Origin of the sequence: Pseudomonas arsenicoxydans (genome assembly GCF_006438915.1) — a bacterium.
Classification (GTDB): domain Bacteria; phylum Pseudomonadota; class Gammaproteobacteria; order Pseudomonadales; family Pseudomonadaceae; genus Aquipseudomonas; species Aquipseudomonas arsenicoxydans_A.
Map to the genome: position 1 here is coordinate 113622 of NZ_RCZE01000013.1, position 57671 is coordinate 171292.

General features: G+C 60.8%; 53 protein-coding genes (1 of these 53 only partly in view). 22 read left to right on the plus strand and 31 right to left on the minus strand.

Annotated features, from left to right (window positions below; genetic code table 11):
- Positions 1-308, plus strand: the 3' portion of a protein-coding gene (locus EAH78_RS24790) for an FKBP-type peptidyl-prolyl cis-trans isomerase (protein ID WP_027923268.1). It extends 31 nt beyond the left edge of the window; only the last 308 of its 339 coding nucleotides appear in the window; its start codon lies beyond the left edge, outside the window; its stop codon occupies positions 306-308.
- An 8-nt stretch (positions 309-316) separates the two neighbouring features.
- Here EAH78_RS24790 and EAH78_RS24795 read toward each other — a convergent pair whose 3' ends face one another.
- From EAH78_RS24795 to EAH78_RS24810, 3 genes are all read right to left on the minus strand, one after another.
- Complete coding sequence (locus tag EAH78_RS24795) at positions 317-619, minus strand: pyocin S6 family toxin immunity protein (protein WP_345789811.1); 303 nt, start codon at positions 617-619, stop codon at positions 317-319.
- A 103-nt stretch (positions 620-722) separates the two neighbouring features.
- Entirely contained in the window at positions 723-1754 is a 1032-nt protein-coding gene (locus tag EAH78_RS24800) for a D-cysteine desulfhydrase family protein (protein ID WP_140669899.1), read from the minus strand.
- A 359-nt stretch (positions 1755-2113) separates the two neighbouring features.
- Positions 2114-3220, minus strand: coding sequence for a cytochrome P450 (locus tag EAH78_RS24810; RefSeq protein WP_140669901.1), 1107 nt, complete (start codon positions 3218-3220; stop codon positions 2114-2116).
- A gap of 82 nt (positions 3221-3302) precedes the next feature.
- Between EAH78_RS24810 and EAH78_RS24815 the strand changes: the two genes are divergently transcribed.
- On the plus strand, positions 3303-4058 hold the full coding sequence (locus EAH78_RS24815) for an ArsR/SmtB family transcription factor (RefSeq protein WP_240051938.1): 756 nt from the start codon (positions 3303-3305) through the stop codon (positions 4056-4058).
- Between the two features lie 92 nt (positions 4059-4150).
- Here EAH78_RS24815 and EAH78_RS24820 read toward each other — a convergent pair whose 3' ends face one another.
- From EAH78_RS24820 to EAH78_RS24845, 5 genes are all read right to left on the minus strand, one after another.
- Positions 4151-5170, minus strand: a complete 1020-nt coding sequence (locus EAH78_RS24820) for a branched-chain amino acid aminotransferase (protein WP_140669904.1) — start codon at positions 5168-5170, stop codon at positions 4151-4153.
- A gap of 307 nt (positions 5171-5477) precedes the next feature.
- Positions 5478-6860 carry a dihydrolipoyl dehydrogenase gene (lpdA, locus tag EAH78_RS24830; protein WP_140669908.1) on the minus strand — a complete coding sequence of 461 codons (1383 nt, stop codon included), beginning with the start codon at positions 6858-6860 and terminating at the stop codon, positions 5478-5480.
- 18 nt (positions 6861-6878) lie between these two features.
- On the minus strand, positions 6879-8153 hold the full coding sequence (locus EAH78_RS24835; protein WP_140669910.1) for a dihydrolipoamide acetyltransferase family protein: 1275 nt from the start codon (positions 8151-8153) through the stop codon (positions 6879-6881).
- Positions 8154-9212 carry an alpha-ketoacid dehydrogenase subunit beta gene (locus tag EAH78_RS24840; RefSeq protein WP_140669912.1) on the minus strand — a complete coding sequence of 353 codons (1059 nt, stop codon included), beginning with the start codon at positions 9210-9212 and terminating at the stop codon, positions 8154-8156. It lies immediately after the preceding gene.
- Position 9213: 1 nt separating this feature from the next.
- Positions 9214-10449, minus strand: coding sequence for a 3-methyl-2-oxobutanoate dehydrogenase (2-methylpropanoyl-transferring) subunit alpha (locus tag EAH78_RS24845; RefSeq protein WP_140669914.1), 1236 nt, complete (start codon positions 10447-10449; stop codon positions 9214-9216).
- A gap of 185 nt (positions 10450-10634) precedes the next feature.
- Here EAH78_RS24845 and bkdR point away from each other — a divergent pair, with 185 nt between their 5' ends.
- Positions 10635-11123 (plus strand): Bkd operon transcriptional regulator BkdR, encoded by a 489-nt coding sequence (bkdR, locus tag EAH78_RS24850; protein ID WP_140669916.1) that lies wholly within the window; start codon positions 10635-10637, stop codon positions 11121-11123.
- Between the two features lie 133 nt (positions 11124-11256).
- Here the strand turns inward: bkdR and EAH78_RS24855 are convergent, their stop codons facing one another.
- Positions 11257-12120, minus strand: coding sequence for an MBL fold metallo-hydrolase (locus tag EAH78_RS24855; protein ID WP_140669918.1), 864 nt, complete (start codon positions 12118-12120; stop codon positions 11257-11259).
- A 162-nt stretch (positions 12121-12282) separates the two neighbouring features.
- On the opposite strand from EAH78_RS24855, the gene EAH78_RS24860 reads away from it, so the two are divergent.
- The 3 genes from EAH78_RS24860 (at position 12283) to nahK (ending at position 16948) form a co-directional block, all read left to right on the plus strand.
- The gene (locus tag EAH78_RS24860) at positions 12283-13089 is read left to right on the plus strand and encodes a sulfite exporter TauE/SafE family protein (RefSeq protein WP_140669920.1); all 807 of its coding nucleotides are present in this window, start codon (positions 12283-12285) and stop codon (positions 13087-13089) included.
- A 132-nt stretch (positions 13090-13221) separates the two neighbouring features.
- The gene (gene nosP, locus EAH78_RS24865) at positions 13222-14385 is read left to right on the plus strand and encodes a nitric oxide-sensing protein NosP (protein ID WP_140669923.1); all 1164 of its coding nucleotides are present in this window, start codon (positions 13222-13224) and stop codon (positions 14383-14385) included.
- Positions 14315-16948 carry a hybrid sensor histidine kinase/response regulator NahK/ErcS' gene (gene nahK / locus EAH78_RS24870; RefSeq protein WP_140669925.1) on the plus strand — a complete coding sequence of 878 codons (2634 nt, stop codon included), beginning with the start codon at positions 14315-14317 and terminating at the stop codon, positions 16946-16948. The genes nosP and nahK overlap by 71 nt, the downstream gene beginning before the upstream one ends.
- A 141-nt stretch (positions 16949-17089) precedes the next feature.
- On the opposite strand, the gene EAH78_RS24875 is transcribed toward nahK, so the two are convergent.
- The 6 genes from EAH78_RS24875 to EAH78_RS24900 form a co-directional block, all read right to left on the minus strand.
- Entirely contained in the window at positions 17090-17755 is a 666-nt protein-coding gene (locus EAH78_RS24875) for a response regulator transcription factor (protein ID WP_123435702.1), read from the minus strand.
- 56 nt (positions 17756-17811) lie between these two features.
- Complete coding sequence (locus EAH78_RS24880) at positions 17812-18369, minus strand: PQQ-dependent catabolism-associated CXXCW motif protein (protein WP_140669927.1); 558 nt, start codon at positions 18367-18369, stop codon at positions 17812-17814.
- Between the two features lie 227 nt (positions 18370-18596).
- Positions 18597-19388: an ABC transporter permease gene (locus EAH78_RS24885; RefSeq protein ID WP_140669929.1), complete on the minus strand. Its 792-nt coding sequence runs from the start codon at positions 19386-19388 to the stop codon at positions 18597-18599.
- Positions 19385-20116, minus strand: coding sequence for an ABC transporter ATP-binding protein (locus EAH78_RS24890; RefSeq protein ID WP_140669931.1), 732 nt, complete (start codon positions 20114-20116; stop codon positions 19385-19387). The genes EAH78_RS24885 and EAH78_RS24890 overlap by 4 nt, the downstream gene beginning before the upstream one ends.
- Complete coding sequence (locus EAH78_RS24895) at positions 20113-21087, minus strand: YVTN family beta-propeller repeat protein (RefSeq protein WP_140669934.1); 975 nt, start codon at positions 21085-21087, stop codon at positions 20113-20115. The genes EAH78_RS24890 and EAH78_RS24895 overlap by 4 nt, the downstream gene beginning before the upstream one ends.
- A gap of 40 nt (positions 21088-21127) precedes the next feature.
- Entirely contained in the window at positions 21128-22312 is a 1185-nt protein-coding gene (locus tag EAH78_RS24900) for an ABC transporter substrate-binding protein (protein ID WP_140669936.1), read from the minus strand.
- Between the two features lie 297 nt (positions 22313-22609).
- On the opposite strand from EAH78_RS24900, the gene pedF reads away from it, so the two are divergent.
- The 13 genes from pedF (at position 22610) to EAH78_RS24975 (ending at position 36018) form a co-directional block, all read left to right on the plus strand.
- Complete coding sequence (gene pedF / locus EAH78_RS24905; RefSeq protein WP_140669938.1) at positions 22610-23071, plus strand: cytochrome c-550 PedF; 462 nt, start codon at positions 22610-22612, stop codon at positions 23069-23071.
- A 4-nt stretch (positions 23072-23075) separates the two neighbouring features.
- Positions 23076-23951 carry a substrate-binding periplasmic protein gene (locus tag EAH78_RS24910; protein WP_140669940.1) on the plus strand — a complete coding sequence of 292 codons (876 nt, stop codon included), beginning with the start codon at positions 23076-23078 and terminating at the stop codon, positions 23949-23951.
- A gap of 9 nt (positions 23952-23960) precedes the next feature.
- Positions 23961-24722 carry a quinoprotein dehydrogenase-associated SoxYZ-like carrier gene (locus EAH78_RS24915; protein WP_140669942.1) on the plus strand — a complete coding sequence of 254 codons (762 nt, stop codon included), beginning with the start codon at positions 23961-23963 and terminating at the stop codon, positions 24720-24722.
- A 16-nt stretch (positions 24723-24738) separates the two neighbouring features.
- Complete coding sequence (locus tag EAH78_RS24920) at positions 24739-25677, plus strand: quinoprotein relay system zinc metallohydrolase 1 (protein WP_140669944.1); 939 nt, start codon at positions 24739-24741, stop codon at positions 25675-25677.
- 143 nt (positions 25678-25820) lie between these two features.
- Positions 25821-27596 carry a PQQ-dependent methanol/ethanol family dehydrogenase gene (locus EAH78_RS24925; protein ID WP_140669946.1) on the plus strand — a complete coding sequence of 592 codons (1776 nt, stop codon included), beginning with the start codon at positions 25821-25823 and terminating at the stop codon, positions 27594-27596.
- A 243-nt stretch (positions 27597-27839) separates the two neighbouring features.
- Positions 27840-29360, plus strand: a complete 1521-nt coding sequence (exaC, locus tag EAH78_RS24930; protein ID WP_140669949.1) for an acetaldehyde dehydrogenase ExaC — start codon at positions 27840-27842, stop codon at positions 29358-29360.
- Between the two features lie 256 nt (positions 29361-29616).
- Complete coding sequence (gene pqqA, locus EAH78_RS24940; RefSeq protein WP_003253598.1) at positions 29617-29688, plus strand: pyrroloquinoline quinone precursor peptide PqqA; 72 nt, start codon at positions 29617-29619, stop codon at positions 29686-29688.
- 55 nt (positions 29689-29743) lie between these two features.
- On the plus strand, positions 29744-30658 hold the full coding sequence (pqqB, locus tag EAH78_RS24945) for a pyrroloquinoline quinone biosynthesis protein PqqB (RefSeq protein ID WP_140669951.1): 915 nt from the start codon (positions 29744-29746) through the stop codon (positions 30656-30658).
- Positions 30659-30775: 117 nt separating this feature from the next.
- A complete protein-coding gene (gene pqqC, locus EAH78_RS24950) occupies positions 30776-31528 on the plus strand; it encodes a pyrroloquinoline-quinone synthase PqqC (protein WP_140669953.1) in 753 nt (250 codons plus the stop codon).
- Positions 31525-31797, plus strand: coding sequence for a pyrroloquinoline quinone biosynthesis peptide chaperone PqqD (gene pqqD / locus EAH78_RS24955; RefSeq protein WP_140669956.1), 273 nt, complete (start codon positions 31525-31527; stop codon positions 31795-31797). The genes pqqC and pqqD overlap by 4 nt, the downstream gene beginning before the upstream one ends.
- Entirely contained in the window at positions 31775-32917 is a 1143-nt protein-coding gene (gene pqqE / locus EAH78_RS24960; protein ID WP_140669958.1) for a pyrroloquinoline quinone biosynthesis protein PqqE, read from the plus strand. Before pqqD ends, pqqE begins: the two co-directional genes overlap by 23 nt.
- Before the next feature lie 220 nt (positions 32918-33137).
- Positions 33138-34301, plus strand: coding sequence for an alcohol dehydrogenase-like regulatory protein ErcA (ercA, locus tag EAH78_RS24970; protein WP_007949305.1), 1164 nt, complete (start codon positions 33138-33140; stop codon positions 34299-34301).
- Positions 34285-36018: a PAS domain-containing hybrid sensor histidine kinase/response regulator gene (locus EAH78_RS24975; protein WP_140669960.1), complete on the plus strand. Its 1734-nt coding sequence runs from the start codon at positions 34285-34287 to the stop codon at positions 36016-36018. Before ercA ends, EAH78_RS24975 begins: the two co-directional genes overlap by 17 nt.
- Here the strand turns inward: EAH78_RS24975 and EAH78_RS24980 are convergent.
- The 6 genes from EAH78_RS24980 to copC form a co-directional block, all read right to left on the minus strand.
- Positions 36011-36883, minus strand: a complete 873-nt coding sequence (locus EAH78_RS24980) for an aldose 1-epimerase (RefSeq protein WP_140669962.1) — start codon at positions 36881-36883, stop codon at positions 36011-36013. The two genes, EAH78_RS24975 and EAH78_RS24980, sit on opposite strands and share 8 nt — an antisense overlap.
- A 159-nt stretch (positions 36884-37042) precedes the next feature.
- Positions 37043-37951, minus strand: coding sequence for an SMP-30/gluconolactonase/LRE family protein (locus tag EAH78_RS24985; RefSeq protein ID WP_140669964.1), 909 nt, complete (start codon positions 37949-37951; stop codon positions 37043-37045).
- A gap of 35 nt (positions 37952-37986) precedes the next feature.
- Positions 37987-38808 carry an NAD-dependent epimerase/dehydratase family protein gene (locus tag EAH78_RS24990; RefSeq protein WP_140669966.1) on the minus strand — a complete coding sequence of 274 codons (822 nt, stop codon included), beginning with the start codon at positions 38806-38808 and terminating at the stop codon, positions 37987-37989.
- Positions 38809-39124: 316 nt separating this feature from the next.
- Positions 39125-40423 (minus strand): OprD family porin, encoded by a 1299-nt coding sequence (locus EAH78_RS24995; RefSeq protein WP_140669968.1) that lies wholly within the window; start codon positions 40421-40423, stop codon positions 39125-39127.
- Positions 40424-40589: 166 nt separating this feature from the next.
- Positions 40590-41450, minus strand: a complete 861-nt coding sequence (gene copD / locus EAH78_RS25000; RefSeq protein WP_140669970.1) for a copper homeostasis membrane protein CopD — start codon at positions 41448-41450, stop codon at positions 40590-40592.
- Positions 41451-41453: 3 nt separating this feature from the next.
- Positions 41454-41816: a copper homeostasis periplasmic binding protein CopC gene (copC, locus tag EAH78_RS25005; protein ID WP_140669972.1), complete on the minus strand. Its 363-nt coding sequence runs from the start codon at positions 41814-41816 to the stop codon at positions 41454-41456.
- Between the two features lie 138 nt (positions 41817-41954).
- On the opposite strand from copC, the gene EAH78_RS25010 reads away from it, so the two are divergent.
- Positions 41955-42575 (plus strand): TetR/AcrR family transcriptional regulator, encoded by a 621-nt coding sequence (locus EAH78_RS25010; RefSeq protein ID WP_140669974.1) that lies wholly within the window; start codon positions 41955-41957, stop codon positions 42573-42575.
- Between the two features lie 133 nt (positions 42576-42708).
- Here EAH78_RS25010 and preA read toward each other — a convergent pair whose 3' ends face one another.
- From preA to EAH78_RS25030, 4 genes are all read right to left on the minus strand, one after another.
- Complete coding sequence (gene preA / locus EAH78_RS25015) at positions 42709-43983, minus strand: NAD-dependent dihydropyrimidine dehydrogenase subunit PreA (RefSeq protein ID WP_140669975.1); 1275 nt, start codon at positions 43981-43983, stop codon at positions 42709-42711.
- Positions 43984-45351, minus strand: a complete 1368-nt coding sequence (locus tag EAH78_RS25020; protein ID WP_140669977.1) for an NAD(P)-dependent oxidoreductase — start codon at positions 45349-45351, stop codon at positions 43984-43986. It abuts the gene before it with no gap.
- Between the two features lie 153 nt (positions 45352-45504).
- Positions 45505-46944: a dihydropyrimidinase gene (gene hydA, locus EAH78_RS25025; protein ID WP_140669979.1), complete on the minus strand. Its 1440-nt coding sequence runs from the start codon at positions 46942-46944 to the stop codon at positions 45505-45507.
- A gap of 271 nt (positions 46945-47215) precedes the next feature.
- Positions 47216-47488: a hypothetical protein gene (locus EAH78_RS25030; RefSeq protein WP_140669981.1), complete on the minus strand. Its 273-nt coding sequence runs from the start codon at positions 47486-47488 to the stop codon at positions 47216-47218.
- Between EAH78_RS25030 and EAH78_RS25035 the strand changes: the two genes are divergently transcribed.
- Both EAH78_RS25035 and EAH78_RS25040 read left to right on the plus strand, forming a co-directional pair.
- Positions 47487-48971 (plus strand): NCS1 family nucleobase:cation symporter-1, encoded by a 1485-nt coding sequence (locus tag EAH78_RS25035; RefSeq protein WP_140669983.1) that lies wholly within the window; start codon positions 47487-47489, stop codon positions 48969-48971. The two genes, EAH78_RS25030 and EAH78_RS25035, sit on opposite strands and share 2 nt — an antisense overlap.
- Before the next feature lie 135 nt (positions 48972-49106).
- Positions 49107-50390: a Zn-dependent hydrolase gene (locus tag EAH78_RS25040; RefSeq protein WP_140669985.1), complete on the plus strand. Its 1284-nt coding sequence runs from the start codon at positions 49107-49109 to the stop codon at positions 50388-50390.
- 36 nt (positions 50391-50426) lie between these two features.
- Here EAH78_RS25040 and EAH78_RS25045 read toward each other — a convergent pair whose 3' ends face one another.
- The 6 genes from EAH78_RS25045 to EAH78_RS25070 form a co-directional block, all read right to left on the minus strand.
- Entirely contained in the window at positions 50427-51581 is a 1155-nt protein-coding gene (locus EAH78_RS25045; RefSeq protein ID WP_140669987.1) for an XdhC family protein, read from the minus strand.
- Positions 51582-51653: 72 nt separating this feature from the next.
- Positions 51654-53042 carry an amidohydrolase family protein gene (locus EAH78_RS25050; protein ID WP_140669989.1) on the minus strand — a complete coding sequence of 463 codons (1389 nt, stop codon included), beginning with the start codon at positions 53040-53042 and terminating at the stop codon, positions 51654-51656.
- A 12-nt stretch (positions 53043-53054) separates the two neighbouring features.
- Positions 53055-54410 carry a nucleobase:cation symporter-2 family protein gene (locus tag EAH78_RS25055; RefSeq protein ID WP_140669991.1) on the minus strand — a complete coding sequence of 452 codons (1356 nt, stop codon included), beginning with the start codon at positions 54408-54410 and terminating at the stop codon, positions 53055-53057.
- Between the two features lie 187 nt (positions 54411-54597).
- Positions 54598-55638: a CobW family GTP-binding protein gene (locus EAH78_RS25060; protein WP_140669993.1), complete on the minus strand. Its 1041-nt coding sequence runs from the start codon at positions 55636-55638 to the stop codon at positions 54598-54600.
- Between the two features lie 34 nt (positions 55639-55672).
- Entirely contained in the window at positions 55673-56266 is a 594-nt protein-coding gene (locus EAH78_RS25065; RefSeq protein WP_170219168.1) for a UbiX family flavin prenyltransferase, read from the minus strand.
- 11 nt (positions 56267-56277) lie between these two features.
- Positions 56278-57663, minus strand: coding sequence for a UbiD family decarboxylase (locus tag EAH78_RS25070; protein WP_140669999.1), 1386 nt, complete (start codon positions 57661-57663; stop codon positions 56278-56280).
- Between the last annotated feature and the right edge of the window lie 8 nt (positions 57664-57671).

The window sequence follows — 57671 nt, forward strand, 5'->3', positions numbered from 1 at the left end:
AGCCAGGCGACGGCAAAGCCGCCGTCAAAGGCGCGCTGATCACCACCCAGTACCGTGGCTGGCTGGAGGACGGCACGGAATTCGACTCTTCCTACAGCCGTGGCAAACCTTTCCAGTGCGTGATTGGCACGGGCCGGGTTATCAAAGGGTGGGATCAGGGAATCATGGGGATGCAGGTGGGCGGCAAGCGCAAGCTGCTGGTGCCTGCGCACCTTGCATATGGCGAACGTTCGATGGGCGCGATCACGCCGAATTCGAACCTGATTTTCGAGATTGAATTGCTGGAAGTGCTGACGCGGGATGATTGACTGAACACCTACCCCCGCAGCCCTATGAAAAGGTCCAACTCAGTCGGTAGCTGCTCCTGGAGCGCTATGGCGATTTGTTGGACCTGCCCGGCGTTCAATAAACAGTCCCCGTCCTCGCTTTGATCAAGGTTCTTCCAGCCCAGTACACCCAGTATCACGGCTTCTGACTCAGGCGGAACGGTCAGTTCGTACTGTAGAAAATCACCCTCCTGATCACCTTTTGAAAATCCGCTGATCCAAAAAAAATGGACAGGGTGCCCGTTGACCGACGTCAGGTCTTGAACCAAAGGTGTCTCTGCTATACGCGCCATTAGCGTTCTTCTCTCATCCTATAAAAGCGATGCGAACGCTATCTCAATGGGCGTTTGATAGATGTAGGAGCATTCTGAATTTGCGGCCGTTGTTTCAGATGGTTCAACCCTGAAACGTCTCCCGATACGCATACAACCCCGGCGTTCCCCCGGTCATCACAAACAACACATTGTCCCCGCGCTGGAACCGCCCGTCCCGGAGATCGGCCACTAACCCGGCAAACGCTTTCCCGGAATACACCGGGTCAATCAGCAACCCTTCAGCCCGAGCCATCAAGCGCACCGCCTCATGCATGGCCGGCGTCGGCAGGCCGTAACCGTCGCCCAATTGACTGCCGTCGATAACAATCTGTGAGGCCTGAACAATCGAACTGCTGCCCAGCAACCCCAGCACCTCCTGGGTTAATTGCCGGGTTCGGGCCGCTGAAGACGCTGTGTCAGACAGCACCGAGTACGACTTCACCCGCGAAGTCCCTCGACCCAGCAACTCAAACCCCGCCGCAAGCCCGGCGTGGGTGCCGGCGCTACCGTTGGGCACCACGACCTGATTGAAGGTGAGGCCGAGTTGGTTTTCCTGTTGCGCAATCTCCGCCGCGCAGCGCGCATAGCCAAGACTGCCCAGCGGTGTCGAGCCCCCCGTAGGAATCACCAACACCTTGTGCCCTTCAAGCCGAAGCTGTTCGGCACGCTTCTCGGCTTCGGCCAGCGAATCGCTGCCGCCAGCCAGTACGCGAAGGTCTGCGCCAAACAACTGGTCGAGCAGGACGTTGCCGTTGAGTTCGTAGTCCACTTCCGTTTTGGGCACTGAACGGGTCAGGATCAGTTCGCAGGCAATGCCGAGGCGGGCGCACACGGCGGCGGTCAGGCGCGCATGGTTGGATTGGAGGCCGCCGATGGTGATGATCGTGTCGACCCCGGCTGCCAGCGCTGCGCCTAGGTGAAATTCAAGTTTGCGCAGTTTGTTGCCACCGCCGCCGATCAGCATGTGATCATCGCGCTTGAGGAACAGGCCGATGCCTTGCGCCTTCAAACCCAGTTGCTGTTCGAGGCGTTCGGCCCGCTGGATCGGTGTCGGGCCTTGCAGAAGGTCGGCGCGGGCAAAAGAACTCAGTGACGTGTCCAGTAGGGTTTGCATCAATGACGCCTCGTTGTTCAGTGTTATTACCGTGACTCTAGGGAGAAACTCCCGGCGGATAAACGCATCGCCGGTTATTACTCCTTTAACCTGATGTAATTAGTGCTTTGGCCAACGGTGAACTGGTGCGGATCATGGAGGATTATGTGCCGCCGCCCAAGCCTGTGCAGATGGTGTATCCGCGGTCGCGGAAGTCGTTGCCCAAATTGAAAGCGTTTGTGGAGTTTGTGGTGGGGCGGTTTGTGATGTAGTGCATGTGAAGGCGCCATCGCGAGCAAGCTCGGCTCCCACAGAGATTTGTGAACACTGGAGATCCAATGTAGGAGCCGGGCTTGCCCGCGATGAACGATAACGCGGTCTCAAGCCAAATCACGAAACACCGGAATCCGCCCATTCAGCGAAGGCCGATACGCCCAGGCCAACCGCTCCAGCGCAGGCCGATGCAGCAGAATCTCCCGCAACGTCGCACTGGCAATTCCCAGCGCCAACACTTGCCCCGGGCACTGATGTCGCCCCGCGCCAAAGGTAAAACTGCGGCGCTGCGGGCGATCCAGTAGAAAATCGTCAGGGCGATCATTCAACTGCGGATCGCGATTGGCCGCCGCCAACACCAGCAAAATCACATCGCCCGACTGGAAGTTCACCCCCTCGATTTCACACGGTGCATCTACAAACCGCCGTGTGTTCTGCACCGACGGGTCAAATCGCTGGGTTTCGGCAATCAAATCCTCCACCCGAGCCTCGTGTAGCAATGGATTTTTCATCACCGCCAACAGTGCATTACCGATCAGCCCCGCAGTGGCCTCAAACGTCTGGGAAAACAAGCCAATCAGATTGGCGATCAGCGTTTCCTGGTCACCGCTGAAGCGCCCGCGAATCACGGCGAGCAGAGGGCTTTTGTTGTCCGGATCATCCAGCAACTCGACGAAATAACCCTGCAAATGTTCAGCGGCAGCCTGTGCAGCGTCGAGTTGCGCCTGATTGCTCAGCGGCGACAGGCACGCCACGAACTCCGCCGTCAGCGCACTGATCGTCCGACCCTGCGCCGGCGTGAACCCCAACAACGCTGCCACCACGCACACTGGCCCGCGAAACATGGCGTTGTACAAACCGTCGGCGTCCGGCGTGATCAGCCGTGCTGCCACCAATGTATGGACTTCATCCCTATCAATCGACCCCAGCCCCGGCTCAATCGCCGACCGCGGGCAACGCTGCCGTTCGCCCTCATTCATCCGCATCAACTGCCCGAACACCTTGCCCGCCATGCCGCCGGTAATCGCCTTGGGCACCGGTTCAGCGTCCGGGCGGACATGGCAATCAGAATGGGCCAGCACGGCGGCGACCGCTCGGGCGCTGCTGGCCACCCACAGGTTCAGTCCGGCGTGAAAATTCAGTCCTCCTTGGGCACGCAATTGCGCGTAATAGGGATAAGGGTCGGCATGAGTCGCAGCGATGATCGGGTCCATGGGTCGCAGCCTTGTTCGGGGTGGGGAAAGTGTTGCTACTATCTCCAGTCCCAAAGGCCCTTGATTCGTCCGGGAGCGAAATATGAACGCAGAACAACATGACATCGGCGTCTCTCAGGTCGCGGCCGCCATCGCGGAGCCGGCCCGGACGAAAATCCTCTGTTCGCTGATGGACGGCCACGCCCGCACCAGCACTGAACTGGCCGCGATTGCCGAAGTCAGCGCCTCTACCGCCAGCGCACACTTGGCCAAGCTTAAGGAGCAGGCGCTGGTGCGGCTGCACGTGCAGGGCCGCCATCGTTATTACAGCCTGGCGGACAAGCGCGTGGCCCAGGCGCTGGAAGCGCTGATGGTGATTGGCCAGAACAACGCGCCGGCGTACCACTCGCGCACGCCGGATCGCCTGCAATTTGCCCGGACCTGCTACGACCACATGGCCGGCACGCTGGCGGTGTTGCTGCATGACCGGATGCTGGAAAAAGGCTGGTTGCTGGAAACCGATGAGCAGGCGTATCGACTGAGCGACAGTGGCGAAGCGCTGTTTGAAGGATTGGGTGTTGAGGTCAAGGACCTGAGCACGCTGCGCCGCCGTTTTGCCTGCCCGTGTCTGGACTGGAGCATGCGTCGGCCACATCTCGGCGGTTCGCTGGGGGCGGCGTTGCTGCAATCTGCGATCAAGCGCAAATGGGTGACGCAGGACTTGGACAGCCGGGCACTGACGTTGACGGCGGTGGGGCGCAAGGCGCTAGGCATGCAGTTTGATTTGGTGCTGCCGTCTTCAAGTGGTTCCGCGATGCCTATTGATAAAAAACATCAGGAGGTTTCTTTTAGTTATTGATTTATAAGGATAACTGTTAGATATAAAAGGCGAAAAAAAGCCCGACTATCCAATCGATAGCCGGGCTTTTTTGCTCACGCAGAGGCGTAAGATCAAACCTTGACGATCCAGCCCGCTGGCGCTTCGATGTCGCCGGTCTGTACACCCGTCAGCTCTTTGTAGAGCTTCTGGGTGACCGGGCCGACTTCGGTTTCGCTGTGGAACACGTGCAGGTGGTCGTTGTAGCTGATGCCGCCGATCGGGGTGATCACGGCCGCGGTACCGCAAGCGCCGGCTTCCTTGAAGTCGGAGAGCTTGTCGATGAACACGTCACCTTCGATCACTTCCATGCCCAGACGCGATTTGGCCAGTTCGATCAGCGACAGGCGGGTGATGCCTGGCAGGACCGACGGCGAGTTCGGGGTGACGAACTTGTTGTCGTGGGTGATCCCGAAGAAGTTGGCCGAGCCGACTTCTTCGATCTTGGTGTGCGTCATCGGGTCCAGGTAGATGCAGTCGGCGTAGTGCGCCTTCTTGGCCTGGGAACCTGGCATCAGGCTGGCGGCGTAGTTGCCACCGACCTTGGCCGCGCCGGTGCCTTGAGGGGCTGCACGGTCGAAGCTGGAGATCAGGAAGTTGTGCGGGGTCAGGCCGCCCTTGAAGTAGGCGCCGACCGGGATGCAGAAGATCGAGAAGATGAACTCGGGGGCGGTACGCACGCCGATGTTGTCACCCACGCCGATCACGAACGGACGCAGGTACAGCGCGCCGCCGGTGCCGTAAGGCGGGATGAAACGCTCGTTGGCGCGGACCACTTCTTTACAGGCTTCGATGAACTGCTCGGTTTCCACGAACGGCATCAGCAGGCGTGCACAGCTGCGCTGCATGCGCAGGGCGTTCTGGTCCGGGCGGAACAGGTTGATCGAGCCGTCCTTGCAACGATAGGCCTTCATGCCTTCGAAGCATTGCTGGCCATAGTGAAGGGCGGTGGAGCCTTCGCTGATGTGCAGCACGTTGTCTTCGGTCAGGGTGCCTTTGTCCCACTCGCCATTGCGCCAGTACGACAAGAAACGCTTGTCTGTCTTGATGTAGTCAAAACCCAGCTTGTCCCAATTGATGCTTTCGTTACCCATGACACCCTCTATCACTGAACAACCGCCGAAACGGTTCAAGGCTTCTGACGTTTTTTGGATGGGGACAACAATACTTCATTCTTGGGCTAAATCGCAGCCCAGACTATCGGCTGAAGGGCAGATTTCTTAGCCTGCTGATGAAAATTGCCGCCGATTCTTCATTGTTCGAAATCCTGTGGCGAGGGAGCTTGCTCCCGCTCGGCTGCGAAGCAGTCGTAAATCCAGACAATGCGGTATGCCTGGAAGTCAGAAAGGGGCCGCTTCGCAGCCCAGCGGGAGCAAGCTCCCTCGCCACAGTTGATCGTGTTTACAGGTGCAGCGCATGCCCGAGGGCACGCAACGCCGCTTCCTGCACAGCCTCGCCCAGCGTCGGATGCGCATGGATGGTGCCGCCGATGTCTTCCAGCCGTGCGCCCATTTCAAGGCTCTGGGCGAACGCCGTCGACAACTCCGAGACACCAACGCCAACCGCCTGCCAGCCGACAATCACATGATTGTCCCGACGAGCGACCACCCGCACAAAGCCGCTTTTCGACTCCAGCGTCATCGCCCGGCCATTGGCCGCGAACGGGAAGCTTGAAACGATGCAGTCCAGGCCGGCAGCCTTGGCCTCGTCCGGCGTCTGGCCGACCACCACCAGTTCCGGGTCGGTAAAGCACACGGCGGCGATGGCGGTGGGGTTGAACTCGCGGGTTTTACCGCTGATCAGCTCGGCCACCATTTCGCCCTGAGCCATGGCCCGGTGCGCGAGCATCGGTTCGCCGCTCAGGTCGCCGATGGCGTACACATTGCGCATGCTGGTCTGGCAGCGGTTATCGATCTTGATCGCCGAGCCGTTCATGGTCAGGTTAAGCGCTTCGAGGTTCCAGCCCTGGGTGTTCGGCTTGCGACCCACGGCGACCAGTACCTGATCGGTTTCCAGGTTCATGGTGTCGCCATCCGGCGCCAAGACTTGCAGGGAATTGTTCGAGGAATCAAAGCCTTGAACGCTGTGCTTCAGGTAAAGTTTTACGCCCAGTTTTTTCAGTTCGTCGTGGACCGGCTGAGTCAGTTCGGCGTCGTAGGCGGGCAGAATGCGTTCTTGCGCCTCGACCACGCTGACGTCGGCACCGAGCTTGCGATAGGCAATCCCCAGTTCCAGACCGATGTAGCCGCCACCGACCACGGTCAGCCGCTTCGGCACGGAGGTCGGTGCCAAGGCTTCGGTGGAGGAGATGATCGGGCCGCCAATCGGCAACATCGGCAGGTTTACGCTTTTCGAGCCGGTGGCCAGCACCAGGTGCTCGCACTGAATGCGTGTGTCGCCGACGTCGACGGTTTTGCCGTCGACGACCTTGGCCCAGCCTTGAATGACCTGAACCTTGTTCTTCTTCAGCAATGCCGCGACGCCAGTGGTCAGGCGATCAACAATGCCGTCCTTCCACTCGACGCTCTTGGTGATGTCGAGGGTCGGCGCCGAAACGCTGATGCCCAAGGCCGAGTGCTGGCTGTGGTGTTGCGTCTGGTGGAACTGCTCAGCCACGTGAATCAGCGCTTTCGACGGAATGCAGCCGATGTTCAGGCAGGTGCCACCCAGGGATTCGCCTTCTACCAAAATGGTTGCAATGCCCAGTTGACCGGCACGAATCGCCGTCACATAACCGCCAGGGCCGCCGCCGATGATCAGCAGCGTGGTGTTCAAAGTTTGCATTGTGCTCTCCAACAAAAATCAGTCCACAAACAAGGTGGCGGGTTGTTCGAGCAGGCCACGAACGGCCTGGATGAATTGCGCCGCGTCCATGCCGTCGACCACACGGTGATCGAAGGAGCTGGAGAGGTTCATCATCTTGCGAATCACGATCTGGCCTTTGACCACCATCGGGCGTTCGACGATTTTGTTCACGCCGACAATCGCCACTTCCGGCAGGTTCAGCACCGGCGTGCTGACGATGCCGCCCAACGCGCCAAGGCTGGTCAGGGTGATGCTCGAGCCGGACAACTCATCGCGGCTGGCCTTGCCGTTGCGTGCCGCGCTGGCCAGACGGGAGATTTCGCTGGCGTTGTCCCACAGGCTGCGGGCTTCGGCGTGACGCACCACCGGCACCATCAAGCCGATGTCAGCCTGGGTGGCGATGCCCACATGCACCGCGCCGAGGCGGGTGATGACCTGGGCTTCGTCGTCGTAACGGGCGTTGATCTGCGGGAAATCACGCAGGGCAACGACCAAGGCACGAACCAGGAATGGCAGCAAGGTCAGCTTGCCACGGGTGGCGCCGTGTTTTTCGTTCAAATGCGCGCGCAGTTCTTCGACGGCGGTGACGTCGATTTCTTCGACGTAACTGAAGTGTGCGGCACGCTGGGTGGCGTCCTGCATGCGCTGGGCGATCTTGCGGCGCATGCCGATGACCGGGATTTGTTCTTCGTCGTTACGCTGGGCGTAAGCAGAGGAAACGGTCGAGGCGCTCGACTGACCCTGCGCCAGATAGGCGTCGAGGTCTTCGTGCAGCACGCGACCGGCAGGGCCGCTACCACGCACCAGGCGCAATTGAATGCCGAGGTCCAGTGCGTGTTTGCGCACGGCCGGGGAGGCCAGCGGACGTTCATCGGCCTCGCGGGCCACGATCGGGCCTTGGCAAACGGCCGCTCGCGGCGCGGCAGCAGCAGCGACCGGTTTGCTTTCAGCAACGGCTGCAACATTAGGCGCCGCAACCGGAGCTTCTTTGACTGGAGCAGGTTGCGCCGACTCTTTAACGTTGCCCGCGCCTTCCACTTCAATGCTGATCAGGATGCTGCCCACCGCCATGACTTCGCCCGGCACACCGCCCAGGGCAATCACTTTGCCGTGGACCGGCGAAGGGATGTCGACCATCGCCTTGTCGGTCATCACATCGGCCAGCACCTGATCTTCGACGACCATGTCGCCGACCTTGACGTGCCACACCGACAATTCAACTTCTGCAATGCCTTCACCAATGTCCGGCATTTTAATAACGTGCGTGCCCATTCAGACCTCCATAACCCGATGCAAAGCCGCGCCCACTCGGGACGGGCCAGGGAAATACGCCCACTCTTGTGCGTGCGGGTAGGGGGTATCCCATCCGGTAACGCGTTCGATAGGCGCTTCCAGGTGGTGGAAGCAGTGCTCTTGCACCAAGGCGACCAGTTCGGCGCCGAAGCCACACGTGCGGGTCGCTTCGTGAACGATCACGCAACGGCCGGTTTTCTTCACCGACTTGACGATGGTCTCCAGGTCCAGCGGCCACAGGCTGCGCAGGTCGATGACTTCAGCGTCGATACCGGTTTCTTCAGCCGCGACTTGCGACACGTAAACCGTGGTGCCGTAAGTCAGGATGGTCACGTCTTTGCCCGGACGGGCGATGGCAGCGACGTCCAGCGGTACGGTGTAGTAACCGTCTGGTACTTGTGCAGCCGGGTGTTTCGACCACGGGGTTACCGGGCGGTCGTGGTGGCCATCGAACGGGCCGTTGTACAGGCGTTTTGGCTCAAGGAAGATCACCGGGTCATCGTTTTCGATGGAGGCAATCAGCAAGCCTTTGGCGTCGTAAGGGTTGGACGGCATGACCGTGCGCAGACCGCAGACCTGAGTGAACATCGCCTCGATGCTCTGGCTGTGGGTCTGGCCGCCGTAGATGCCGCCGCCGCAAGGCATGCGCAGGGTCATCGGGGCAGTGAACTCGCCGGCCGAGCGATAACGCAGGCGGGCGGCTTCGGAAATGATCTGGTCCGACGCCGGGTACACGTAGTCGGCGAACTGGATCTCGGCGACCGGACGCAGACCGTAGGCGCCCATGCCCACGGCGGCACCGACGATGCCGCTCTCGGAGATCGGCGCGTCGAACACGCGGGAGGTACCGTACTTGGCCTGCAGGCCTTCGGTGCAACGGAATACGCCGCCGAAGTAGCCCACGTCCTGGCCGAACACCACGACGTTGTCGTCACGCTCAAGCATCACATCCATGGCCGAGCGCAGGGCCTGGATCATGGTCATGGTGGTCGTGGTCATGGCGGTTTCCAGCTCGATGTTATTGTTGTGGTCGTTCATGTCAGATCCCCAACTCTTGACGCTGGCGCTTCAAGTGCTCCGGCATCTCTTTGTAGACGTCTTCGAACATGGTCGCGGCGCTTGGAATCTGGCCGCCGGCGAGGGTGCCGTACTGTTCGGCTTCTTTCTGTGCGGCGATGACTTCGGCTTCGAGCTCGGCGCTGACGGCGGTGTGTTCCTCTTCGGACCAGTGACCAATCTTGATCAGGTGCTGCTTGAGGCGCGCAATCGGGTCGCCCAACGGGAAGTAGCTCCAGTCGTCGGCAGGACGGTACTTGGACGGATCGTCGGAGGTGGAGTGTGGGCCGGCGCGGTAGGTGACCCATTCGATCATGGTCGGGCCGAGGTTGCGGCGAGCACGTTCGGCGGCCCAGGCAGAGGCGGCGTAGACCGCGACGAAATCGTTGCCATCAACCCGCAGGGAGGCAATGCCGCAGCCGACGCCACGACCGGCAAACGTGGTGGCTTCGCCGCCAGCAATGGCCTGGAAGGTGGAGATCGCCCACTGGTTGTTGACCACGTTGAGGATCACTGGCGCACGGTAAACGTGGGCGAAGGTGAGGGCGGTGTGGAAGTCGGATTCAGCGGTGGCGCCGTCGCCGATCCAGGCCGAAGCGATTTTGGTATCGCCCTTGATCGCCGACGCCATGCCCCAGCCCACTGCCTGGACGAACTGAGTCGCGAGGTTGCCGGAAATGGTGAAGAAACCATAGTCCTTGACCGAATACATGATTGGCAACTGACGACCCTTGAGCGGATCGCGCTCGTTGGACAACAGTTGGCAGATCAGGCCCACCAGCGGCACGTCGCGGGCCATCAGGATGCTTTGCTGGCGGTAGGTGGGGAAGCACATGTCATCGACGTTCAGGGCCAGGGCCTGACCCGTGCCAATGGCTTCTTCGCCGAGGCTCTGCATGTAGAACGACATTTTTTTCTGACGCTGGGCGACCACCATGCGGTTGTCGTAGATCCGCGTCTTGAGCATGGCGCGCATGCCTTTACGCAGGATCTCGACCGGTACGCCTTCAGCCCATGGACCGAGGGCATTGCCCTGGTCGTCGAGCACGCGAATCAGGCCCTTGGCCAGATCAGCCGTGTCGGCCGGTTCAACGTCGATGGAAGGTTTGCGCACCGTACCGGCGTCGGTCAGACGCAGGTAGGAGAAGTCGGTTTTGCAGCCAGGACGGCCCGAAGGTTCGGGAACGTGCAGGTGCAGCGGTTCGTACGCTTGGTTCATGGCTTCTACGCTCGATCTTGTGAATTTCTTGTAGTGAGCTGACCGTCATTCTTCTGTGGAAGAAATCTTGTCCTACAACAATCATAGGCCCGGCGAAGAAGAATATTTATCTCTGTTTCGTTGCGCTGGCGATCATTTGAGGATAAAAAATCTGCATAAACACAAAAAACAGGTGGTTTTGTCTCATGCGCAAACTGGACCGTACCGATATCGGCATTTTGAACAGCCTTCAGGAGAACGCGCGCATCACCAACGCCGACCTCGCACGCTCGGTCAACCTGTCGCCGACGCCGTGCTTCAACCGGGTCAAGGCGATGGAAGAATTGGGCCTCATTCGTGAGCAGGTGACGCTGCTGGACGCTGATCTGCTGGGGCTGCACGTGAATGTGTTCATTCATGTGAGCCTGGAGAAACAGGTGGAGGAGGCGTTGGCGCATTTCGAAGAGGCGATCTCGGATCGCCCGGAAGTGATGGAGTGCTATTTGATGGCCGGCGACCCGGACTATTTGATTCGGGTATTGGTGCCGACCATTCAGTCGCTGGAGCGCTTCATGATGGACTTCCTTACCAAAGTCCCCGGTGTGGCGAACATCCGCTCAAGCTTCGCGCTCAAGCAAGTGCGCTACAAAACCGCACTGCCGTTGCCGGCCAACGGCCTGACCCTCTCGAGCTAGCGGCAATCGATCGTTCCCACGCTCTGCGTGGGAATGCATCCCGCGACGCTCTGCGTCGCATTACGAATCGGAACGCGGAGCGTCCCAGGCGGCATTCCCACGCGGAGCGTAGGAACGATCAGCGTGGAGGGCGTCAGAGTTTGTTGATGGGGATTTTCAGGTAGGTCACGCCGTTACTCTCGGCGGGTGGCAAATTCCCGGCCCGCACATTCACCTGAATCGCCGGCAGCAACAGGTTTGGCATGCCCAACCCTGCATCGCGTCGGGTGCGCATGTCGACAAACGCCGCCTCTTCAATGCCGTCATGCACGTGAATGTTGCTACTGCGCTGTTCGCCGACGGTAGACATGCACTGGGATTCGCGGCCATCGGGCGGGTAATCGTGGCAGACGTATAAACGCACACTGGCCGGGAACGCCAGCAGTTTGCGAATCGAGGCAAACAACTGATTGGCGTTGCCGCCCGGAAAATCGCAACGCGCGGTGCCCACGTCGGGCATGAACAGCGTGTCGCCCACCAGAATCTGCTCACCGTCAATCAGGTAGGCCATGTCCGCCGGCGTGTGGCCGGGTACGTGCAAGGCGGTGGCCTTGAGATTGCCGATCATGAACGACTCGTCCGGCGCGAACAGATGATCGAATTGCGAACCGTCGACGCGAAATTCCGGCTCCAGGTTGAACAGGCCTTTGAACACCCCCTGAACCTTGCTGATCGACTGCCCGATCGCAATCTTGCCACCCAGTTCGCGGCGCAGATAAGGCGCGGCAGACAAGTGATCGGCATGGGCGTGGGTTTCCAGCAGCCACTGCACCTGCAACTGATGCTCGCGAACAAAAGCGATAATTTTGTCGGGCTGAACAGTGCACGTTCTGCCGGCTGCCGGATCGTAGTCGAGCACCGGGTCGACGATGGCGCACTGGCCGCCATCGGCTTCGTAGATCACGTAGCTGTAGGTCGACGAGGCGGGGTCGAGGAAAGCTTCAATCAAGGCAGGCATGGTGAATATTTCTATCTGAACAAGCACTGAGGGTAGATTCATTCTCCCTGCATTGGCCAGCACCGCATCAATTCATTTAATGAAAATATCTGCGCGGGCTCTATCCTGTCAGTCATCGATACCGGGCGTTCCCGGCCTTTTTGAGCTGATCACGAGTGCTTTATGTTGCTGGCGAGTTTTTTTGGAGTGGTCATGGGCCTGGTCCTCGGGTTGACCGGGGCGGGCGGTGGGATTCTTGCGGTGCCGGCCCTGGTGTTGGGGCTGGGGTTGACCATGACCCAGGCCGCGCCCGTCGCCTTGTTTGCGGTCGGCAGTGCGGCGGCGGTCGGGGCAATTGATGGCTTGCGGCATGGCCTGGTGCGTTATCGCGCGGCACTGCTGATCGCGCTGCTTGGCGCGGTGTTTTCGCCGGTGGGCATTTACTTTGCCCATCAGTTACCGGAAAAAATCCTGATGATTCTGTTCAGCCTGCTGATGGTCATGGTCGCCTGGCGGATGCTGCGCCGTGAGCGTCAGGACGAGGGGCCGAGCGATCATGGCCATGCCAACTGGGGGCAGAAGAACTGCATGCTCGATCAGCAGACCGGGCGCTTTTCCTGGACCGCCAAATGCACCGCGACGCTGGCGGCGCTTGGCGCGGTGACGGGCGTGGTGTCCGGGCTGCTGGGCGTGGGCGGCGGTTTTCTGATCGTGCCGGCGTTCAAGCAACTGACTGACGTGCAGATGCGCGGGATCATCGCCACGTCCTTGATGGTGATCAGCCTGATTTCCGCGATCGGCGTGGTCGGCGCGTTTCACGCGGGCGTGCGCATCGATAGTCTCGGTGCCAGTTTCATCGTTGCCAGCATCGTCGGCATGATCATCGGCCGCAAGCTGTGCGCACACGTGCCCGCACGGGCGTTGCAAGTCGGCTTTGCCAGCGTCTGCCTTGTGATCGCCGCGTTCATGCTGTTCAGGGCTGGCGTCTAAAACAACACCTGCCTGTGGGCAGGCCCGCTCTCATCCCATCGAAGCGTCTGACTGCTACCCAAGTAGCATTCGTTGCACGCCACCGGTTTCGTAAACTCCCTGCTCAACCATACGCACCTGCGGGAGGCGACGATGCAGCAGGTCCAGGGTGAAGGTGTCGTCAGCGCAATGTCCCAGGCCACCGATGCCCGGCAAGTGGCGCAGGAACTGGCGCGTCAATTGCTGCACCCGCATCTGGGCTTCGTGCTCTTTTTCTGTTCCGCCGAGTATGACTTGCAAGCACTGGGGCAAGCCTTGCAAGACAGTTTCGGGGGGATTCGCCTGGTGGGCTGCACCAGCGCCGGGGAAATCACCCCGTTGGGCTATGGACGCAATTGCGTGACGGCGGTCGGGTTCGATCACCGGCATTTTTCCATTGCGCTCGAGTTGATCGACGAGATGGAGCGCTTCAGCCTGATCGATGCGCAGCAGATGGTCGAGCGCCTGGTCAGCGGCTGTCGCAGTAACACCCTGGCACCGATCAAGGGCAACAGTTTTGCCCTGACCCTGCTCGATGGTTTGTCCAGCCGAGAAGAAATGGTCCTCGCGGCCTTGAGTGCGGCATTGGGCGACATTCCGCATTTCGGCGGTTCCGCTGGCGACGACAATTACCTGACCCATACCCATGTCTACTTCGACGGCGAGTTCCACAGTGGCGCGGCGGTCGTCGTGCTGGTCAACACCTGGCTGGATTTCGAAGTGTTCACCACCCACCACATGCTGCCGCGGGCCGAAAAACTGGTGGTCACCGGGGCCGACAGCGCCTCACGCCGTGTCTATGAACTCAATGCGGAACCCGCCGCCGCCGAGTACGCGCGGCTCATCGGCGTGCCCGTGAACGAGCTGGATCACCGGATTTTCGCCGCGCACCCGTTGGCCGTGAGGATCAACGAACAATATTACGTGCGCGCCATCCAGCAGGTGCACGCGGACTTGAGCCTGAGTTTTTACTGCGCCGTGGAGACTGGCATCGTGCTCACCGCCATGACCCCAGGGCCCATGCTGCCGAACCTGAAAAGCCTGTTCGAAGGATTGGAGGAGCGCTTGGGTGAGCTGTTGCTGACCATCGGTTGCGACTGTTTTCTCCGGCGTCTGGAACTGGAAGTCGACGGCAGTCTCGACGAGATCGGGACGTTTTTGCGCGAGCAACGGGTGATGGGTTTCAACACCTACGGAGAACAGTTCAATGGCATGCACATCAACCAGACCTTCACCGGCGTTGCCATTGCCCGCGGCCGTGCCCCAGGACATCGCTGAGCTGCAGGTCGAACTGGCCAGCCTGCGCCACGACAACCATAAACTGCAGCGCATCAACGCAGCGCTGATCGAGCGCATCGAGTCGGGCATCACCCGGGGCAATGACCCGTACGCGGCGTTCCAGCACTCGGTGGTGCTGGCCGAGCAGGTCCGTGAGCGCACCGATGCCTTGAACCAGGCCATGGCCGAACTCAAGGCCGGCAACCATTTGCTCAGCGAGGCCCGCCTGCGCGCCGAGACCGCGCATCGACACCTGATCGATGCCATCGAGAGCATTTCCGATGCCTTCGTATTGTTCGACGCCGAGCAGCGTATCGTTCTGTTCAACAGTCGCTTCAAGGCGTTCTGGCGCAACAGCCGAGTGCGGATCAGCGCGGGCATGCGCCTGACCGAGGTCAAGCGCCTGATGATGAGCAATGGGCTGTTCACCGAAGAACCGCGCGGGCAGGCCGACGAGAGTCTGCTGTATCGCTTGCAGAACGGGCGTTGGCTGCAAGTCAGCGAGCGGCCGACCCAGGAAGGTGGGAGGGTGATGCTGTTCACCGACATTACCGAGGTCAAACTCAGCGAAACCGTCCGCCGCGAACAGGCTGTGGCGCAGAAGTCGCATTTGTTACAGCGGGCGGTCGATAACCTGTCCCAAGGTGTGGCCATGGTCAACGCCGAGGGCATTCTGGAATTGTGGAACCGGCGTTTCCTCGAATTGAGCGGGTTGGCGCCAGTCGCGGCCCATCGCCTGTTTGCTGAAGTGATGGTGGACAGCGAGCTGAACCTGCTGACCCCGGCCAGTCACGATGGCAATGGGCGGCCGGTACAGGAATGCGAGCAACGCCTCTATGACGGCCGGGTCCTGGAAATCCGCACGCACCCGTTGCCGACCGGCGGCTTCGTCAACACCTTCACCGACATCACCGAACGCTACCAGCACGCCCAGACGCTGAGTGAAAGCGAGCGCTGGATTCGCCTCATCACCGACCACGTACCGGCGCTGATCGCCTACCTCAATGCCGATCTTGTCTACGAGTTCACCAACAAAGTCTACGAAGAGTGGTACTGCTGGCCCCGGGGCGTAATGCTCGGCCAAAGCCTGCGCGAAGTGCACAGCGAACAGCATTACCAGCGTCTGGAGTCTTACGTGGCGAGAGCGCTGGCCGGCGAGAGCGTCACGTTCGAGTTCGCCGAGACCAACGTCAATAATCAGGAGCGCTACATGCTGCGCTCCTACGTGCCCAATCGCCTGGCCACCGGGGAAGTGGTGGGGATTTTCGTGTTGATCCGCGACATCACCGAGCGTCGTCGCACTGCCGAGGCGCTGCATCAGGCGTATCAGAATCTTGAGCTGCGGGTGCGTGAACGCACGGCGGAGTTGACCACCCTCAATGATCAGTTGTTGCGTGAAATCGAAGAGCGCCGCCAGGTGGAGTCACGGTTGCGCGAGGCCAAGCTCGAAGCCGAGCACGCCAATCTGTCAAAGACCAAGTTTCTGGCAGCCGTCAGCCACGATTTGCTGCAACCGCTGAACGCCGCCCGTTTGTTTACCAGTGCGTTGCTGGAGCGGCGTGAACCGATTTGCAACGAGATTCTGGTGCGTAATGTCAGTAACTCCCTGGAAGATGTAGAGAACCTGCTGGGCACGCTGGTAGACATTTCCAAGCTCGATGCCGGGGTCATCAAAGCCGATATTGCGCCGTTCGCCCTGAGCGAACTGCTGGAAAACCTCGCGGCTGAATACACTCAGGTGGCACGCAGCGAGGGCCTTGAGCTGCATTTCATTGCCTGTTCGGCGCTGGTGCGCAGTGACATCCAGTTGCTGGCGCGCATTCTGCGCAACCTGTTGAGCAACGCGATTCGCTACACCTACAGTGGCCGGGTGGTACTCGGGTGCCGGCGCCTGCATCAGCGGTTGTCGATTCAGGTCTGGGACACCGGCATGGGCATCGCCGACAATCGCCTGGAAGAGATTTTCCAGGAGTTCAAACGCGGTGACGTGCAGCGTCCGGACCAGGATCGTGGGCTGGGGTTAGGCCTGGCCATTGTCGAGAAAATCGCTGGCATCCTCGGGCATCGGATTCATGTGCGCTCTTGGCCGGGAAAGGGCTCGATGTTCTCGGTCGAAGTGCCGTTGAGCGCAACGGCCCCCAAGCCATTGCCAACCTTGCAGATGAGCGAACCGATGCTTGAACGCCTGCGCGGGGCAAGGGTGTGGGTGCTGGACAACGACGCCACCATTTGCGCTGGCATGCGCACCTTGCTCGAAGGCTGGGGCTGTCGGGTGGTGACGGCGCTGTCGGAAGAGGACCTGGCGCCTAAAGTGGACAACTACCACGCCGAGGTTGACCTGTTGATCGCCGATTACCATCTGGACAACGATCAAAATGGCGTGGACGCCGTGGCCCGGATCAATGCCTGCCGCACGTCACCCATCCCGGCGATGATGATCACCGCCAACTACAGCAACGAACTCAAACAGCAGATCCGCGAACTGGGCCACACCCTGATGCATAAACCGGTGCGGCCGATGAAGCTGAAGACGGCGATGAGTCATTTGCTCACTCGACCTTGACTCCAAGGGCGCTAGTACCGGCCTCTTCGCGAGCAAGCCCGCTCCCACATTTGATCTCCAGTGATCACAGAATTTGTGACGATCAAAGATCTAATGTGGGAGCGGGCTTGCTCGCGAATGGGGCGACGCGGTCTCCCTTTTTCAACGCCGCATGTAAGACCCGAAATCAATATCCCCGGCACTCAAGATCGCCTGCACCCGATTGTGCACGTTGAGTTTGCGCAGGATCGCCGAAACGTGAGCCTTGACGGTGGTCTCGGCGATTTCCAGGGTGTAGGCGATCTGCTTGTTCGATTCGCCCTTGGTCATGCGTTCAAGCACCTGCAATTGCTTGCGGGTCAGGGCCTGGAGCAGTTCAGGGGGAAAGCTCGGCGTGTCGTTCATCCGGCGGGGGGTGTTGGTTCGGGTGGTGCGGATGATGTCCGGCGGCAAATACACGTTGCCATTGAGAATTTGCTGGATGGCCTCGGTCATTTGCGTGCGCGGGGACGACTTGGTAATGAAACCCACCGCGCCGTAGGTAATGGCTTGCAGGACGATCTGTTTGTCCTGCTCGGCCGAGACAATGACCACCGGAATGGTCGGGGCTTCATTGCGCAGATTGATCAAGCCATTAAGCCCATGCATGCCGGGCATGTTCAGGTCGAGCAGGATCAGGTCCAGGTCGTCGTGTTCCTGGGTCAGGGCCAGGGCACTGTCGAGGTCGGCGGTTTCCATGACTTCGGTGCCCGGGAAACCGTCGCTGATGACGTTATGAATCGCTTCGCGAAACAGCGGGTGATCGTCGGCAATCAGAATTTTGTACATAGCCTTTCACCTCATTATTTTGATTAGGGTGTGGCAACAACACGCCAGCGTAAAGATCAGGGGAAAGGCTCGGGGCGGGCCGGTGTCACGGCAAGCCCGGCCGATTGCCAGGCATCGAGGCCGTCGCGATACCAATACAGTGTCTTATAGCCCATCGCGGACGCTCGTTTGACGGCGTTCCAGCTCAGCCAGCAGTCGGCGCGGCAATAAAAGACCAGCGGTCGTGCCGGGTCCCCGGCGGTTAATGCCTTGAGGTTACGCGCAAAATAACCTTGCCAGTCGGGCGTCAGGTCACCGTCGCCGGTGTTGGCCAGCCAGTGGCTGCCGGGCAGGTTTTCATGGGGCTGGTCTTCGATGAATTGGCCTTGCAGCCATTGGCGGCGGTAGACATCGATCAGCAGCGGTGGCGGCGTTTGACTGAGCAGTGTTTGCAAGGCCGGGGTGTCAACAATGGTCGCGCCTTGCAGGCTGTCCGGCGTCGGGCTGCGGTACAGGTTGATGCGATAGCCGTCGGCGGAAAACAGTGGTGATTCGGCGTGCGCAGCACTCAGCACCAGGCAGAGCGGCAGCGCAGCGAAAGAAGGGCGCAACAGACAACGTCGGGCACGCGGCATGGGGTCGATCCTTATAGTTATGGACCCATTACATGCCAGGCAGGGCGCTTTGGGAATGCGACGATAGACAGGGAAACCAGTACTAAAGTAGTAATTTCAACGCCCTGCTGATGGAGATCAACTGTAGGAGCGGGCTTGCTCGCGAAAGCGGTGTATCAGACGACATTGATGTTGGCTGACAGATCGCTTTCGCGAGCAAGCCCGCTCCCACAGTTGGATTTGGGTGGTCAGTTGGATTTGCGCAGGGCTGCATGCTGGGGATTGAAGGTGAGTACGGCGAGTAGCGCGAATAAGATCGTCAGCCCCACGCACACCGCCAGCGCCAGCGGATTGAAGCGTTCATAAAGGGCGAACCGCACCAATTCCACCGCATGGGTGAACGGGTTCAATGCGCACAGCCAGTACAACCACTCACTGGCTTCACGCATTTTCCACAACGGATACAGCGCCGAGGACAGGAAAAACAGCGGGAAGATCACGAAATTCATGACGCCGGCAAAGTTCTCCAGTTGCCGAATGGCGTTCGACAGCAACAGGCCCAGCGCGCTGAGCATCAACGCCACCAACAGTAACGCCGGCAGCGCGATCAATAACCCCGTGGCCGGCGGTTGCACGCCATAGAGCCAGGCGATCGCGAGAAAGGCATACACCTGCAACAGGGAAATCAGCGACGTGGCCAGCAGCTTGCTGCACAGCAGAAAGGTCCGCGGCAGCGGGCTGGTCAGCAGCACGCGCATGCTGCCCATTTCGCGGTCGTAAACCATCGACAGTGAGCCTTGCATGCCGTTGAACAGCAGGATCATGCAGGCAAGGCCCGGGATGATGTAGACCTCGTACGGAATGTAGGTGTCGTAGGGTTCGATAATGGCGATCCCCAAGGCTGCGCGGAAGCCGGCCGCGAACACCAGCAGCCACAACAGCGGCCGCACCAGGGCGCTGAGAAACCGCGTGCGCTGCAACACAAAGCGCAGCCATTCACGCAGTACGATGCCGCTGAAGCAATGCCAGTACGCATTCATCGCGCCGCTCCTGAAGTGGTCAGTCGAGTGAAAGCCGAACCGAGATCGCCGCCATGTTCCAGGCTCAGCACATCGGCCTGTCCGCTGGCGACCAACCGGCCTTGATGGAGGATCAGCAAATCGTCGCTAGCCTGCACTTCGTCCAGCAAATGGGTGGTCCAAAGCACGCTGATGGCCTGTTCACGACACAGGTTGCGTATGTGCTGATTGAGCGCCAGGCGACTGGCCGGATCGAGTCCGACACTGGCTTCGTCGAGGAGCAACAGGCGCGGCTCATGCAGCAGGGCGCGGGCGATTTCCACTCGGCGGCGGTGGCCGCCATTGAGTTCGCGCACTCGTTCGCTTCGGCGTTCGCTCAGCGCTTGACGGGTCAGCTCAGCCTCAACCCGGATACCGGTCTGGCGCCGGGACAGACCATGCAACGCCGCGTGATACCGCAGGTTCTGCTCGACGCTGAGGTCCAGGTCCAGGGTGCTTTGCTGGAACACTACGCCCAACTGCTTGAGCGCAGGGCGGGGTGCATCGCGCAATGAACTGCCGCCGACCCTGATGTCGCCGTGCTGAAGATCATAAAGCCGGGTCAACAGGGCGATCAGGGTCGATTTGCCGGCGCCGTTGGGCCCCAGCAAGGCAGCGAAACGCCCCGGGGCCAACTCGAAATTCACGTGGCGCAAGGCTTCCCGAGCCCCATAGGCAAAACTCAGGTCGCTGACTTCCAGGGCGTTCATGGCGTCACCACCACGCCCCAAGGGTAGCGTCCGACTTTCACCGATTTGCTCACCTTGAGGCTGTCGACATCAATCACCGATACGTCACCGCTGACGCCGTTGGTGGCGAGCAGTTGCTTTTGATCGGGGGTGAACGCCAGCTGCCAGACACGCCGCCCGACCAACAGGTAGTCGAGAATCTCGAACGTCCTGGCATCGATCACCGCCACATGATTGGCCGGGCCCAGTGCGACGAAAGCGTACTTGCCGTCGGCGCTGAGCTTGATGCCCACGGGCTGCACCTTGTCCGGGTGTACGCCTTTGATCTGGAAGTTCAGGGTCTTGAGGATCTTGCGGCTGGCGACGTCAAGAATCGTCACCGTGCCGCCGATTTCCGCTGACGCCCACAGCTGTGAACCGTCCTGATTGAATTCGACAAAGCGTGGCCGCTGGTCCACCAGCGTGCTGTCGGCCAGGGTCTGGGTGCTGGTGTCGATCCAGTGCAGCATGTTCGTGGTTTCGCTGGTGTTCACGGCCCACTTGCCATCGGGACTGACGGCCATGCCTTCGGGTTCGACGCCGACGTTGATCTGGCTGAGGACTTTGGAGGTTTCGGTGTCGATCACCGTGACCAGCGCATCGTCTTCGTTGGAGACGTACAGCCAACGGTTGTTTGGGTGCAGGGCGAATTGCTCGGGGTCTTTGCCCGAGGGCAGCTCCTTGATGATCTTGCGTGTGGCCACGTCCATCACCTGGACCCGGTCGGAATCGCTGGCGCAGATGTACAGCAGCTTGTTGTCGTGGGACAGCAACAAGCCGCGTGGGCGCTGCCCGACAGGCAGGGTGTCAGTGACTTGCAGGGTCTGCATGTCGATCAGACTCAGGCTGTTGTCCTTTTCGTTGGAGACCCACGCGGTGCTGGCGGCGGCATGCCCGGCGGCGAACAGCAGGGCCCCGGAAAACAGGGAGCGGCAGAGCAGGGTGCGGCGCATGGCAGATTCCTTTTTGTTGTCGTTCTTGTGGAAAGCTGGATCAGGGAAAGCGGCAGCTGACCTCGGTTTTGTCGTAACCCAGGCTGTCCATTTCATTGAAGGGATGCAGAAAGCCGTCCTGCGGCGATGTGCTGACCAGGGCGCGGGGCTGGACGATGGGAATCGGTTGACGCAACTGGCCGTTCCACGGGCGATAACTGAGCTTGCGTCCCTTGAAACCGTCCAGCGGCAGTTGATCGCTGATTTCCAGCTGACGGATCGCCATCGGCTCGGTCTGGCGCAGTTTGCTCACCGCGCTGGCGACGCTGCGCACGGCCATCCAGGCCGCGAAGTCGCGGTCGTTCATCCAGCGACCGGTCTGGGCTTCAAAACGCTTTTGCAACTGCGCGGCGCCGTAGGTTTCCACGGTTTTGTGCCAACCCACCGGTGTCAGTCCTTGGGTGCCGGCGACCGGGCGCGGGTACCAGGTCTGGTAGGGCACGTATTCACCAAAGTCGCCGCGTTCATCGGCCACCAGCACCACGTCATATTCGGCGGTCTGGGTGAACAGCGGCATGTCTGCCTGGGCGCTGCGACGTTGGTCGTTATCAAAACTCCAGGCCTTTTCCGCCACCAGTTGCAGGCCGAAGCGTTTGGCCGCGCGGCGCAGGGCAGCGGCGTAGGCTTGATCGTCGGCGGTCGGGCCAACGATCAGCAACGCGCGCTGCCATTTGCGCACCACCAGAAATTGCGCCAGCGCATCGGCGAGCATCGCGCGACTCGGCAAGGTGTGCAGCACGTTCGACAGGCAATCGGTGGTGCGCAAGCGGTCATCGGGGCTGCCGGCGTTGAATATCAGGCTGTCGGGCAGGGCGGCGCTGAGCTGGCGCAGGCTGTCGGCCGGGGCGTTCACCACAAACAACCGCAGACCTTGCGCGTGTTGGGTGTTGGCCGCATCGAGCAAGGCTTCGGGGCTGTCGACGCTGGCGCTGACCAGGACGTAGCTGTGGTTGAGAAAACGTCCGGTGCTGTTGCTGTCGGTGATCGCCAGTTCGGCGCCGCGCAGTCCGGCATCGCTCGGTTCGGGAATCACGTTCGACAGGAGCGGTCCCGGATCGGGGCGATAACCCAGGTAGCCGATCCGCACCTCCAGCGGCGCCTGCGCAGCCTGGCTCTGGGTAGCCACGCCGGCGGCGCAGGCAATTGCCAGCAGGTACAGCAAGGCGTAAGGGGCAAGCAGGCGCATAGGACGCTCCTTTACAAGGTAGCGCCAGCATAGGAAGCCTGTGGAACAGAGGAAATATGCAGAAAGTAGCGGTGAGCCAGTACCAAGGTAGTAACCCGGGCCCGGCAGCGCGGTTTTCCGGTCACGCCGGGACACCAGGCCCGTTGGCGACGTACCTGAGGTGTGCATCCATCGCCTTACTACCAAGGGACTAGAAGGCGACCACCAAAGCAGCATGGGGTGTTGGCGATGCCGTTTCTAAGATGAGTGCCATAGCCTCTGACAAGAGGTTTTGCGTGCAATCCTGAGGGCATAACAATGACAACAAAACGCAACGCCTTGCTCGTCGTCGGTCTGCTGGCCGGCTTTATCAGCGCGGGCTCCGTGTGGGCTCACGGCAACGTGGTACCGCAAGCGGTAGAAACCCAGGGTCTGACACCGATCAAGGACGCCGGTGTAACGGTGGATGGCGATGGCTGGGCCGCGGCCAACCCCTATCGAGCCTCCCCGGAGCACGACAGAGCCCTGGAAATCGGTTCGTCGGCCTACAACCAGAACTGCGCGGCGTGTCATGGCCTGGAGGCCAAGTCGGGTGGGATTGCCCCCGACCTGCGCCTGCTCGAAGTCGGTGAGACAGGAGACGAATGGTTCGTCGAACGCGTGCGTCATGGCGCCGTGCGTGACGGTCGGGTCTACATGCCGAAAATGGCCGATTACCTGAGCCAGGAAGCGTTGTGGGCAGTGCGCACTTACCTGGACAGCGTTCACGTCGAGGAGTGATCCCATGCGTCTGCTCGCGGTGTTGATCAGTGCGGTTTGGCTGTGTTGCCAGACGGTGCAGGCGCAGGTTCGCAACTATGACGAAATGATCGCCGCCGGGGAGCTGAAAGTGGCGGTCTACAAGGACTTCGCCCCCTACAGTTTTGAGCAGGCCGGCCAGCCCCGAGGCGTGGATGTCGAGCTTGCCGAGGCCCTGGCCAAGGCCCTCGGTGTACGCCTGACGCTGATCTGGGCGCCCGCCGGGGAAAAACTCGATGACGATCTGCGTGATTACATCTGGCGCGCCAGTGCCTTGCACAACCAGCAACTGGCCGACCTGATGATGCGTGTGCCCTATGACCGTGACTACGCCCAGAAGCGCAACGAATTCGGCGAAATGGAAAACGGTCATGTGGTGATGTTCGGTCCCTATCAGAACGAACAATGGCAGGTGGCCTACGATCAGCGCCGACTGGACAAGGTCGGCAGCGTGGCGGTGTTCGACTCGCATCCGATAGGCGTCGAGGTCGACAGTGTGCCGTCGTTCTACCTGACGTCGGTGTTCAACGGCATGCTCGCGGGTAAAACCCACCACTACCCGGGCGTACCCCAGGCCTTTGCTGCGATGAAGGCCGGTGAGGTCGACGCGGTCATGGCCATGCGTGGCGAAATCGACTGGCAGGTGCATGAGGCGGCCGACCCGCAACTGGCGTTGGCGCAAAACGCCTATCCGAACATGGGCAAGCAACTGTGGGAGATCGGCATGGCCGTGCACGAAAGTAATCGGCAACTGGCCTATGCCGTGGAAGAGGCGCTGGAAGGCCTGATCCGCGAGGGTGCCGTTAAGACGATCTACAGCCATTACGGCCTGCGGTATGACGTGCCGGAGATGTATCAATAGGAGCGGGTGATGAGCTGGCGAATCCTGTGGCTGTTGGCTTGCTGGTTACCCTTGGCCGCGCACGCCGCGAGTATCGATCCGGGCAAAGACCCGGTGCCGTCGGTTATGTGGGCGTTCTATCACAAGCAAATGCTCGGCGACGCTCCTTTTGTCTTTGATGACCGGGTCAAGCTGCTGGCGCCGCCATTCGCCGAAGATGCCCGGCAGGTGCCACTGGAAATCGATGCGCGAGCATTCAAGGGCGAGGTGGTGAAAATCCTCGCCTGGGCCGAGCTCAATCCGCTGCCGAAGATCGTCGACTTCCAGCCGCTGGACCGCGTATTGCCGTGGTTGTCGATCCGTATCCGCATTGAACAGGCCACCCCGTTGCGCGCGGCGGTACTGACTCGCGATGGGCTGTGGCATGTCGGTTCGACCCTGATCGACGCGGCAGGCGGTGGTTGCACCGCACCCAGCGTGGTGCGTACACAGCCCGGCTGGGAAGATCACATCGGCGAAGTATTGGGCGCGCGCTATCCGCGCAATGACTTCAGCCGTTTGCGCGTACAGGTGGCGCATCCGATGGACAACGGCATGGTCAGTGGCGTCCCTGAATTTTTCATCAACCATGCCGAGCTGCGAAGTGCCGATGACCAGCTGTTGGCGCGGCTGGAGCTGTTTCCTGCCGTCAGTGAAAACCCCAATCTAGCCTTCGACATCGAAGGGGCAGGGCAGACGCGTCTGATTATTCGGGACAACAGCGGCAATGAATTTGATGCGTCGATTCCCTGAGCCCAAGGAGCCTTTCATGCGCTGGATACTGCTGATGGTGTTGAGCGTCAGCCTGCCGGCCATGGCCGATCTTGAGTATTCGCTCAAGCCCCGGCAGATCGCCGAAGACACCTGGCTGCTGGAAGGCAGCACGGATAATTTCGCCAAAGCCAACGGCGGCAATATCGTCAACACCGCGTTCATTGTCACCGAGGGCGGAGTAGTGGTCATCGACACCGGGCCGTCCAAACGCTACGGCGAGGCGATGCGCAAGGCGATTGCCGCGATTACCGATAAACCGGTGGTTCAGGTGTTCCTGACCCACCATCACCCGGACCATGTGCTGGGCAATCAGGCGTTCGCTGACGTGCCCATCGGCGCACTGGCGGGAACCACTGAGCTGTTGCATCAACAAGGTGATGCGCTGGCCGAGAACATGTATCGAATGGTGGGTGACTGGATGCGTGGCACCGAAGTGGTGTTGCCCAATCAAGTCGTGACGCCAGGCGTACGCAGTTTTGGGAATCACGATATACGCTTGCTGGGCCTGGGTGGGCATACGGGAGCGGATCTGGCTATTCTCGACCAGAGAACCGGCGTGCTGTTTGCCGGGGACCTGGTGTTTTATCAACGGGCCTTGACTACCCCCAACAGCCCCGGGTTGGCTGTGTGGCTGGCGGACATTGCCACCCTGCAAGGCTTGCCCTGGACGCTGATCGTGCCGGGTCACGGCCCCGTGTCCGGCGACCCACAACCCTTCGAACAAATGCGCGACTACCTGACCTGGCTCGACCAGTTGCTGCAAGCGGGTGCGGCGAATGGCACCGACATGGCCGAGATGATCCGCAGTCCGATCCCCGAACGTTTCGCCGGGATCACCTTGAGCCGTTATGAATTGATCCGCAGCGTCAGTCATTTGTACCCGCGCTACGAGCGTGGGCAGATGACGCGGGTGGATTGCGCTGCTGCCAAGTAACGCTTGAACGCATTCGACCCGCTACTAAGGGATTAGGAATCTCCATATTGCGGGTAATTGTTGTCGGGGCGACGGCGCCCAAGAATCTGCACTACGCCGGGAAACTCTCCCGCGAATAACAAAAAACCGCAGAGGTAGCCGTCATGACTCAACCCGCACGTCGCCAGCCCTTCGTCTTGAGCCTGCTGCTCAGTGCCATGCTGTTGTCTGGCCAGGCATTGGCCGCGGTCTCCGACCAGGACATTCTCCAGGACCCGAAAAACCCGGAGCAAATCGTCACCAACGGCCTCGGCGTCCAGGGGCAACGCTACAGCCCGCTGGATATTCTCAACGTCGACAACGTGAAGGAATTGCGACCTGCCTGGGCATTCTCTTTCGGCGGCGAAAAACAGCGTGGCCAGCAAGCACAGCCGATGATCAAGGACGGCGTGATGTACATGACCGGGTCCTACTCGCGAGTGTTCGCGGTGGATGCGCGCACCGGCAAGAAACTCTGGCAATACGATGCGCGCCTGCCGGATGACATCCGTCCGTGCTGCGACGTGATCAACCGTGGCGTGGCGCTGTATGGCGACCTGGTGTTCTTTGGCACGCTCGACGCCAAGCTGGTGGCCCTGAACAAAGACACCGGCAAAGTGGTGTGGAGCAAGCAGGTGGCCGACCACAAGGAAGGCTATTCGATCAGCGCCGCGCCCTTGGTGATCAACGGCAAGCTGATTACCGGCGTGGCCGGTGGCGAGTTCGGCGTGGTGGGCAAGATTTCGGCGTACGACCCGAAAAATGGCGACCTGTTGTGGGTCCGGCCGACTGTTGAAGGCCACATGGGCTACGTCTACAAGGACGGCAAAGCCATCGAGAACGGCATCTCCGGCGGTGAAGCCGGCAAGACCTGGCCGGGTGACCTGTGGAAGACCGGCGGCGCCGCGCCCTGGCTCGGCGGCTACTACGACCCGGAAACCAATCTGCTGCTGTTCGGCACCGGCAACCCGGCACCGTGGAACTCGCATTTGCGTCCTGGCGATAACCTTTACTCGTCGTCGCGCCTGGCGCTCAACCCGGACGACGGCACCATCAAATGGCACTTCCAGAGCACGCCCCACGACGGTTGGGATTATGACGGCGTGAACGAGCTGGTCTCGTTCAACTACACCGAGGGCGGCAAGGAAATCAAAGCGGCGGCCACGGCGGACCGCAATGGTTTCTTCTACGTGCTGGACCGTACCAACGGTAAATTCATCCGCGGCTTCCCGTTCGTGGACAAGATCACCTGGGCCACCGGCCTGGATAAAGATGGCCGGCCGATCTACAACGAAGCCAGTCGCCCAGGCGCGCCGGGCTCTGATCCAAAGGGCAGTTCGGTGTTCGTAGCGCCTGCGTTCCTGGGGGCGAAAAACTGGATGCCGATGGCCTACAACCGCGACACCGGGCTGTTTTACGTGCCATCCAACGAGTGGGGCATGGACATCTGGAACGAAGGCATCGCCTACAAAAAAGGCGCGGCGTTCCTCGGCGCCGGTTTCACCATCAAACCGTTGAACGAAGACTACATCGGTGTGCTGCGCGCCATCGACCCGATAACCGGCAAGGAAGTCTGGCGCCACAAGAACTACGCGCCGCTGTGGGGTGGGGTGCTGACCACCAAGGGCAACCTGGTGTTCACCGGCACGCCGGAAGGTTTCCTCCAGGCGTTCAATGCCAAGACCGGCGAGAAAGTCTGGGAATTCCAGACCGGTTCCGGCGTACTCGGTTCGCCCGTGACCTGGGAAATGGACGGCGAACAGTACGTGTCTGTCCTCTCCGGTTGGGGCGGCGCCGTACCGTTGTGGGGCGGGGAAGTGGCCAAGCGCATCAAGGACTTCAACCAGGGCGGCATGCTCTGGACCTTCAAGCTGCCGAAGGACCTCGTTGCCAAGCACTGACCCCCAGTCCACCGCGTAACCCCTGTGGAGATGAATTACCTGTGGCGAGGGGGCTTGCCCCCGTTGGGTCGCGAAGCGGCCCCTTACATTCTTGGCACCCACCGCGGCGTCGACAATTACGACTGCTTCGCAGCCGGACGGGGGCAAGCCCCCTCGCCACAAAGGTGCACCCGACTCTTATCGGTAAACCTACGACCAATCGCCTGTCGGCACGACAGGCATCGACCCAGACAGAGGCCCACCATGATCTACGCACAACCCGGAACCCCAGGCGCCGTTGTTTCCTTCAAGCCGCGCTATGGCAACTTCATCGGCGGCGAATTTGTCGCGCCGGTCAATGGCGAATATTTCACCAATACCTCGCCGGTGACCGGTGAAGTGATTGCCGAATTCCCGCGCTCCAGCGCCGCCGACATCGAAAAGGCCCTCGACGCGGCACACGCCGCTGCGGATGCCTGGGGCAAGACTTCGGCCCAGGACCGTTCGCTGGTGCTGCTGAAAATCGCCGACCGTATCGAGCAAAACCTGGAAATCCTCGCCGTCACCGAAACCTGGGACAACGGCAAGGCCGTGCGCGAAACCCTGAACGCCGACGTGCCATTGGCTGCCGACCATTTCCGTTACTTTGCCGGCTGCATTCGCGCCCAGGAAGGCGGTGCTGCCGAGATCAATGAACTGACCACCGCCTATCACTTTCACGAGCCTCTGGGCGTGGTCGGGCAAATCATTCCATGGAATTTCCCGCTGCTGATGGCGGCCTGGAAACTTGCCCCGGCCCTGGCCGCGGGTAACTGCGTCGTGCTCAAACCGGCCGAACAGACGCCGCTGTCGATCATGGTCTTCGCTGAACTGATCGCCGATTTGCTGCCGGCGGGCGTGCTGAACATCGTCCAGGGCTTCGGTCGTGAAGCCGGCGAAGCGCTGGCCACCAGCAAGCGCATCGCCAAGATCGCCTTCACCGGTTCCACCCCGGTCGGCGCGCACATCATGCATTGCGCCGCCGAGAACATCATCCCGAGCACCGTCGAGCTGGGCGGCAAGTCGCCGAACATCTTCTTCGAAGACATCATGAACGCCGAGCCACAGTTCATCGAAAAAGCCGCCGAAGGACTGGTGCTCGCATTCTTCAACCAGGGCGAAGTGTGCACCTGCCCATCGCGGGCCTTGGTGCAAGAATCGATCTACGAGCCGTTCATGGCCGAAGTGATGAAGAAGATCGTCAAGATCAAACGCGGCAACCCGCTGGACACCGAAACCATGGTCGGCGCCCAGGCGTCGGAGCAGCAATACGACAAGATCCTCTCGTACCTCAAAATCGCTCAGGAGGAGGGGGCTGAACTGCTCACCGGTGGCGCCGCCGAGCGGCTTGAAGGTGACCTGTCCAGCGGCTATTACATCCAGCCGACACTGCTCAAGGGCCACAACAAGATGCGCGTATTCCAGGAAGAAATCTTCGGCCCGGTGGTGGGTGTCACCACCTTCAAGGACGAAGCCGAAGCGCTGGCGATTGCCAACGACAGCGAGTTCGGCCTCGGTGCCGGCCTCTGGACCCGCGACATCAACCGCGCCTATCGCATGGGCCGGGCGATCAAGGCCGGGCGCGTGTGGACCAACTGCTACCACCTGTACCCGGCGCACGCGGCGTTCGGTGGTTACAAGAAGTCCGGCGTCGGTCGGGAAAACCACAAGATGATGCTCGATCACTACCAGCAGACCAAGAACCTGCTGGTCAGCTACGACATCAATCCGCTGGGGTTCTTCTGACCCTTGGAATCACGGTAACCCCTTGTGGGAGCGGGCTTGCTCGCGAAAGCGATCTGTCAGTCAACGAATGTGTTGAATGTGACGCCGTCTTCGCGAGCAAGCCCGCTCCCACATTGGTCTGCAGCGTATGGAAAATCGTGCAACACCCCCTACCAACGCACCCCGCATTCTCCTTCGAAAGTAGCATTCGGGCGCCCGACGCCCCGTGCATTAATGGCTTTACCGGAATCGCCCGGCACAAGAAGAGGATTGACCCATGTGGACTAAACCCGCGTTTACCGATCTGCGCATTGGCTTCGAAGTGACGATGTATTTCGCCAACCGTTGATTGCTCACCCGGCCAGCCGTCGGGTTGGCCGGGCCTGCCTTTTGGAGCCTCATTCATGCACATTCGCGTTCTCGGCTCCGCTGCGGGTGGCGGTTTCCCGCAGTGGAATTGCAACTGCCACCAGTGTGCCGGGATGCGCAATGCCAGCCTGCGGGCACAACCGCGCACCCAGTCCTCGATTGTCCTGAGCGACAACGGTGTGGATTGGGTGCTGTGCAATGCCTCGCCGGACATTCGTGCGCAGCTCGCCAGTTTTCCGCTGTTGCAACCGGCTCGCCAGTTGCGTGACAGCGCCATCGTTGGCGTGGTGCTGCTCGACAGCCAGATCGATCACTGCACCGGCCTGCTGAGCCTGCGCGAAGGCTGTCCGCATACCGTCTGGTGCACCGAACGGGTTCACCAGGACCTGAGCAGCGGCTTTCCGCTGTTCAACATGCTGCGCCACTGGAACGGCGGGCTGCAGTGGCAACCGATCGGGCTGGATCGTCAGCCGTTCAGCATTCCTGCCTGCCAGCACTTGCGATGGCGTGCGATTCCCCTGGTGAGCAACGCACCGCCGTACTCGCCCAACCGCGGCCATCCGCAACCGGGCGACACCATTGGCTTATTCATTGAAGACCGGCGCAGCGGCGCGTCGCTGTTTTACGCGCCGGGTCTGGGGCAAGTCGATGACGAAGTGCTGGGCTGGATGCAGCGTGCCGATTGCCTGCTGCTGGACGGCACTTTGTGGCGTGACGACGAGATGCGCGTCTGCGAAGTCGGCCAAAGCCTGGGCAGCGAAATGGGGCACCTGTCGCAAAGCGGCCCCGGCGGCATGCTCGAGGTACTCGAAGGTTTTACCCGCCAGCGCAAGGTGCTGATCCACATCAACAACACCAACCCGATCCTCGATGAAGACTCGGCTGAGCGCGCCTTGCTGGAACGGCGTGGGATCGAAGTGGCTTATGACGGCATGAGTATTGAGTTGTAGCGGATGGCCCCATCGCGGGCAAGCCACGCTCCCACAGGTTTACGCGATCAACTGTGGGAGCGTGGCTTGCCCGCGATGGGGCCAGACCCGACACCGCAATTCCATCGGAGACCCGCAATGACCAGCCCCGCAATGACCCCCACCGAATTCGAAGCCGCCCTGCGCGCCAAAGGCGCCTATTACCACATTCATCACCCCTTCCACCAAGCCATGTACGCCGGCCGCGCGAGCCGCGAGCAGATTCAGGGCTGGGTCGCCAATCGCTTCTATTACCAGGTGAACATTCCGCTCAAGGATGCCGCGATCCTCGCCAACTGCCCGGACCGCGACGTGCGCCGTGAGTGGTTGCAACGGATTCTCGACCACGACGGCGTGGCCGGCAGTGAGGGCGGCATCGAAGCCTGGCTGCGTCTGGGCGAAGCGGTGGGGCTGGATCGCGAACAGATTCTGTCCCAGGAACTGGTGCTGCCCGGCGTGAGGTTCGCCGTCGATGCCTATGTCAATTTCGCCCGCCGCGCCTGCTGGCAGGAAGCGGCGAGCAGTTCGCTGACCGAACTGTTCGCCCCGCAGATCCATCAGTCCCGACTCGACGCCTGGCCGACGCATTACCCGTGGATCGACGTTGGCGGTTATGACTATTTTCGCAACCGTTTGAGTCAGGCCCGGCGTGATGTGGAGCACGGCTTGCGCATTACCTTGACGCACTACGTCACGCGCGAGGCGCAGCAACGCATGCTCGAGATCCTGCAATTCAAACTCGACGTGCTGTGGAGCATGCTTGACGCCATGAGCATGGCCTACGAGCTAAAGCGCCCGCCTTATCACACTGTCACGGCCAATAAAGTCTGGCACCGGGGGATTGCCCTGTGAGCCTGATCCATCGCGAGTGGTTGCCGTCGTTGCGCCAGGGCTTTCGTTTGCAATGGGAACCCCGCCAGGACTGTCACGTGCTGCTGTACCCCGAAGGCATGATCAAACTCAACGCCAGCGCCGGGCAGATCCTCGATCTGGTGAATGGCCGGCGCAGTGTCTCGGCGATCATAGAACGACTGACCGCGAATTTTCCCGGCGTGCCGGGGATCGATGAGGATGTGCTGGCATTTCTGGAGGTGGCTCATGCGCAATTCTGGATTGAATGATTCACCCGTCGGCCCACCGCTGTGGCTGTTGGCGGAGCTGACCTACCGCTGCCCGCTGCAATGTCCGTATTGTTCCAACCCGCTGGATTTTGCCCGCCATGGCGAGGAACTGAGCACCGAGGAGTGGATCCGGGTGTTTCGCGAGGCCCGCGAAATGGGTGCCGCGCAATTGGGCTTTTCCGGCGGCGAGCCATTGGTGCGGCAGGACCTGGCCGAACTGATCAAAGCCGCGCGAGACATGGGCTACTACACCAACCTGATCACCTCGGGCATCGGCCTGACCGAGCAGAAAGTCCGCGACTTCAAGGTGGCCGGGCTGGACCATATCCAGATCAGTTTTCAAGCGGCTGACGAAGCGGTCAACAACATGCTCGCCGGCTCCCGCAAGGCCTTCGCCCAGAAACTGGCCATGGCCCGCGCGGTGAAAGCCCAGGGCTATCCCATGGTGCTGAACTTCGTCACCCATCGGCACAACATTGACCAGATCGCACAGATCATCGACTTGTGCCTGGCGCTGGAAGCGGATTTTGTCGAGTTGGCCACGTGTCAGTTCTACGGCTGGGCCGAACTCAATCGCGTCGGCCTGCTGCCCACCCGCGAACAACTGCAGCGCGCCGAGCGCATCACCAACGAGTATCGCGCGCGGCTTGAGGCTCAGGGCCACCCGTGCAAGCTGATCTTTGTCACCCCGGATTATTACGAAGAGCGCCCCAAAACCTGCATGAACGGTTGGGCCAATCTGTTTCTCGACATCACCCCGGACGGTACCGCGCTGCCTTGCCACAGCGCCCGCCAGTTGCCGGTGGAATTTCCCAACGTTCGCGAGCACAGCATTGAGCACATCTGGACCGATTCGTTTGGCTTCAACCGTTTTCGTGGCGATGACTGGATGAAGGAGCCGTGCCGCTCGTGCGATGAAAAGCACACGGATCTGGGCGGCTGCCGTTGCCAGGCATTCATGCTCACCGGCGATGCCGCCAATGCCGACCCGGTGTGCAGCAAGTCGCCGCACCATGGCGTGATCCTCAAGGCCCGGGAAGAGGCCGAGGCTGCGGGGCAGGGCATGGAACACCTGACGTTGCGTAACGAAAAGGCTTCGCAGCTGATCTATCGCGGATAGATACCTACGCGCAGTTCTACTGTGGGAGCGGGCTTGCTCGCGAAGGCGATTTGTCAGGCAACATTAATAGTGAATGTCAGGGCCTCTTCGCGAGCAAGCCCGCTCCCACATTTGATCTGTGGTAGGCACAAGATCTTGCTACCCATTGGTCTGATTGCATTCGCAGCCGGATGGTTTAGTGTGGGTTCCATCTTCCAAAACAATAAAAACAGGCTTTCCAATGAGCCAGAGTCTCAGCCAGCTGCGTAAGTTCGTGTCTCCAGAAATCATCTTCGGTGCCGGCTGTCGGCACAATGTCGGCAATTACGCCAAGACCTTCGGTGCCCGCAAAGTTCTGGTGGTCAGCGATCCCGGGGTGATTGCCGCCGGGTGGGTTGCCGATGTCGAGGCCAGCCTGCAAGCCTTGGGTATCGACTACTTCCTGTACAGCGATGTCTCGCCTAACCCACGGGTCGAAGAAGTCATGCTCGGCGCGGAGCTGTACCGGGAAAACCATTGCGATGTGATTGTTGCCGTCGGCGGAGGCAGCCCGATGGATTGCGGCAAAGGCATCGGCATTGTAGTTGCTCACGGACGCAGCATTCTCGAATTCGAAGGCGTGGACACCATCCGTGTGCCCAGCCCTCCATTGATCCTGATTCCGACCACTGCCGGCACGTCGGCTGATGTGTCGCAGTTCGTGATCATTTCCAACCAGCAAGAACGCATGAAGTTCTCCATCGTCAGCAAAGCGGTGGTGCCGGACGTCTCGTTGATCGACCCGGAAACGACCCTGAGCATGGACCCGTTCCTGTCGGCGTGTACCGGCATCGACGCGTTGGTGCACGCCATCGAAGCCTTCGTCTCCACCGGTCACGGGCCATTGACCGATCCCCATGCGCTGGAAGCGATGCGGTTGATCAACGGCAACCTGGTGCAAATGATTGCCAACCCCACGGACATCGCCCTGCGCGAGAAGATCATGCTGGGCAGCATGCAAGCCGGGCTGGCGTTCTCCAACGCGATTCTCGGCGCGGTGCACGCGATGTCCCACAGCCTCGGCGGGTTCCTCGATCTGCCCCATGGCCTGTGCAACGCGGTGTTGGTGGAACATGTGGTGGCGTTCAATTACAGCTCGGCGCCGGATCGCTTCAAGGTGATCGCCGAGACGTTCGGCATCGATTGCCGCGGGCTGAACCACCGGCAGATCTGCGGGCGGCTGGTGGAACATCTGATTGCGCTCAAACACGCGATCGGCTTCCACGAGACCCTTGGCTTGCACGGGGTCAGTACGGCGGACATTCCGTTCCTGTCGCAACACGCCATGCACGACCCGTGCATCCTGACCAATCCGCGCGAATCCAGTCAGCGTGATGTCGAGGTCGTCTATGGCGAAGCCCTCTGACGATCAGCAACGGGCACTGGCGGGGTTACTCGGGTTAGGCAGCCATTCGGCGCGCAAGAGTCATTACCCGGAACTGGCCGCGCGGCTCGACGAACTGGAAGCCGAGCGCAATCGCTATAAATGGTTGTTCGAAAACGCGGTCCAGGGGATTTTCCAGGCCAGCCTGCAAGAAGGCATGCGGGCCGCCAACCCGGCGTTGGCGCACATGCTCGGTTATCAGGACCCGCAAGAGGTGCTGTTTTCTCTGGCGGACCTGGCGAGCAACCTGTTTGTCGGCGGCGTCAGTGAGCTGGAAAACATCGGCGAAATCCTCAAGCATCAACGCAGCCTGCACGGGTATGAAACCCAATTGCGGCGCAAGGACGGCAGCAGCCTCGATGTATTGATGAACCTGTTGCTCAAGCCCGATCAGGAAGGCCTGGTTGAGGGGTTTGTCGCCGACATCACCGAACGCAAACAAGCCCAGCAGCGTTTGCAGCAACTCAACGATGAACTGGAGCAGCGGGTCGCCGCGCGCACCGATGAGTTATTGGAAGCCAACCGCAACCTGCAACAGCAAATCACCCAGCGCAAGCAGATCGCCGAAGCCTTGCGCGATGCCCGCGACGCTGCCGAAGCCGCCAATCGCAGCAAGGACAAGTACCTCGCGGCGGCCAGTCACGACTTGCTGCAACCGCTTAACGCCGCGCGCTTGCTGATCTCGACGTTGCGTGAACGAAAACTGCCGGACGTTGAACAGGTCCTGGTCGAGCGCACTCATCAGGCGCTGGAAGGGGCGGAAGACCTGCTCACTGATTTGCTGGATATTTCCCGGCTCGATCAGGCCGCGGTGAAACCCGACGTTGCCCTTTATCGTCTCGACGAATTGCTCGGGCCGCTGGTGTCCGAATTTCAATCGGTCGCCGAGGCCGCAGGGTTGAACCTGCGGGTGCATGTCGGCGAGTACGCCATCAGCACCGACCTGCGCCTGATGACGCGCATCCTGCGTAACTTCCTCAGTAATGCCTGCCGCTACACCGACGAGGGCAGCATCCTGCTGGGCGCAAGGCGCCGCGGCGAAATGCTGCGCCTGGAGGTCTGGGACACCGGGCGTGGCATCGCCGCAGACCGACTGGATTCGATTTTCCTGGAGTTCAACCAACTCGATGTCGGACGCGCCGCCGACCGCAAAGGTGTGGGGTTGGGGTTGGCCATTGTTGAGCGCATCGGCAAGATTCTCGGTTATCGGATTCGGGTTAAATCGGTGCCGGGACGAGGTTCGATGTTCAGCATCGACGTACCGATTTCCCATGAGGTTCCGCTGCCGATCAGTCAGGCTGCGCCTCAGTTGACCACGGGCAATCCTTTGCCGGGTCGGCGCCTGCTGGTGCTGGACAACGAAGTCAGCATTCTCGAGAGCATGAGCGCGCTGCTGGGGCAGTGGGGGTGCGAGGTGGTCACGGCCACGGATGAATCCTCAGCGCTGGCGGCGCTGCGCGGGCAAGCGCCGGAACTGATCCTGGCGGACTATCACCTCGATCATGGCGTGGTGGGCTGCGATGTGGTCAGGCATTTGCGTGAGCATTACGGCCAGGTGATTCCGGCGGTAATCATTACGGCGGACCGCACGGATCAGTGTCGACGCTCGTTGCAGCGACTCGGCGCGCCGCTGCTGAACAAGCCGGTGAAACCCGGCAAGCTGCGCGCGGCGCTCAGTCAGATGCTTGGCGTTATCTGAGCGCGCGATACTGCAGGCTGAACCCAAGCTCTGCGCACTGACCTTGCTCCAGCAACCGCAAACCCGGTCGACCGGGCAGGTGATGCGCGTTGACGGGGTGGCTCACCGGTTCGATGCAGAAAAACTCCAGACCGACCGGGCAATAGAGCAGGTAGTAATCGCTGCCGGTGGCCTGGCATTCCAGCGCATAGCCGAGGTCAGGTTGCTCGATCAGGCAATGGCCGTCCCAATGGCAGAAACCGTTGTCGACCAGGGAGGCGGGTAAGGCGCCCAGTTGACGGAAATCCCAGTCGGCGGGCAATTCGATCAACTCGGTTGGCAGTTTCGAGCCATCGCATAACCAGACTTTCTCGGCCTTGGCCTGTAGCTGCGTGTTCGCCGTGCGCGGAAAGTAAGGGTGCAAACCGAGGCCATGCCACGCGGCGCGGTCGGCCAGGTGTGTGACCTGTAATTCGATGTTCAACTGGCCCTTGCTCAGATGAAACCGTTGCCGGGCGCGATAAGCGAACGGCGTGCTGCTGTCGAGTTGCAGGATCACTTCATTGGCCGATTGCGACACCACCTGCCAAGGTTGCTGCCAGGCGCTGCCGTGGATGGGCAGCGGATCGGTGAGGCTGTTGGGCGTCAACGCCAGCCAGCCCTCGGGGCAATCGAAGCCACCATCGGCGATGCGGTTGGACCACGGCGCCAGTGGATAGCAACCGAGTTTGCCCGGCAAGCCAGTGTTCAGCGCCTGGGCGTCATTGTGACGGAGCAGCGGTTGTCCCGTGCTGCGAACTGTCCAGTTGACGAGGCTGCCACCGAGCTCGGGGGCGAGGGTGAGGTAGGTGAGTTCGTCTTCGAGTTCGAGAATTTTTGGTGTCATGGACATTTCCGCATACTGATGAGCTGTTGTGGCGAGGGGGCTTGCCCCCGTTGGGCCGCGAAGCGGACCTCGGCATTATTCAGTCAGACTGCACAGACGCCAATGACGACTGCTTCGCAGCCGACCGGGGGCAAGCCCCCTCACCACAGGGGGCGGGGCTTATCTTGTTAATGCAGTCAGGGAATCATTGAACAGCGGTTCCGGCAACCCGGTAACGCCCGGATCGAGGGCAAACACACCACCGGCCAGGGACTGTTCATCATGGTCATCACCAGGGCGAATCGAGGTCACAAACAACGTGTCCAGACGACTGCCACCGAAGGCGCACATGCTGGGTTTCTTCACCGGGACGGCGAGGGAGCGATCCAGTCGGCCGTCAGGGGTAAAGCGGTGAATCACCCCGGCGTCATTGCCGCAGATCCAGTAGCAACCGTCGGCATCCACCGCCGCGCCGTCAGGACGCCCGGGGAACTGATTCATGTCGACGAATAGACGCCGATTGGACGGTGTGCCGCTGTCGATGTCGTAATCAAAGGCCCATATCTGTTGGACCAAGGGATGGGAATCCGACAGGTACATCGTCCGTCCATCCGGGCTGAAACCCAGGCCGTTCGGGACGATAAACCCGCCCAGTCGTGCCTCAATCGGCCCTCGTTGACCGGCGCTGTAGCGGTAAAGCGCGCCGTCGGCCGCGTTGGCGCCCATGTTCAACACCATGCTGCCCGCCCAGAAGCGTCCCTGACGGTCGCAACGACCATCGTTCAGGCGCATGTCCGTGCGGGCGTGGTCGACGTGGGCGAGCAATTGACTGTCGAGGCTGCCGTCGTTTTGTGGGTGCAGATGGAAGAACCCGCTTTCCATCCCGGCCACCCAGCCGCCGTCGCGGTGGCGGGTAATGCAGGCGAGCATCTCTGGCGCGGTCCACACATCGACGTGTCCGCTGGCGGCACTCCAGCGTTGCAGGGCCCCGGCAGGAATATCGACCCAGTACAGGGCGTTTTCCTCGGGGACCCACACCGGGCATTCACCGACAGCGTTACGGGCATCGACAATCAATTCGGCTTGCATGGCCACTCATTCCCTTGGTTTTTTGTTGTTGGGGGTCAGTCGCCGAACGGGCCTGACGCGACAAACGCACCACCTTGGTAAACCATCGCCGGGTCATCAGCGGCCGGCATCGGTTGGGTCTCGATTTTTTCGCGGAATACTTCGGAGTTGTCCTGTGGTTGATAACCCAGGCCGGATGCGAAACGGTTGTCCCACCAAACGTTCTTGTTGTCGGACACGCCATACACCACGGTGTGGCCGACGTTCGGGGCGTACAACGCGCATTCCAGCAATTGGGTCAGGTCGCCGAAGCTCAGCCACGTGCTCATCATGCGGCGGTTTTGCGGTTCCGCGAACGAGGAGCCGATACGCACGCTGACGGTCTCGATGCCGTAGCGATCGAAGTAAAAACTGGCCATGTCTTCGCCGTAGGACTTGGACAAACCGTAGTAGCTGTCCGGGCGACGTGGGGAGTGGGCGTCGATGACCTGGTCTTGCTTGTAGAAACCGATGACGTGGTTGGAGCTGGCGAAGATCACGCGCTTCACACCGTGGCGGCGCGCGGCTTCATAGATGTGGAACACGCCGCAGATGTTGGCACCGAGGATCTGCTCGAACGAGTGCTCGGTCGACACGCCGCCAAAGTGCAGGATCGCATCCACGCCTTCGACCAATTGATGCACGGCTTGTTTGTCTGCCAGGTCGCACGGCACGACTTCTTCGCGGTCATCGATCGCTGGAGCGAGGTCGGCGATGTCCGACAGGCGAATCACATTGGCATAGGGGCGCAGGGTTTCGCGCAAGACTTTACCCAGGCCACCGGCGGCACCGGTCAGCAGCAGGCGATTGAAAGGGAGGCGGGTGGTTGTAGTAGTCATGGGAATCCTGGACAAACAGTTGTTGTTATCGAATCGTTGTAGGTTGTCGTACGACTTTGCTGAAGTATCGTAAGGCTCTCCGGGTCTTGTCAACGCAACATTGGTTGAAATGGACGGAGGGTCGTTCCTCATCAATCAACACATTTATTCTGTGGCGAGGGGGCTTGTCGGAACGCCGCATCGCCCCGTTGGGCTGCGCAGCAGCCCCAAAACTTAGACATATAGACCGAGTTCATCAGTTTTACGACTGCTGCGCAGCCGAACGGGGGCAAGCCCCCTCGCCACAGGGTCTATGTCAGTCAGTGAAAGATTGGTATTACAGCAGCGAAATCGGGTAGCTGATGAACACGCGGTTCTCGTCGAATTCGTTGGTGCTGAAGCTCTTGCGAATGCTCGCGTTGCGCCATTTCACGTTGAGGTTTTTCAACGGACCGCTTTGCACCGTGTAGGCCAGTTCGGATTCACGGCCCCATTCTTCGCCGTCGGTGATCTTCCCGGTGTGCACGTTATCACCGCTGATGTAGCGGTTCATCATAGTCAGGCCGGGCACGCCCAGGGCGACGAAGTTGTAGTCGTGGCGCACCTGCCAGGATTTTTCCTGGGCGTTATCGTAGCTGGAGTTGTAGCTGTCGTTGGCCAGCGTGCCGCCGCTGGTGCCGTTGACGCGCATCCATTGATCATCGCCAGTGAGCTTTTGCAGGCCGACGTAGAAAGTGCTGCCGCCGTATTTGGCCGAGAGCATGGCGAACGCGGTTTTGTTGTCGAGGTCGCCGTCCAGGGCGCTGCCGTTTTCCTTGCCGATGAAATAGCCAAGGTTGGCACCGAGGGTCCAGTCACCGATCGGCTGGCTGTGGCTCAGGTTGAAATACTGTTGCTGGTAGATGTCGCTGAGTTCGGCGTACCAGACGCCGACCTGGGTGCGTTTGTCATTGAACGCGTATTCACCGCCACCGAAGTTGAACCGGTCAGAGGTGATGGCAGCCGATTTGCCGTTCATGAACATGTCTTCCATGCTCGCATCGTTACGCGGGCTGTTCTTCTGGAACTGGCCGCCGTAGAGCGTCAGACCGCTGATCTCGGTGGACGTCAGCTGGCCACCCTGGAAGGTTTGCGGCAGCGAACGGCCGTCGTCGGAACGCAGGATCGGCAACACCGGCATCCACTCGCCGACCTTGATTTCGGTCTTCGAAATCTTGCCTTTGAGCGCCACACCCAAGCGGCCGAAATTGTCGACCGGGCGGCCATCGCTGTCGATCGGCAGCAGTTGCGTACCGCCGGTGCCTTTACCGCCGTCGAGCTTTTGCGAGAACAGACCGAGCACGTCCACACCGAAGCCGACAGTGCCCGGTGTGAACCCTGACTTGGCGTCAAGAATGAAGTTTTGCGTCCACTCCTCAGCCTTGCCTTGCGGATACGCCGGGTTGGTGTAGTTGCGGTTGAAGTAGGCGTTGCGCAGGTTCAGCGTGGCCTTGGCGTCGTCGGTGAAACCTTCGGCATGGCTGGTCATCGGCAGGGCGAGGGCCAGGCCGCTGCAACCAATGAGGCTCAGGGTATGACGGCGTTTGAAAATCTGATTTGGGGTGCGGGCGGACGAATTGCGGACGAGCTTGCTCACTGTGACGCTCCCATACTTCTTGTTGTTTTTATTTTTGTCATACGTCGTCGTACAACATTGCCGGCGATTATTTGCGAGGGCTTGAGGGCTTGTCAATCAGAAGTTGTACGATGACCTTGCGCTGTAGGTGCAGATGTCGAAGAAACCGGTAGGAGCCGAGGGAATGTCAGCTGGAGATCATGGGGGGCATGGTGCCGAGGAGGGACACTGCTGCGACCGCGCCCATCCCCAGCATCCATTCGAGGATCACGCTGGTTTTAAGAGTCGACAGGCGCTGCTCGCAATCATTGATGCGCAGGCGATTGAACAGCGCCAAACCGAGCATCGCCGTAATCAGCGCGACCTTGATCAACAGAATCAACGCAAATCCAGTAAACAACGGTGTCGGCCAAAACACTCCGGTCAGGACCCGAACGTTGATCAATCCGGTAATCAGCAACCCCGCTACCAAGGCGTAACCGACACCACTGAAACGCATCAAAATGGCTTTGACAGGTTGCTCTGCGGGCTGCCGCAAGATCATCACCAACAGCATCAATCCGCCGAGCCAGGCGCCTACGCAGGTCAGGTGAACGACTTGATTGAGCATCAACAACTGGCCGCTCCGGCCATCCAGCATGGCGCCGTGACCGACCGGTGCGAGGGTCGCCAGCAACAGACAGGCGAGGCCGATTCTCAGCGGCTTGTTCGCCTGCCACGGGCTCATCAGCAACGCCACCAACAACCCATTGAGCAACAAATGCCAGCGCCAGACCTGACCGAAAAACGTGTTGCCCAACACCAGATGCAGGGTCGACGGATCGAACGCCGCCTCCCACGCGCCGGCCATGCTCGCGGTGATCAGCAGCAACCAGGCAATGCCGCTGGCCAACGCTACTGCCGCCAACCAACGACCGGTCAGTTCCAGCTTTCGATCGAGGTGTTCAGCGCGGCCATTGAGCAGCAAGGGCCGAAACACCCACGCACCGAACAGCATCAGCACCATGGTGAAATGCACAAAGCGACACAGCACCATCGCGCTCGTCATGAATTACTGGCCAACCTTGAAGCCGTAGGCGCCTTCACTCTTGTGGGTGTCGACGGACACCGCGTGCCACTCGACTTTATAGGTGCCCGCGGTCAGCGGTTCGGCAGGCGTGACGATCAGGGTTTTCTTGTCGCTGCCTTCAGTGGCGAGGCTCTTGACCGGCACCGCAGCGCCGTCCTTGGTGATTGTGACCTTGGAGAACGTCGCTTCAACGCCTTCGGAAAACTCCAGGCGCAGCTCCGATGGCGAACTCACGGTGCTGTCGGCCGCCGGGGTCTGGCCTTTCAGATGGGCATGGGCCCATACCGACGACGCGACCAGCAGCGAGCCGAGGAGGGCGGTGGTGACCAGGGCTTTTTTGAGCATCGTGAATACCTCTGAGGCAGGTTCGAAGTGGCGCCAGTTTACCCGCCGACAGCTTAGTGTCGAAGTTTCGTTTTAGCCTGTCGCCGTGACGTAGAGCCGGATGCTAGTCTTGGTCAACGCTGGTGTCAGGGAGCCCTCATGGGCAATCACAAGATCGGGATTCGTCGCAGTAACGTCGAGAAAATTCTGCTGGGGGCGGAAAAGGTTTTCGCCGAAAAAGGCTTTGGCGGCACCGCCATGGCCGACATCGCTGCCGAAGTGCAATTGCCGCGCTCCAACCTGCATTACTACTTCAGCACCAAGACCGAGCTGTACAGCGCGGTGTTGTTCGATCTGCTGGAAGTGTGGAAGCAGGACGCGTTGTGCTTCGAGATGTTCGACGATCCGCGTGTGGTGCTCAGCAGTTACATCCGCGCCAAGATGAACCACTCGCGCAGTCGGCCTTACGGCTCGAAAGTCTGGGCCAACGAGATCATCCACGGTGCGCCGACATTGGGCGAGGCGCTGGACGTCAGCCTGTACGACTGGGCCAAGATGAAAGAAGCGAAAATCCGTCAGTGGGTGGACGACAAACGCATCCTGCCGGTGGAGCCTTCGAGCCTGCTGTACATGATCTGGGCGTCGACCCAGCACTATGCGGACTTTGATCATCAGGTGAACATTTTGAATGATCACCAGCCGTTGTCGGACATGCAGTTCGAGCGGGCGGTGCAGACGGTGACCAGTGTGATTTTGCGGGGGATCGGGTTGGAGCCTTGAAATTTTCGGTGCTGCAGCCGTCCCCTTCGCGAGCAAGCCCGCTCCCACATTAAACCGCGCTCCTCCAGATGGAATGCGATCAAATGTGGGAGCGGGCTTGCTCGCGAAGGCGTCAGTTCAGACACTAAAAAACTTATACCGCGACATGGTACGGATTCCGCGGATCATGATTCCAGTCCAGAAACGGCTTGCCCGTGTCCATCGGCACCATCTCGATGCAGTCCTGCACCGGGCAGGTGATCTGGCACAGATTGCAGCCTATACACTCCTCATCAATCACTGAATACTGATGCGTCCCGTCCGCCTGCGTCAGGCTGGCAATCGCCTGGTGCGACGTATCCTCGCACGCAATGTGGCAGCGCCCACACCCAATGCACGCTTCCTGATCAATCTTGGCGATCACCTGATAGTTGATATCGAGGTACTTCCAGTCCGTGGTGTTGCCCACGGCCCGCCCGGAAAATTCCGAAATGCTGGCGTAGCCCTGACTGTCCATCCAGCGTGACAAACCGTCTTTCATCTCCTCGACGATCCTGAAACCGTGCAGCATCGCCGCCGTGCACACCTGCACCGAACCGCTGCCTAGCGCAATGAATTCCGCCGCATCGCGCCAGCTACCGATACCGCCAATACCGGAGATCGGCAGGCCTTGGGTCTGTGGGTCACGGGCGATTTCGGCAACCATGTTCAGCGCAATCGGCTTCACCGCCGAACCGCAATAACCGCCATGGGTGCTTTGGTTGCCCACGGCCGGGTTGGCGACCATGCGCTCGAGGTTGACGCTGGTGATCGAGTTAATGGTGTTGATCAGCGACACCGCATCCGCACCGCCACGATGAGCCGCGCGGGCGGCGACGCGGATGTCGGTGATGTTCGGTGTGAGCTTGACGATCACCGGCAGCGAGCAATACGTCTTGCACCAGCGGGTCACCTGTTCGACGTATTCCGGCACCTGGCCGACCGCCGCGCCCATGCCGCGTTCCGGCATGCCATGGGGGCAGCCGAAATTCAGTTCTATGCCATCGGCGCCGGTGGCTTCCACCAACGGCAGGATGAATTTCCACGACTCTTCGACACAGGGCACCATCAACGACACGATCATCGCGCGGTCCGGCCAGTCCTTTTTGACCTGGGTGATTTCCCGCAGATTGATCTCCAGCGAGCGGTCGGTGATCAGCTCGATGTTGTTGAAACCCACCACCTCACGGTTGGCGCCGAAATGCGCCGAATAGCGCGATGACACGTTGACCGCCGCCGGGTCTTCACCCAGGGTTTTCCAGACCACGCCGCCCCAACCGGCTTCGAAGGCGCGGACCACGTTGTACGCCTTGTCGGTCGGCGGCGCGGAGGCCAGCCAGAACGGATTGGGGGCTTTGATGCCGGCGAAGACAATCGAGAGATCGGCCATTTACGCAGCCTCCACGTTGAGCATCAGTTGAGCGTTGATCGCCTCGGCGGCGCGTTTGCCGTGTTGTACGGCTTGCACGGTGAGGTCCTGATCGAGGCTGGTGCAGTCGCCGCCGGCATACACGCCGGGGATGCTGGTGCGCAGTTGTTCGTCCACCTCAATCCGCTCGCCCTGACGCTTGAGCTCGCGGGCCAGCGGATCGGCGAGGGCGCTGCCATCAAAGGCCTGGCCGATGGCTTTGAAGATAGCGTCAGCGGCCAGTTCGAAAGTTTGCCCGGTGGTTTGCAGGCGACCGTCCACCAGATGGGTACGGGCGAAGCGCATGCCGCGCACGTTGCCTTGGTCGTCGAGCAGCACTTCTTCCGGTTGTGCCCACGTCAGCAAACGCACCTGATTGGCCTTGGCGATGTCCTGTTCGTGACCGGTGGCGCCCATGTCTTCCACGCCACGGCGGTACACCAGATTCACATCGCGAGCGCCGAGACGGGCCATTTGCACGGCCATGTCGATGGCGGTATTGCCGGCGCCGAGGACGATGCAGTGGTCCGCCAGCGGCAGTTGAGTCAGGTCATCGGCCTGGCGCAGTTCGCGAATGTACTCGGTGGCGGCGAGCAGGCCCGGCGCTTCTTCGTGGGCCAGGCCGAGTTGTTTGCTGGCATTCAGGCCGAGGCCGAGGAACACCGCGTCGAATTGTTGATGCAAGTCGCTCAGGGTCAGGTTCTCTCCGAGCTTTTGCCCATGACGGAGTTCGATGCCGCCGATTTGCAGGAGGAATTCCAGCTCCTTTTGTGCGTAGTCGTCTACCAGTTTGTACTTGGCGATCCCGTATTCGTTGAGGCCACCGGCCTTTTCCCTTGCTTCGAAAATCACCACGTCATGGCCGTGCATTGCGCTGCGATGTGCGCAGGACAAACCGGCCGGGCCGGCACCGACTACGGCGATGCGTTTACCCGTGGTGGCGGCGCGCTGGAAGGGATGTTCACTGAAATGTGCATTGTCCACCGCATAACGTTGCAGCAAGCCAATCAAGACTGGTGCGCATTCATGGTCGTTGTTGCGCACGCAGGCTTGCTGGCAGAGGATTTCCGTCGGGCACACACGGGCGCAACTGCCACCGAGGATGTTCGCCGAGAGGATTTTCTGCGCGGCACCCTGAACGTTTTCCTGATGGATATTGCGGATGAAGGACGGGATGTCGATCTCGCTGGGACAGGCGTTCACGCAGGGCGCGTCGTAGCAATACAGGCAACGCGAGGCTTCCAGATGAGCCTGACGGTCGTTGAGCGGCGGCGCCAGGTCGGTGAAATGGCCGGCGAGGGCGGCGGCATTCTCGTAAGGATGCGGGAGGTGGTTCAGGGTCTTGATCACGGTTTCAGCCTCACGGTGATGGAGGTGCTGCCTCTGTCGGGCATTGGTTTTTGTGTTGCCTGTTCTGGCCCCTTCGCGAGCAAGCCCGCTCCCACAGGGTATGCATTCCAAATGTGGGAGCGGGCTTGCTCGCGAAGGCCGAAGGCCTCGATCTCAGCGGTTCACAGATTTTGGCTGGAGCAGTGCAGCCCGCTTACTCAGCAAATCAAACACCGCCGGATACGCCGGCCGTTCGACATACCGTCCCGCCCCCCGCTCAGCCCGCAAATCGCCATCGGCCCAGACCACGCGGCCCTGGCTGACGGTGTGGCTCGGCACACCGCGAACGGTCTTGCCCTCAAAGATGTTGAAGTCGACCTGCTGGTGATGAGTCTTGGCTGAAATCGTCCGTGTGCCTTCCGGGTCCCACAGCACCAGGTCTGCATCGGCCCCGACCCGAATCGCGCCTTTGCGCGGGTACAGGTTGAAGATCTTCGCGGTGTTGGTGGAGGTCAGCGCGACGAAGTGCTGCATCGACAGACGCCCGGTGTTGACCCCTTCATCCCAGAGCACCGCCATGCGGTCTTCGATACCGGCGGTGCCGTTGGGGATTTTGCTGAAGTCGTCGCGGCCGGCGGCTTTTTGTTCGGCGCAGAAGCAGCAATGGTCGGTCGCAGTGGTGTGCAGGTTGCCGGACTGCAGGCCATGCCACAGTGCCTCTTGATGGCCGCGAGGACGGAAGGGCGGGCTCATTACGTAACCGGCAGCGGTCTGCCAGTCCGGGTGTTGGTAGACGCTGTCGTCCAGCAGTAGATGCCCGGCCAGCACTTCGCCGTAGACTTGTTGGCCCTTGCTGCGGGCATAGGTGATTTCATCGAGGGCTTCTTTGGTCGAAACGTGCACCAGGTACAGCGGCGTGCCGAGCGTCTCGGCGATGCGGATCGCCCGACTGGCGGCTTCGCCTTCAACCTGCGATGGCCGTGACAGCGGATGCGCTTCCGGACCGGTGATGCCCTGGGCCATCAACTTGCGTTGCAGGTGATAGACCAGCTCGCCGTTTTCGGCGTGCACCGTCGGCACCGCGCCCAGTTCCAGGCAACGCTCGAAACTCGCCACCAGTGTGTCGTCAGCGGCCATGATCGCGTTCTTGTACGCCATGAAATGCTTGAAGCTGTTGACCCCGTGATGGCTGACCAGCTCCGCCATGTCCTCGCGCACCTGCTCGCTCCACCAGGTGATCGCGACATGAAAGCCGTAATCCGACGCCGACTTCTCGGCCCAGCCGCGCCACTGGTGAAACGCTTCCATCAGCGATTGCTGTGGATTGGGAATCACGAAGTCGATGATCGACGTGGTACCACCGGCCAATCCTGCCGCCGTGCCGCTGAAAAAGTCTTCACTGGCCACGGTGCCCATGAAGGGCAGTTGCATGTGCGTGTGCGGATCGATGCCGCCGGGCATCAGGTACTGACCACTGCCGTCGAGCACTTCGGCACCTGCCGGCACATCAAGATTATCGCCAATGGCTTTGATCACGCCGTCAGCGCAATAGACATCGGCGCGGTAACTTTCATCATGGGTAATAACGGTGGCGCCACGGATCAACAGAGACATTCCGAGTTCCTCGCAGGCAATGACCGGCTTATGCCGGTTCTAGGTGTTTTATATAAAACCGTCGCCAACAGGTGTATTCCTGTCAACGCTGTCAGGAATTGAAGCTAGTCTGAGTTTATGAAATCAGCAAGAATATTTTTTATATGCTTATTACTGATTTAAGTGTCTGATTAATAACGATTAAAAACATAAATCACCAAAATGGTGAGGCTCCTCACCATTTTGACGCACTTGACAGGTTCCAAAAATAGACGAGATTTTCTATGTGAAATCAGCCGCTTGAGGATGGTCTATGGTTGATGCGCAACGTTTCAAAAAAGTTTGATGCACCAGTTTGAGTCCTGTCGGTTCGGACAACTTGCCTGGCCTTTAGCCTGAGTGAACAGGCAAACCGTCCAGAACCTGCCGGATATATCAATAAAAACAGTTGGTTGTAACGTTTTATGGAACTGCCCGATGCGTAATCGAGGTGCCCGGCACGTTTATTGATGGCCCCGGCAGCTTGATGAGCAAAAAATAATTCAAAGAACAGTGGAGCGGCCATGCAACAGATCAGATCGCAAGTGACCGAACGCAACGGCTTGTATGAACTCGAAGCCGGCAGCGACGTCCTCGACAGCCCCCGTTACAACCACGACATGGCACCGACCAAGCTGCATGAACGAACCTGGAACAAATGGCACATCACCGCGCTGTGGATCGGCATGGCGATTTGCGTGCCGACCTACACCCTGGGCGGCGTGCTCACAGCGTACTTCGGGCTGACCGTGGGTGAGGCGCTGCTGGCGATCCTGTTTGCCAACATCATCGTGCTGATCCCCCTGACACTGAACGCTTTCGCCGGCACCAAGTACGGCATTCCGTTTCCGGTATTGCTGCGATCGAGCTTCGGCATTCTCGGTTCCAACATCCCTTGTCTGATCCGCGCCCTGGTGGCGTGCGGCTGGTTCGGCATTCAAACGATGTTCGGCGGGCTGGCCATTCACCTGTTCCTGGGCTCGGTGTTCGAGGGCTGGAAGTCGTTGGGTGGCACCGGCGAAGTCATCGGCTTCATGGTGTTCTGGGCGCTGAACCTGTGGGTGGTGATTCGTGGCGCCGAGTCGATCAAATGGCTGGAAACCCTGTCCGCGCCGCTGTTGATATTGGTCGGTGCAGGCCTGCTGGTGTGGGCGCTGCCAAATGTATCGATGACCGAATTGCTGGCGATCCCGGCCAAGCGTCCTGAGGGCGCAAGCGTGGCGGGTTACTTCGCCGCCGGCCTGACGGCGATGGTCGGTTTCTGGGCCACCTTGTCGTTGAACATTCCCGACTTCAGCCGTTACGCCAAAAGTCAGAAAGACCAGATCATCGGGCAAATTATCGGCCTGCCGCTGACCATGTTCCTGTTCGCGTCGCTGGGCGTGGTCATGACCGCGGCTTCGGTAAAACTGGTAGGCGTGACGGTTTCCGATCCTGTGACGCTGATCGGGCATATCCAGAGCCCGGTCTGGGTCGCGTTGGCCATGGCGCTGATCATCATCGCCACGCTGTCCACCAACACTGCGGCCAACATCGTGTCGCCGACCAACGATTTCCAGAACGTCGCGCCCAAGTTGATCAACCGTACCAAAGCGGTGTTGCTCACCGGGGTGGTGGGGTTGTTGCTGATGGCGCATGAATTGCTGAAAAAACTCGGGCTGATCGTCTCGGACCTGAGCCTGGAAACGGTCTATTCGAACTGGCTGCTGGGGTATTCCAGCCTGCTCGGGCCGATTGCCGGGATCATGGTGGTGGACTATTTCCTGATCAAGAAGCAGCAACTGGATCTGGCCGGGCTCTATCGCGATGACGTGTATCCGGCGTGGAACTGGTTCGGCTTTATCGCGTTCGGTGTGCCGGTAGCGTTGACCCTGCTGTCGCTAGGCAGCGACGCGTTCAGCTGGTTCTATAGCTACGGCTGGTTTACCGGCTCGGCGTTGGGCGGGGTGATTTATTACGGGCTGTGCTCGTTGCGGCCTAGTCCATCCGTCGCGAAATCTGCGGTGTGAAGGATGATCGTTCCCACGCTCTGCGTGAGAATGCAACTCGGGACGCTCTGCGTCCCAAATCGGACGCGGAGCGTCCATGGATGAATTCCCACGCGGAGCGTGGGAACAATCAGTAGAAAGCCTGAGGAGATCACCATGAACGCAGCCGTAGACGTTCTGCAATCCACCCATCAGCACATCAACCGCGACCGCCTGTGGCAATCGCTCATGGAGCTCGCCAAACTCGGCGCCACGGTCAAGGGCGGTGTCTGTCGCCTGGCCCTGACGGACCTCGACCGTCAGGCCCGCGACATCTTCGTCAACTGGTGTGAAGAGGCCGGTTGCACCGTCAGCATCGACGCCGTCGGCAACATCTTCGCCCGCCGTCCGGGGCGTAATCCGAGCCTGCCACCGGTGATGACCGGCAGCCACATCGACACCCAGCCCACCGGCGGCAAGTTCGATGGCTGCTTTGGCGTGCTGGCCGGCGTCGAAGTGCTGCGCACCCTCAACGATCTGAACATCGAAACCGAAGCGCCGCTGGAAGTGGTGGTCTGGACCAACGAAGAAGGCTCGCGCTTCGCCCCGTGCATGATGGGCTCCGGGGTCTTCGCCGAAAAATTCACCCTCGAGGAAACCCTCGCCAAGGTCGACGCCGAAGGCATCACCGTGGGCCAGGCACTCAACGCCATCGGCTACGCCGGTCCACGTCAGGTCAGCGGCCATGCGGTCGGTGCGTATTTTGAAGCGCACATTGAGCAAGGCCCGATCCTCGAAGACGAACACAAAACCATCGGCGTGGTGATGGGCGCGCTCGGCCAGAAGTGGTTCGATCTCAAACTGCGCGGCGTCGAAGCCCACGCCGGCCCGACCCCGATGCACCTGCGCAAGGACGCCCTGGTCGGCGCCGCTGTGATCGTCGGTGCGGTCAACAGTGCCGCGCTCGGTCATCAACCCCACGCCTGCGGCACCGTCGGTTGCCTGCAAGCCTACCCCGGCTCACGCAACGTCATTCCCGGCGAAGTGCGCATGACCCTCGACTTCCGCCATCTGGAACCGGCACGCCTGGACTCGATGATCGCCGAAGTCCGCCACGTCATCGAAACCACCTGCGATGAACACGGCCTGACCTTCGAACTCACCCCGACCGCAGACTTCCCGCCGCTGTACTTCGACCCAGGTTGCGTCGATGCGGTACGCAACGCCGCCCAAGGCCTGGGCTTGTCGCACATGGACATCGTCAGCGGAGCAGGGCACGACGCAATCTTCCTCGCCGAACTCGGTCCGGCAGGGATGATCTTTGTGCCGTGCGAAGGCGGCATCAGCCACAACGAAATCGAAAACGCCGCACCGGATGATTTGGCAGCCGGGTGTGCGGTGTTGTTGCGGGCGATGCTGGCGGCGTCGGCGGCGATTGCCAGCGGGGAGCTGGCAGCCTGAGAGAGACTCGACGTGCGCTGAACCTGTCCGCGCACGTCACACCCCCACGCCTGCCTGTTGGTGCGCCAACGCCTGCGACACCAACAAATCCACCGAATGAATCGGCCTGCTCCGATGTTTCAACATCCCGCCATTGCGCTGGTTCAACACCGCCGCCATCTCCGCCAACATCGACAACGCCACGCTTTCCGGCGCATCACCGCCCAAGTCCAGGCCCATCGGGTAGTGCAGCGCCGGGGAGCTTAGGCCGATGTCGGCCAGCAAGCGTTCTGTGCGCTCCTTTGGCCCGAGCTGGCCGAGGTAGGCGGGGGCCCCGTGCAGTAATTGCCCGAGCCAATGTCGATCTTGCCGATAACTGTGAGTCATCACGGCGACGGCGGCGTCGTTGATCAGCGGCTGTAGATCGAATGGGTTGTCGAGGTTGGCGAAGATCACCGCATCTGCCTGTGGGAAGCGTTCGGGGCGGGCGTAGTGGCTGCGGCTGTCGACGACGCTGACGTGCCAGTTCAGCAATTTGGCCATGCGCACCAACGGCTGGGCGTCGTGGCCGGCGCCGAAGATCACCAGTCGTGGCGGCGGGGCGACGTATTCGAAGAACACTTCGACTTCGCCACGGGCATCGGTGTAGAGGCGCAGTGATGATTTTTTCTCGCGCAGGGTCTTGTGCAGATCCTCGCGAATGGCGCTGTTCAGCGGCGGGTTGCGCAGGCCACCGTCGGTGTCTGACAGCACGCGATCACCGACCCGCGCCGAGGCGTTGCGCGAGGTGGCGATGACCGTTGCCATCGCAGCGGGTTGCTGGCTGTCGCGCACCCGGTGCAGCAGGTCGATGGCCGGTGACGGGGTTTTCGCGCGCAGGCGTTCGAGCATCACGAACACCGTGCCGTTGCAGCCGAGGCCGAAGGTCAGCGAGCTGTGTTCGTCGTCTTCGTCCTCGGTGGCGCCGGTGCTGTAGCGTCGTACCACCGGCTCGCCGGAGTCGGTGAGCCACCAGGCTTTTTTCGCCAGGTCCTGTTCCAGGCAACCGCCGCTGACGGTGCCGACGGTGCGGCCATGCAGCGGGATCAGCATGCGTGCGCCAGGCCGGCGGTAGGCCGAACCTTCGACCTTGACCACGGTGGCGAGGATGGTTTCTTCGCCGTCGTCGGCGGCGGTTTTTATGGCGTGCAGAAGGTCATTAAGGCCGGACATGCAATCTCATCCCGAAAAGGCTGGTGATCCCTGAGGGCGTTTGCTCCCACAGGGGGTTTGGGTGAGGGGCGGTCAGTCGACATCCTGTTGCATCAACTGCCGCACCCCGTCCCACGCTTCGGCCCGCATCTGCTGCACATCCAGCCCCGGTATTTCGCCGTTATCGACCACCACCCGCCCGCCGACCAGGCTGTAACGCACGGCAATCGGCTCACCCGCCACCACCGGTGCCACGGCGATGTCGTGGAAGCCAAAAAACCGTGGATGGTCCAGGCCATAGATCACCAGATCCGCGGCTTGCCCGACTTCCAGTGTGCCGACGGCGCCGAGACCGAGCACCTGCGCGCCACCTGCCGTGCCCCAATGAATGACCTCTTCAGCGGTGGTCGCCGAAGCGCCTTGTTCCGCGCGATGGATCAGCCACGCCGTATTGGCTTCACCGACCATGCTTCCGGATTCATTGGAGGCCACACCGTCGACGCCGAGGGAAATCGGTACGCCGGCCTCGACCATTTGCGGCACCGGTGCCACGCCGCTGCCCAAGCGTGCATTGCTGACTGGACAGTGGGAAATGCCGGTGCCGGTTTGCGCGAGCATGCGGATTTCCCCCGGTTGCAAGTGCACCGCATGGGCGAACCAGACGTCGGGGCCGAGCCATTCGTGTTCGGCGACAAACTCCACCGGCAGGCAGTTGTACTTCTCGCGGCAGAAATTGACGTAGTTCTGCGTTTCGGAGAGGTGCGTGTGCAGGCGCAAGCCGAGGCCGCGCGCCGTGTGGGCGAGTTCGCGCAGGAGCGTCGGTGGCAGCGAAAAAGTCGGCGTGGTCGGTGCGACCACGACCCGGCGCAGCGCATCCGGGGTGTCCTGGTGATAGCGCGATTTGAGCCGCTCGATGTCACCGACCATCTGGTCCAGCGTCTCCGGTTGCAGCGCGGTTTTCGAGAAGCCCGGGTGCGCGCTGGCCGACTCCAGCGCACCACCGCGGCAGAGCACGAAACGCATGCCGAATTCATCGGCCGTGTCGAACAGTTGGTCACCGCTCTCGGTGCTGCCGTGGGCGTGATAGAGGTAATGGTGATCGGCGCAGGTGGTGACACCCGACAGCAGTAACTCGGCCATCCCCAGCCGCGCGGCGATCCGCGTCAATTGCGGGGTAAAGCGGTTGAGGCGCGGGTAAGGCACGCTCGCGAGCCAACCTTGAAGGTCCTGATTCAAACCCTCGGGCACGGCTTTGAGGAGGTTCTGAAACAGGTGATGGTGGGTGTTGATCCAGCCCGGATAGACCAGCGAATTGCGCGCATCAATCACGCGCTCACCGGGTTGCGCGACGAGCCCTGCAGCCATTTCAGCAATGCGCCCGTTGACGATGCGAATGTCCACAGCGCCGGCCCGGGCACGCGGGCCACGCAGGCCGGTCATCACCGCGACTGGATGTTTGATCAGGATGTTTTGAAGTGTCATGGACGGCTCCCGTCAGAGGGTGTGGGTGGCGGATTTGCTGGCGGCGCCATCAGGCACGCTGACACCGTTCAGCGCGGCATTGAGCAGCACCGACACCAGGCAGGCGATCACCACGCTGCTGTGCAGAAACGGCTGCGACCACTCGGGCATTTGTTTGAACAGGGCTGGTGCCAGGACCGGCACCAGAGCGGCGGCGATGGTGAAGCCGACGATCAGCACGTTGTAGCGGTTGCGCTCGTAATCGACCTTGGCCAACGTCTGGATACCGGCTGCCGCGACCACGCCGAACATCGCGATACCGGCACCCCCCAACGCCGCGGTCGGCATGGACGCGATGATCGCGCCGGCCTTGGGCACCAAGGCCACCAGGCACATCAGCATCCCGCTGATCGCGACCACCCAACGGCTGCGCACCCCGGTCAGAATCACCAGCCCGACGTTTTCCATGAAGGCAATAAACGGGAACGCGGCGAACATCCCGGCAATGGTGCTGGCCAGGCCATTGGCGCGCAGGCCGTTGATGACTTGTTTTTCCTCCACCGGTTTGTCGACGATGTCGCCGATGGCCACGAACAGCCCCATGGACTCGACCATTTGCACGATCATCACCACCACCATGGTCGCGATGGGGATCAGGCTGAACGTCGGCAAACCGAAGTAGAACGGGTAGGGCACGGTGAGCCACGGCGATTCCTGCACGCTGTGAAAACTGCCCATGCCCAGGCCGTACGCCAGCCCCGCCCCGACCAACATGCCGAATAGCACCGCCATGTTGCGCATCATCGGGCTGCCGTAGCGGTTGACCAACAAGATGGTCGCGAGCACCACAGCGGCCACGGCGAGATAAGCCGGCGCGCCGAAGTTACTGACGTTGCGGCCACCGCCCACCCATTCGTAGGCAATCGGAAACAGCTGCAAACCGATCACGGTAACGATGCAGCCGGTGACCACGGGCGGAAAAAACCGGCGTAATCGCCCAACGAACGGCGCCATCAACATCGTGAAGATTCCTGCGCCGATCACCGCCCCGCAGACCCCGGCAAAGCCTACCTGCGGGTTGGTGCCGATGGCGATGACCGGCCCGACACTGCTGAAAGCCACGCCCTGCAAAATCGGCAAGCGCACACCGAATTTCCAGAAGCCAACGGTTTGCAGCAGCGTGGCGATGCCAGAGCAGAACAGCGTGGTGCTGATCAGCACTACGGTGTCTGCCTGCGACATTTTCAGGGCACTGGCGACGATTAATGGTACGGCGATAGCGCCGATGTACGAGACGGCCATGTGTTGCAGGCCGAGGGTGAGCATTTGCCTGATCGGTAACACCTGGTCGACCGGGTGGACGGCGCAAGGGATAGTGGCTGACGACATGGGGAAACACCTCTAGCTGTTGTTATTCGGTACAGAGGGGTATTTGTTCTGATGCGAGGTGTCGATAGATCGACCACCGCAGTTCCCTGTGGGAGCGAGCCTGTTCGCTGCCACAGGTTGTGCATGTCACATCAGGCCTTTCGTTCTAGCGCCCGGACCCGCCATCCACCGGCTCCGATGCCTTGTTTCAGCCTGCCAGGCAGGCGGCAAAGCCTTGGTTCAACGCCGCGCGGTCCAGGTCGCGGCCGATGAACACAATCTTGCTGGAACGCGGTTCGTTGCCCCATGCCGTGGACGCACGGAACTCGACGAGGCTGTGCACGCCTTGCAGCACGTAGCGCTGGTCTTGATCGGCGACGGCCAGGACACCTTTCATGCGGTACAGGTTGTCGGCCTGTTCAGTACGCAGCCGGGTGATCCAGCGGTGGAAGTCGCCCAGGTTCACTGCGCCCTCGACGGCGATGCCGACAGACGTCACGCTGGGGTCGTGCTCATGATCCGGTTCGTCGTGGTGATGGGCTCCGGCGTGATGGTCGTGTTCGGCACCGATTTCCATGAGTTTTTGCGTTGACTCAAAGGCGCCGATGCCGAGGATCTTCGACAGATCAATTTCGGCGTAGCTTGACGTCACCAACTCTGCCGTGGCGTTCAAGCCGCGAATCTTGTGGCTCAGCGCAGCCACTTCAGCCGCGCTCACCAGGTCGACCTTATTGATCACAATCCGGTCGGCGCAGACGATCTGGTCCACCGCCTGGTTGTCCACGCCATCCAATTGCAAATCCTCCAAATGCTGGGCGATGTGCTTGGCGTCGACCATGGTCACGATGGCGTCCAGTTCCACTTCATCGGCAATCGGGTCGTTGATGAAAAAGCTCTGCGCCACGGGGTACGGGTCGGCCAGGCCACTGGTTTCGATCAGGATGTGATCGAGTCGAACGGGGCGCGCCACCAGTTCGCGAACGATGCGCACCAGGTCCTCACGAACCTCGGCGGTGCAGCACACGCAGCCATTGACCATTTCGTAGATTTCTTCGGTTTCGGAGCTGAGCACCAGGTCGCCGTCGATGCCGACCTCGCCGAATTCATTTTCGATCACGGCTATTTTGCGCCCGTGGTTCTCCTTGAGGATGTAGTTGAGCAGGGTGGTTTTACCGGCGCCGAGGAAGCCGGTGAGGATGGTCACCGGGATTTTGCGGTTCGGGGTTGGGGCGTTGAATGAACTGGTCATGTGGTGCTCCTTAAAAGGATGGGTCGCAGTGCTATCAACTGTGGGAGCGAGCAGGCTCACTGCTACAGGTGTTGTGGTTGGGTTCACCCCAGCGCAGCGCCGTGCCCGCGTCGAGGCCGAACAGGTCGAGGACACGGCCGAGGCTGTGGTCGACCATTTGCGCCAGGCTTTGTGGGCGGGCGTAAAAGGCCGGGACGGGCGGGGCGATGATCCCGCCCATTTCGGTGACAGCGGTCATGTTGCGCAGGTGCGCCAGGGTCAACGGGGTCTCTCGCGCCATCAGCACCAGGGTGCGACGTTCCTTGAGGGTGACGTCGGCGGCGCGGCCGATCAGGCCCGACGACGTGCCGGTGGCGATTTCTGCCAGGGTGCGCATGGAACACGGCGCGACCACCATGCCCAGACAGCGGAACGAGCCGCTGGCAATTCCGGCGGCCACGTCGTCGGCGCGGTGGAAATGACTGGCCAGCGCCGTCACATCGGCGAGTTTGTAGTCGGTTTCATGGGCCATGGTCAGCAGCGCGGCACGGCTGATGATCAAGTGGCTTTCGATGTCGAGCCCGGCGAGCAATTCCAGCAGGCGCACACCGTAGATGAACCCGGACGCGCCGCTGATGCCGACCACCATGCGCGGGCGGTTCACGACAGATAGCCCTTGAGCAGATCGCGTGCGCGTTCGAGCACGTCCTGATCCAGTTGCGCCTTGATCCCGTCGAACGCCGAACCGCGTGTGGCATCGAGGCCCATGCGCGATGTGGTGCCGTTGACCGAGGACGATGGGTCCAGCGGGCTGCCGGGCAAACCGTCAATGACGAACAGGTCCTGATGCGGCTGGAAGTGCGTGGCCAGTGCCCACAGCACCTGGCTGTCGTCACTGATGTCGATGTCGCTGTCCACCGCGACCACGGTTTTCAGGTAGGGGTCCCAGCCGAGCAAGGCCAGCATGATCTGCCGGGCCTCGCCGTCACGGCTTTGGTCCAGGGCGACGTAACAATGGAAGTGCGTACCGGAATTGGGGTAATGCACGGCGGTCACGGAAGGAAAACGCGCCTTGAGCTTTTCGCTCATCTCCGCTTCCCGTGGCAACCGCGCGAGCGTCAGGTGTTCGGCGTAACGGCCGCCGACCACGTCCACCAGCCAGGCATCTTTGCGGCGCATCAGGGTGTCGACGCGTAATACGTTGTTGGTCGAGCGGTCCGAGGAATACCCGCTGAATTCGCCAAACGGACCTTCCTCGGCATACGCCGCCGGATCGATGGCGCCTTCCAGCACAAACTCCGCATACGCCGGCACTCCAATGCCGTAGCGCGGGGTTTTGACCAGCTCCAGTGCCGCACCGAACAAGCCACCTGCCACCGCACGTTCATCGGCGCCAAAGGGCAACCGCGCGGCGGCTGCGAGCATGAACAACGGGTGCGCGCCGACCACCATGGCCACGCGCAATTCTTCGCCTCGCTCGCGAGCGGTTTGCAACATGCGCCACAGATGACCACGCGAGTGCAGGCTGGTGGCGAGCGTCTGCCGGGCATGACGCATCGAGCGGTGATAACTCATGTTGGCGATGCCGGTCACCGGGTCTTCGGCAATGATGACGGCGTTGGTGATGTACGGCCCACGGTCACTGTCGAAATGCTTGAGCATGGGCAGCAGCGCCAGGTCTACGTCTTCGCCCTCAAAGATTTCGTCCAGTATCGGACCGGTCTCGACATAGCGTGGCGGGATGGGGTGGTTGGCGCGGGTCTGGAACGTTTCGTGCAGCAGCGCCGGGGTGACGCCGAACATCCGGGCGATGCGGGTACGGGAAGCGAACAGGTTGGTCGCTACCGGCACGCCGAGATGCCCGACCTTTTGGCAGATCAGCAGCGGATCCCGACCTTGGGCGGCGAGGGCGTCCACCAGTGCGGTGACGTCCTGATCAGCGGAAAGGGTGTGGTCGATTGTCAGCACATCGTCCGGGTATTGCCGGCGATAGGCGTCAATGAATTGGTGAAAATCCTGGGTATCGCCGAGCGTCGAGAGGGTCATGGTTTCAC

Coding starts and splice junctions, on each gene's coding strand:
- EAH78_RS24795 (WP_345789811.1), bottom strand. CDS start 619: ATGGCGCGTATAGCAGAGACACCTTTGGTTCAAGACCTGACGTCGGTC.
- EAH78_RS24800 (WP_140669899.1), bottom strand. CDS start 1,754: ATGCAAACCCTACTGGACACGTCACTGAGTTCTTTTGCCCGCGCCGAC.
- EAH78_RS24810 (WP_140669901.1), bottom strand. CDS start 3,220: ATGGACCCGATCATCGCTGCGACTCATGCCGACCCTTATCCCTATTAC.
- EAH78_RS24815 (WP_240051938.1), top strand. CDS start 3,303: ATGAACGCAGAACAACATGACATCGGCGTCTCTCAGGTCGCGGCCGCC.
- EAH78_RS24820 (WP_140669904.1), bottom strand. CDS start 5,170: ATGGGTAACGAAAGCATCAATTGGGACAAGCTGGGTTTTGACTACATC.
- lpdA (WP_140669908.1), bottom strand. CDS start 6,860: ATGCAAACTTTGAACACCACGCTGCTGATCATCGGCGGCGGCCCTGGC.
- EAH78_RS24835 (WP_140669910.1), bottom strand. CDS start 8,153: ATGGGCACGCACGTTATTAAAATGCCGGACATTGGTGAAGGCATTGCA.
- EAH78_RS24840 (WP_140669912.1), bottom strand. CDS start 9,212: ATGAACGACCACAACAATAACATCGAGCTGGAAACCGCCATGACCACG.
- EAH78_RS24845 (WP_140669914.1), bottom strand. CDS start 10,449: ATGAACCAAGCGTACGAACCGCTGCACCTGCACGTTCCCGAACCTTCG.
- bkdR (WP_140669916.1), top strand. CDS start 10,635: ATGCGCAAACTGGACCGTACCGATATCGGCATTTTGAACAGCCTTCAG.
- EAH78_RS24855 (WP_140669918.1), bottom strand. CDS start 12,120: ATGCCTGCCTTGATTGAAGCTTTCCTCGACCCCGCCTCGTCGACCTAC.
- EAH78_RS24860 (WP_140669920.1), top strand. CDS start 12,283: ATGTTGCTGGCGAGTTTTTTTGGAGTGGTCATGGGCCTGGTCCTCGGG.
- nosP (WP_140669923.1), top strand. CDS start 13,222: ATGCAGCAGGTCCAGGGTGAAGGTGTCGTCAGCGCAATGTCCCAGGCC.
- nahK (WP_140669925.1), top strand. CDS start 14,315: ATGGCATGCACATCAACCAGACCTTCACCGGCGTTGCCATTGCCCGCG.
- EAH78_RS24875 (WP_123435702.1), bottom strand. CDS start 17,755: ATGTACAAAATTCTGATTGCCGACGATCACCCGCTGTTTCGCGAAGCG.
- EAH78_RS24880 (WP_140669927.1), bottom strand. CDS start 18,369: ATGCCGCGTGCCCGACGTTGTCTGTTGCGCCCTTCTTTCGCTGCGCTG.
- EAH78_RS24885 (WP_140669929.1), bottom strand. CDS start 19,388: ATGAATGCGTACTGGCATTGCTTCAGCGGCATCGTACTGCGTGAATGG.
- EAH78_RS24890 (WP_140669931.1), bottom strand. CDS start 20,116: ATGAACGCCCTGGAAGTCAGCGACCTGAGTTTTGCCTATGGGGCTCGG.
- EAH78_RS24895 (WP_140669934.1), bottom strand. CDS start 21,087: ATGCGCCGCACCCTGCTCTGCCGCTCCCTGTTTTCCGGGGCCCTGCTG.
- EAH78_RS24900 (WP_140669936.1), bottom strand. CDS start 22,312: ATGCGCCTGCTTGCCCCTTACGCCTTGCTGTACCTGCTGGCAATTGCC.
- pedF (WP_140669938.1), top strand. CDS start 22,610: ATGACAACAAAACGCAACGCCTTGCTCGTCGTCGGTCTGCTGGCCGGC.
- EAH78_RS24910 (WP_140669940.1), top strand. CDS start 23,076: ATGCGTCTGCTCGCGGTGTTGATCAGTGCGGTTTGGCTGTGTTGCCAG.
- EAH78_RS24915 (WP_140669942.1), top strand. CDS start 23,961: ATGAGCTGGCGAATCCTGTGGCTGTTGGCTTGCTGGTTACCCTTGGCC.
- EAH78_RS24920 (WP_140669944.1), top strand. CDS start 24,739: ATGCGCTGGATACTGCTGATGGTGTTGAGCGTCAGCCTGCCGGCCATG.
- EAH78_RS24925 (WP_140669946.1), top strand. CDS start 25,821: ATGACTCAACCCGCACGTCGCCAGCCCTTCGTCTTGAGCCTGCTGCTC.
- exaC (WP_140669949.1), top strand. CDS start 27,840: ATGATCTACGCACAACCCGGAACCCCAGGCGCCGTTGTTTCCTTCAAG.
- pqqB (WP_140669951.1), top strand. CDS start 29,744: ATGCACATTCGCGTTCTCGGCTCCGCTGCGGGTGGCGGTTTCCCGCAG.
- pqqC (WP_140669953.1), top strand. CDS start 30,776: ATGACCAGCCCCGCAATGACCCCCACCGAATTCGAAGCCGCCCTGCGC.
- pqqE (WP_140669958.1), top strand. CDS start 31,775: ATGCGCAATTCTGGATTGAATGATTCACCCGTCGGCCCACCGCTGTGG.
- ercA (WP_007949305.1), top strand. CDS start 33,138: ATGAGCCAGAGTCTCAGCCAGCTGCGTAAGTTCGTGTCTCCAGAAATC.
- EAH78_RS24975 (WP_140669960.1), top strand. CDS start 34,285: ATGGCGAAGCCCTCTGACGATCAGCAACGGGCACTGGCGGGGTTACTC.
- EAH78_RS24980 (WP_140669962.1), bottom strand. CDS start 36,883: ATGACACCAAAAATTCTCGAACTCGAAGACGAACTCACCTACCTCACC.
- EAH78_RS24985 (WP_140669964.1), bottom strand. CDS start 37,951: ATGCAAGCCGAATTGATTGTCGATGCCCGTAACGCTGTCGGTGAATGC.
- EAH78_RS24990 (WP_140669966.1), bottom strand. CDS start 38,808: ATGACTACTACAACCACCCGCCTCCCTTTCAATCGCCTGCTGCTGACC.
- copD (WP_140669970.1), bottom strand. CDS start 41,450: ATGACGAGCGCGATGGTGCTGTGTCGCTTTGTGCATTTCACCATGGTG.
- copC (WP_140669972.1), bottom strand. CDS start 41,816: ATGCTCAAAAAAGCCCTGGTCACCACCGCCCTCCTCGGCTCGCTGCTG.
- EAH78_RS25010 (WP_140669974.1), top strand. CDS start 41,955: ATGGGCAATCACAAGATCGGGATTCGTCGCAGTAACGTCGAGAAAATT.
- preA (WP_140669975.1), bottom strand. CDS start 43,983: ATGGCCGATCTCTCGATTGTCTTCGCCGGCATCAAAGCCCCCAATCCG.
- hydA (WP_140669979.1), bottom strand. CDS start 46,944: ATGTCTCTGTTGATCCGTGGCGCCACCGTTATTACCCATGATGAAAGT.
- EAH78_RS25035 (WP_140669983.1), top strand. CDS start 47,487: ATGCAACAGATCAGATCGCAAGTGACCGAACGCAACGGCTTGTATGAA.
- EAH78_RS25030 (WP_140669981.1), bottom strand. CDS start 47,488: ATGGCCGCTCCACTGTTCTTTGAATTATTTTTTGCTCATCAAGCTGCC.
- EAH78_RS25040 (WP_140669985.1), top strand. CDS start 49,107: ATGAACGCAGCCGTAGACGTTCTGCAATCCACCCATCAGCACATCAAC.
- EAH78_RS25045 (WP_140669987.1), bottom strand. CDS start 51,581: ATGTCCGGCCTTAATGACCTTCTGCACGCCATAAAAACCGCCGCCGAC.
- EAH78_RS25050 (WP_140669989.1), bottom strand. CDS start 53,042: ATGACACTTCAAAACATCCTGATCAAACATCCAGTCGCGGTGATGACC.
- EAH78_RS25055 (WP_140669991.1), bottom strand. CDS start 54,410: ATGTCGTCAGCCACTATCCCTTGCGCCGTCCACCCGGTCGACCAGGTG.
- EAH78_RS25060 (WP_140669993.1), bottom strand. CDS start 55,638: ATGACCAGTTCATTCAACGCCCCAACCCCGAACCGCAAAATCCCGGTG.
- EAH78_RS25065 (WP_170219168.1), bottom strand. CDS start 56,266: ATGGTGGTCGGCATCAGCGGCGCGTCCGGGTTCATCTACGGTGTGCGC.
- EAH78_RS25070 (WP_140669999.1), bottom strand. CDS start 57,663: ATGACCCTCTCGACGCTCGGCGATACCCAGGATTTTCACCAATTCATT.